Origin of the sequence: Leclercia sp. Colony189 (assembly GCF_009740165.1) — a bacterium.
In the GTDB taxonomy this organism is placed as follows: Bacteria; Pseudomonadota; Gammaproteobacteria; order Enterobacterales; family Enterobacteriaceae; genus Enterobacter.
Genome location: NZ_CP046557.1, coordinates 3,496,852 through 3,554,522, shown reverse-complemented (window position 1 = coordinate 3,554,522; position 57,671 = coordinate 3,496,852). Strand labels below are relative to the sequence as shown.

Here is a 57,671-nt window from a genome sequence, read left to right as displayed (position 1 = left end):
TCGATATCGTCCCGCTCTCTGCCGAGACCGGTCTGAACGTCGACACCATCGCGGGCATCGTGCGCAAGCATCTGCCGGAAGCGATTCATCACTTCCCTGAAGAGTACATCACTGACCGTTCTCAGCGCTTTATGGCGTCTGAAATCATTCGCGAAAAGCTGATGCGTTTCCTTGGCGCGGAGCTGCCGTACTCTGTCACCGTTGAAATCGAACGTTTCCAGACTAACGAGCGCGGCGGATATGACATCAACGGGCTGATCCTCGTTGAGCGCGAAGGGCAGAAGAAGATGGTGATTGGCAATAAAGGTGCCAAAATCAAAACCATCGGTATTGAAGCCCGTAAGGATATGCAGGAGATGTTCGAAGCGCCGGTTCACCTGGAACTGTGGGTGAAAGTGAAATCTGGCTGGGCCGATGACGAGCGCGCACTGCGCAGTCTTGGTTACGGCGACGACGTATAAGCCACTAAAACGTGGATGGATGGCAAAGAGCCTTTGTCCTTCACAGTCGTCCCTGGAGCGAAACCAGCCTGATGCTGGACGTCTTCACGGAAGAGTCAGGCCGCGTGCGCCTTGTTGCCAAAGGCGCACGTTCTAAACGTTCTAATCTGAAAGGTGCTTTGCAGCCCTTCACACCGCTGCTGGTGCGCTTTGGCGGACGTGGGGAAGTGAAAACCCTGCGCAGTGCTGAAGCCGTCTCTCTGGCGCTCCCTCTCTCTGGTATTACGCTCTACAGCGGTCTGTATGTTAACGAGCTTATTACGCGCGTGCTTGAACATGAGACCCGCTTCTCTGAACTCTTTTTCGATTATCTGCACTGTCTTCAGGCGCTGGCTGGCGTGAGCGGCTCGCCCGAGCCTGTGCTGCGCCGCTTTGAGCTGGCGTTGCTCGGGCATCTGGGATACGGCGTCGATTTTCTGCACTGCGCGGGCAGCGGCGAACCAGTCGAAGACACCATGACCTACCGCTATCGCGAAGAGAAGGGCTTTATCGCCAGCGTGGTTATCGACAACAGCACCTTTACCGGGCGGGATCTGCGGGCGCTGGCGGAACGCGAATTTCCGGACGCCAGCACTCTGCGGGCGGCAAAACGCTTTACCCGTATTGCGCTCAAGCCGTATCTTGGTGGCAAGCCCTTAAAGAGCCGCGAATTATTCAGGCAGTTTATGCCAAAGCGTAAATGAACAACGAGAAACCGAGGATTGTCATGGCTGAATTACTGTTAGGCGTCAACATTGACCATATCGCCACGCTGCGCAATGCGCGCGGAACCGCCTATCCTGACCCGGTCCAGGCGGCCTTTATCGCCGAGCAGGCGGGTGCCGACGGCATTACCGTGCATCTGCGCGAGGACCGTCGCCATATTACCGACCGCGATGTGCGCATCCTGCGCCAGACCCTGGACACCCGCATGAATCTGGAGATGGCCGTCACCGAAGAGATGCTGGCGATTGCCGTTGAGACCAAACCGCACTTCTGCTGCCTGGTGCCGGAAAAGCGCCAGGAAGTGACCACCGAAGGCGGGCTGGATGTGGCCGGTCAGCTGGATAAGATGCGTGACGCCTGCAAACGTCTGGCCGATGCCGGGATTTTAGTATCCCTGTTTATCGATGCCGATGAAGCGCAGATCAAAGCCGCCGCCGACGTTGGCGCGCCGTTTATTGAGATCCACACCGGCTGCTACGCCGATGCCGAAGACGAAGCGACCCAGGCGAAAGAGCTCGATCGCATCGCCAAAGCGGCAACCTACGCGGCGGGTCTGGGTCTGAAGGTGAATGCTGGTCACGGTCTGACCTATCATAACGTTAAGGCCATTGCGGCGATCCCGGAGATGCATGAGCTGAACATCGGCCATGCGATTATCGGGCGCGCGGTGATGAGCGGTCTGAAAGAGGCGGTGTCAGAGATGAAGCGTCTGATGCTGGAAGCCCGCAAGTAATGGCTATCCTCGGCTTAGGCACGGATATTGTTGAGATCGCCCGCATCGAAGCGGTGATTGCCCGCAGCGGCGATCGCCTTGCCCGTCGGGTGCTCAGCGATAACGAGTGGGCCATCTGGGAAGCGCACCAGCAACCGGTGCGTTTTCTTGCCAAACGTTTTGCGGTGAAGGAGGCGGCGGCAAAAGCCTTCGGTACCGGCATCCGCAACGGTCTGGCGTTCAATCAGTTCGAAGTCTTTAACGATGAGCTGGGTAAACCGCGCCTCAGGCTGTGGGGCGAGGCGCTAAATCTGGCAGAAAAGCTGGGCGTGGCGAACATGCATGTGACGCTGGCGGATGAACGCCATTACGCCTGCGCCACGGTGATTATCGAAAGTTAAATTTTATCGGCGTGGTGCATCAGAACGAACTTGTCCCACAGCTGCTCTTCCGATTCAGGATGTGCCGGATCTTTCAGGATAGTATTGGGGATCGGGCACACCTTCTGGCAGGTTGGCGTCTCATAATGGCCCACGCACTCGGTGCAGCGGTCGCTGTTAATCTCGTAAATGCTCGCTCCCATTGAAATTGCCTGATTAGGGCATTCGGGTTCGCACATATCGCAATTGATGCATTTTTTGGTGATTAACAGCGCCATCAGGAAATTCTCAGAAACAACACAAACAGGGCGGGCATTATACGCTCATTGTCTGTTCAAACCAGTTTTTTTACCAATGCCTCGCTGTGGCGAATACGTTCCGGGGCATGCTCCAGATCCTGCTGAACCAGCGCCATAAACAGCAGATCGGTCAGCATCATCTGCGCGCTGGTGGACGAGATCGCCGCGCTGCGGGTGGCCTGCTCTTCGGCAATGGTATACAGACAGCGTGTGGCCCGCTGCTGCAGGGCATTGGGAGTAAAGCCGGTGATCGCCAGAATTTTGCCCCCCACGCGCAGCGCTTCATCAGCGGCCAGATTAATCTCGCGGCGTTCGCCAGAATAGGAGAGGGCCAACAGCAGATCGTCAGGCTCCATCGCCTGTACGGTAGCCAGCAGGGCATGCATGTCCTGTTCGACAATGGCAATCACACCGATTTTATTCAGCTTCCAGCCGAAGTTACGCGCCACCAGCCCCGAGGCGCCGATGCCGGTTAGGATCACCCGTCTTGCCGCCCGCAGCATGGCCACGCTCTCCAGCAGCTTCTCTTCGCTGTTGACGTCGAGGGTGGCATGCATCGCCGCCACGTTCTCTTTGATGAGCTTTTCCCCGACCAGGCGCATCGGATCGTCGCCGCGGATCTGGTTATGAACCGGCATGGATTGCGGATTTGGGTTGCTGGCCAGCGCCTCGCTGAGCGCCAGTTTCAGGGCGGGGAAACCTTTGAAACCAATCTTTTGCGCGAATTTCACCACGCTTGACTGGCTCACGCCCGCCTCGCTGGCAAGCTGCTGAGAGCTTAAATGGCGGGCACGATCGGGATGCGAGAGTAAAAAATCCGCCAGCTTTTTATCGCTCTGGGCAAAACCCGCGTATCGCTGGCGGATGCGAATTAGACAGTTCATAGGGACTCCTGGCGAAATGTGATGACTGCAGCAAATGCGAATTCTGCTCGCCTGAATGAATTTTATATTCCATGATAATGCGATTATTATGAATTAAAAATTCTTGAGGTACAAAAAAATGAATCTCGGCTCACTGGTATCAGAATCCCGCAACCCACAAACCCTGGACCTGGACGCACTCTCCACGCTTGACCTTGTTCATCGCTTCAACCAACAGGATACGCTGGTCGCGCAGGCAGTGAAAGAAACATTGCCCGAGGTGGCGAAAGCGGTGGATGCCGCGGCAGATGCGCTGAAAGCGGGGGGACGCATTATCTATATGGGGGCGGGCACCAGCGGGCGTCTGGGGGTGCTGGATGCTTCAGAGTGCCCACCCACCTTCGGCGTACCACATGGCCTGGTGATCGGCCTCATCGCCGGTGGGCCGGGAGCGCTGCTGAAAGCGGTGGAAGGGGCAGAGGACAGCAAGCAGCTCGGTGAAGACGATCTCAAAGCGCTTAACCTGACCGCGCAGGATCTGGTGGTCGGGCTGGCGGCCTCCGGGCGCACGCCGTACGTCATTGGCGGGCTGGAGTATGCGAACCAGACCGGCTGCACTACCGTGGCCATCTCCTGCAATCCCGGTTCCCCCATCGCCCAGGTGGCGACGATCGCTATCTCGCCGGTGGTAGGCCCGGAAGCGCTGACCGGCTCCACCCGCCTGAAATCCGGCACGGCGCAAAAGCTGGTGCTGAATATGATCTCCACCGGGGCAATGGTCAAGTTCGGTAAGGTCTACCAGAACCTGATGGTGGACATGAAAGCGACCAACGTGAAGCTCATTGACCGGGCGTGTCGCATGGTGGTCGAAGCCACAGGGAGCTCCCGCGAAGAGGCGGAAGAGGTGCTGAAACAGACCGGGTACGACGTCAAACCGGCCATTCTGATGATTTTAAGCGGGCTGGATGCCGCTGCGGCGCGCGCCAGGCTTGACGCGCATCAGGGATTCTTACGTGCGGCATTAGAAAACTAAAGAGGCGTACATGGAAAAAACAGTAGCGCTCGCCAGCGGTATTCTTGCGGGGATCGGCGGAGAAAAAAATATACGGCGTCTGGAAAACTGTATGACGCGAGTGAGGGTGGAAGTGCAGGATGACGACAAGCTCGATCCGGCCACCCTGAAAAAACTGCCTGGCGTCAGCGGATACGTAAAGCAGGGGGAGCAGCACCAGCTCATCGTCGGGCCGGGTAAAGCCGCGCAGGTAGTGGATGCCATGCGCTCCCTGATGGGCGGGGCGGTGATTGATGATGCCGAGCGCACCAAAGCGCAGGCAAAAGCGAAATATAAAGCCCCGATGAGCGATGCGCTACGCATGCTGGCGAATGTCTTTATTCCGCTCATTCCGGCCTTTATTGCCTCGGGGCTCATCACCGGCATTATCAATATCCTCAAACGCCCGGACATTGTCGGGGATTTTGCGACCCACTATCCAAACCTGCTCGGGATCCTCGGCATTTTCGGCAGCGCGGTCTTTGCCATCATGAACATTCTGGTGGGGGTTAATACCGCCAAAGTGTTTGGCGGCTCGCAGGCGTTAGGCGGGGTGATGGCCGGTATTCTCTCCAGCCCGCAGCTGGCGCAGATCACCCTGTTCGGCGAAGCGCTGCAGCCGGGGCGCGGCGGGGTGATCGCCGTGCTGCTGGTGGTGGTGCTGATGTGTTGGCTCGAGAAAAAGCTGCGTAATGTTCTGCCAGGCTCCCTGGAGCTGATCCTCAACCCGCTGTTGACCACGCTTATCACCGGCAGTATCGCCATCATCGCCCTGCAGCCGCTGGGAGGCTGGATCTCGGAGTCCATTGCCCACGGTGCCTCCTGGGCTATCGATCGCGGTGGGTTCCTGGTGGGGGCAGTGCTGTCGGGTACCTTCCTGCCGCTGGTGCTGACCGGTTTACATCAGGGGCTGGTGCCGATCCACGTTGAGCTGGTGCAGGCGCACGGTTACAACGCCCTGCTGCCTATTCTGGCGATGGCCGGGGTCGGACAGATCGGCGCGGCCATCGCGGTGCTGATGAAAACCCGCAACGCACGCCTGAAAAAGGTGATCAAAGGGGCGCTGCCGGTCGGGCTGCTGGGCATCGGCGAGCCGCTGATTTTTGGCGTCACCCTCCCGCTCGGCAAGCCGTTTATCGGGGCCTGTCTGGGTGGCGCGGTCGGTGGGGCGCTGATCGGTTACTGGAAAGTGGCGACCGTCATCACCTTTGGTATTTCCGGATTACCGCTGGCATTAACCATCGTGACCGGAAAAGTCATGCTCTATCTGTTAGGCTATCTGGTAGCGGTGATCGCCGGGTTCCTGTTTACCTGGCTGTTAGGGTTTAACGATCCAGAGGAGTAAGGTTTGGCAAATAACGAGCGTCGTGTTGTCTTTTTTGACCTGGACGGAACGCTGCATCAGCAGGATATGTTCGGCACCTTTATGCGCTATTTACTGCGCCGACAGCCCCTGAATGCCCTGCTCGTATTGCCCTTGCTGCCAATCATTGGCGGCGTGTTGCTGGTGAAGGGGCGCGCCGCTCGCTGGCCGATGAGCCTGTTGCTGTGGGGGTGTACCTTCGGCCACAGCGAAGCCCGGCTTAAACAGCTGGAGAAAGAGTTTGTCACCTGGTTTCGCAAACATGTCACCGCCTTTCCGGTGGTGCAGGATCGGCTGACAAACTACCTGGACGCCAACGATGCCGACATCTGGCTCATCACCGGCTCGCCGCAGTCGCTGGTGGAACAGGTCTACTTTGATACCCCCTGGCTGCCGCGCGTTAACCTGATCGCCACCCAGATTGGCCGCGCCTATGGCGGCTGGGTGCTGACCATGCGCTGTCTCGGGCATGAGAAGGTGGCACAGCTGGAGAAGAAAATCGGCACCCCACTGCGGCTCTACAGCGGCTACAGCGACAGCAAACAGGATAACCCGCTGCTCTACTTCTGCCAGCACCGCTGGCGCGTTACGCCGCTGGGCGAACTTCAGCAACTGGAATGATTTTGTGATTATGCATAGCGGGTGTGTATAATGCGCCCGCTTTTCAGACTGGAGTATGCTGCGTTGTCCGACCCTGAACTTAATCATGAATACTGGATGCGCCATGCGCTCCAGCTTGCCCAACGTGCCTGGGATGAAGGCGAAGTCCCGGTCGGTGCCGTGCTGGTACACAATAATCAGGTGATCGGCGAGGGCTGGAATCGCCCGATTGGTCGCCATGACCCCACCGCCCATGCCGAAATTATGGCCCTGCGCCAGGGCGGACTGGTGCTGCAAAACTACCGCCTGCTGGACACCACCCTGTATGTCACTCTCGAACCTTGCGTCATGTGCTCCGGCGCCATGATCCACAGCCGGATCGGTACGGTGGTGTATGGGGCGCGGGATGAAAAAACCGGTGCGGCAGGTTCGCTGCTGGACGTGCTCAGCCATCCCGGCATGAACCATCAGGTCAAGGTTATTGGAGAGGTGTTGGCACCAGCGTGTTCGGCGATGCTAAGTGACTTCTTTCGAATGCGGCGTCAGCAGAAAAAGCAGCAAAAGGCAGAATGGAAGTTATCGGGTGAGTAAGCTCCTCCGGTGCCACCACCGGATAGGCCTGGGCCAGCTGCTGGGCTGCCTGCGCCTCTTTCTCTTTCTCCATCAGATACCCCACCAGGCTTATCTGATATTTGCGGATGTTTTCCACGTAGGCGTACGCCTCGTGGCCGCGCGCGTAGCCATAGGTCAACTTGCTGTAATAAGGCTTCTGGCTCAGCAGCGGCAGACGCTGTTTTACGTCTGACCAGCTGTCGGGGTTGCCTTTGGTTTTCGCGGTCAGGGCGCGGGCGTCGATCATGTGGGCATAGCCCATGTTATAGGCCGCCAGCGCAAACCAGATCCGCTCCTCTTCCGGGACGCTCTCCGGCACTCTGTCCATCATCGCCTGCAGGTAGCGCGCGCCGCCGCTGATGCTCTGCTCAGCATCGGTACGGTCGGTTAGTCCCAGGCTTTGGGCGGTATTTTTGGTCAGCATCATCAGGCCGCGTACCCCGGTTGGCGAGGTGGCCAGTGCGTCCCAGTGAGACTCCTGATAAGAGATGGCGGCCAGCAGTCGCCAGTCAATCTCCTGGGCATACTTCACAAACAGGGGCTTCAGCGTCGGCAGGACATTATCCACCGCCCGCAGGAAGCTGCGGGTATCGACATAGTCGAAGCCCTCCCCGTGACCGAGGTACTTCTCCTCCAGACGCGCCAGCGTGCCGTCTTCATTCATCCTGTTAAAGAAATCGAGCATGGCGGCGGAAAGCGTCTGGTCGGCGTCGAGAGGGCTGAACCAGGTGACAGGCTGCTCGTCAGTGACGTCCAGCGCCACGGCCAGCTCCGGGTGAACGCGCTGGAACAGGCTGATGGCAACCGAGTCGGCGATGGTGTAGGGCAGTTTCCCGTCTGTCACCTGCTCCAGCAGCGCCGTGGTGCCGAGCTTCTTATCAACCTTCCAGCTAAGTTCAGGGTACTTTTTTTCTTTCAGCGCCCGAAGGTCGTCAATGACAACATGGCCCGGGGCAACGGTGAGCTGCTCGGCGGTGAGCCCGGCAAGCGTGCGTGGTCGCAGGCTGCCCACGCGATAGACCAGCTGCTGCGAGACAGAGTAGTAGGTTGGGCCTGGCTGATAGTTTTTGCTGCGCTCGCTGTTATAGACCAGGCCAGCAGCCAGCATGTCAGCCTTATCATTGTCCAGGTCGTCAAACAGCTGGCTGATGTTCTGGCGTACCGTAATTCTGAGCTTTACGCCCAGATAGTCAGCAAAATGCTGCGCCAGCTCGTAATCCAGCCCAATGACTTTATCGTTGATCGCACTGTAGGTGAGGGGAGAGGCCACGGTACTGACGCGCAGCTCCCCCCGCGCCTGAATGGCGGCGATGCGATTTTCGGCTTTACCGAACCAAGGGATTGAAGGCCACAGGGCCGCTGCCAACAGCAGGGTCACGATGCCGATGAACAGATAATTAATCTTTAATTTTTTCAATAAGTTGATTCTATGCGCTGTGTATTATTCTGTTGTTTATTGGCCATAGTAAAAACAAGTATTACCAAAGATTTCGCGGCATTTTGCGTAAAGTTGCGCCACTTGGCAACTTATTAGCGGGAAAGGCAACACCAATGGTTAAATGACGACGACGATTTTATTACGACGCAAACGGTTTCGTCGGCGCGCAGGATCCACTATAATGGCGCCCGTTTTCCCCCCTTGCGCACACTGTAAGCGCCTCCGGCGCTTCGAAGACGAGAGACTTATGATGGAAATTCTGCGTGGTTCGCCTGCACTGTCTGCCTTCCGTATCAATAAACTGCTGGCACGTTTTCAGGCGGCCGACCTTCCGGTAAGCAATATTTACGCTGAGTATGTCCATTTTGCTGACCTGAATGCTCCCTTAACGTCAGAGGATTTAGTCCGGCTTGAGCGCCTGCTGAAGTACGGGCCAAGCCTGAGCAGCCATACCCCGAACGGTAAACTTCTGCTGGTTACGCCTCGTCCGGGTACCATCTCCCCCTGGTCTTCTAAAGCAACCGACATCGCCCATAACTGTGGTCTGAGCCAGATTAATCGTCTGGAGCGGGGCGTGGCCTATTACGTTGAAGCCGCAAGCCTGACTGATGAACAGTGGTCAGCCGTGGCAACAGAACTGCACGACCGCATGATGGAGAGCGTGTTCGCCTCTCTCGACGACGCGCAGCAGCTTTTCTCTCACCATCAGCCTGCGCCCGTGCAGAGCGTGGACCTAGTGGGTGAGGGCCGTCAGGCGCTGATTGACGCCAACCTGCGTTTAGGCCTGGCGCTGGCAGAAGATGAGATTGACTACCTGCAGGACGCGTTCATTAAGCTGAACCGCAACCCGAACGACATCGAACTCTATATGTTCGCGCAGGCCAACTCAGAGCACTGCCGCCACAAGATTTTCAACGCCGACTGGATTATCGACGGCGAGCAACAGCCAAAGTCGCTGTTCAAAATGATCAAAAACACCTTCGAGCAAACCCCTGATCATGTGCTGTCTGCCTACAAAGACAACGCCGCAGTTATGGAAGGTTCCGAGGTGGGCCGCTTCTTCGCCGATCGCGAAGCGGGGCGCTATGACTTCCATCAGGAGCCGGCGCATATCCTGATGAAGGTGGAAACCCATAACCACCCGACGGCTATTTCGCCGTGGCCAGGTGCCGCCACCGGCTCCGGCGGTGAAATCCGTGACGAAGGCGCAACCGGTCGTGGGGCAAAACCAAAAGCGGGTCTGGTCGGCTTCTCCGTCTCCAACCTGCGCATCCCGGGCTTTGAACAGCCGTGGGAAGAAGATTTTGGCAAACCAGAGCGTATTGTTACCGCGCTGGATATCATGACCGACGGACCGCTGGGCGGCGCGGCGTTTAACAACGAATTTGGTCGTCCGGCACTGAACGGTTACTTCCGTACCTACGAAGAAAAAGTGGACAGCCACAACGGCGAAGAGCTGCGCGGCTACCATAAGCCGATCATGCTGGCGGGCGGGATCGGCAACATTCGCGCCGATCACGTGCAGAAGGGCGAGATCGTCGTGGGTGCCAAGCTGATCGTGCTGGGCGGCCCGGCGATGAATATCGGTCTGGGTGGTGGGGCCGCCTCCTCTATGGCATCCGGCCAGTCTGATGCAGATCTCGACTTCGCCTCCGTACAGCGCGACAACCCGGAGATGGAGCGCCGTTGCCAGGAGGTGATCGACCGCTGCTGGCAGCTGGGCGATGCCAACCCGATCCTCTTTATTCATGACGTGGGTGCGGGCGGTCTCTCCAACGCCATGCCGGAGCTGGTGAGCGACGGCAACCGCGGGGGCCGCTTCAACCTGCGCGATATCCTGAGTGATGAACCCGGCATGAGCCCGCTGGAGATCTGGTGTAACGAATCTCAGGAGCGCTACGTGCTGGCCGTTGCCCCGGATCAGCTGCCGCTGTTTGACGAGCTCTGCCGTCGCGAGCGCGCCCCGTATGCGGTGATCGGTGAGGCCACCGAAGAGATGCACCTCTCCTTAAGCGATACCCATTTCGACAACCAGCCGATCGATCTGCCGCTGGACGTGCTGCTGGGTAAAACGCCGAAAATGACTCGCGACGTTGAATCCCGCAAAGCGAGCGGTAAAGCGCTCGACCTGCAGGGTGTGACGATTGCCGAGGCGGTAAACCGCGTTCTGCATCTGCCGGCGGTGGCGGAGAAAACCTTCCTTGTCACCATCGGTGACCGTACCGTGACCGGCATGGTCGCCCGCGATCAGATGGTGGGCCCGTGGCAGGTCCCGGTGGCGAACTGCGCGGTCACTACCGCCAGCCTTGACAGCTACTATGGCGAAGCGATGGCGCTGGGCGAACGCTCCCCGGTGGCGCTGCTGGACTTTGCCGCTTCTGCCCGCCTGGCGGTAGGTGAAGCGCTGACTAACATCGCCGCCACCCAGATTGGCGACATCAAACGTATCAAGCTCTCCGCCAACTGGATGGCCGCAGCCGGTCACCCGGGTGAAGACGCCGGGCTGTACGAAGCGGTTAAAGCGGTGGGTGAAGAGCTCTGTCCGGCGCTGGGCCTGACCATTCCGGTGGGCAAAGACTCCATGTCGATGAAAACCCGCTGGCAGGAAGGTAACGAGCAGCGCGAGATGACCTCTCCGCTGTCGCTGGTGATCACCGCCTTTGCCCGCGTGGAAGACGTGCGTCACACCATCACGCCGCAGCTCTCTACCGAAGATAACGCCCTGCTGCTGATTGACCTGGGTAAAGGTCATAACGCACTGGGTGCCACCGCGCTGGCGCAGGTTTATCGCCAGCTGGGTGACAAAGCGGCAGACGTGCGCGATGTGGCGCAGCTGAAGGGCTTCTACGACGCCATTCAGGCGCTGGTGGCCCAACGCAAACTGCTGGCCTACCACGACCGTTCCGACGGCGGCCTGCTGGTCACCCTGGCGGAAATGGCCTTCACCGGCCACTGCGGCGTGGAAGTGAATATTGCCTCTCTGGGTAACGATAATCTGGCTGCGCTGTTCAACGAAGAGCTGGGCGCCGTCATTCAGGTACGGGCGGCAGATCGCGAGGCGGTGGAAACGCTGCTGGCGCAGCACGGTCTCGGCGACTGCGTACATTATCTGGGTAAAGCGGTGAGCGGCGATCGTTTTGTTATCGAGGCGAATGGCCAGACGGTCTTTGCCGAAAGCCGCTCCACGCTGCGTATGTGGTGGGCGGAAACCACCTGGCAGATGCAGCGTCTGCGTGATAACCCGGCGTGTGCCGATCAGGAGCATGAGGCGAAAGCCAACGACAACGATCCGGGCCTGAACGTCAAACTCTCGTTCGACATTAACGAAGACATCGCCGCGCCGTACATTGCGAAGGGTGCGCGTCCGAAAGTAGCTGTCCTGCGTGAGCAGGGCGTGAACTCCCACGTTGAGATGGCGGCCGCCTTCCACCGTGCAGGCTTCGATGCCATCGACGTTCACATGAGCGACCTGCTGGCAGGGCGCACCGGTCTGGCTGATTTCCAGGCGCTGGTGGCTTGCGGCGGCTTCTCTTACGGTGACGTGCTGGGCGCGGGCGAGGGCTGGGCAAAATCCATCCTCTTCAACGAACGCGTCCGTGATGAGTTCGAAACCTTCTTCCACCGTCCACAGACCCTGGCGCTGGGCGTCTGTAACGGCTGCCAGATGATGTCGAACCTGCGCGAGCTGATCCCGGGCAGCGAAGCCTGGCCGCGCTTTGTGCGTAACCAGTCCGATCGCTTCGAAGCGCGTTTCAGCCTGGTGGAAGTGACCCAGAGCCCGTCTCTGCTGCTGCAGGGAATGGTGGGATCGCAGATGCCGATCGCTGTCTCCCACGGTGAAGGGCAGGTTGAACTGCGTGATGCCGCGCATCTGGCGGAGCTGGAAAGCAAAGGTCTGGTGGCGCTGCGCTTTGTCGACAACTTCGGCAAGGTAACGCAAAACTACCCGGCAAACCCGAACGGCTCTGCCAACGGGATCACCGCGGTGACCAGCGAAAGCGGTCGCGTCACGGTGATGATGCCGCACCCTGAGCGCGTATTCCGCACCGTCAGTAACTCCTGGCACCCGGAAAACTGGGGCGAGGACAGCCCGTGGATGCGTATCTTCCGCAACGCGCGTAAGCAGTTAGGTTAAGAGATCGTTGTTGTGCCCGGGGGCGCTTCGCTTACCGGGCCTCCAAAAGCCGGATAAATTTTGTAGGCCGGGCAAAGGCAGTGCCGCCCGGCAATTCCTCAGTGTCGCAAATGTGCGACAACTCACATTCTGCGGTGTCGCCAAAAGGCGACACTTAAGTTTTTGATTTTTATAATGGTAGTAAGGATTCTGCCAGAGTGTTGCTGATTAGCGACAGATACCCTGAAAATCATCACGCGCTGAATAAGTACGTAAAACTCTATAAATTCATATTTTTCAACACATTAATATTTTTATTTGCATTTTGGCACATCTGTTGCATAATAGTAACCAGTGGCTCATTCACCTTCTTATGTCAGCCCCTTCGGGACGTGCTACATAAACTTCGAATGACGCACAAAAAGGTGCCTGCCGTCCAACTACTGATCATAGCGTTGCTTTATCAGACCCAGGGCGAAACGTCGAGTTAGGCACCGCCTCATTCCGCAACAAAGCCGGGTTTTTAACCCGGCTTTGTTGTATCTGAACGCATGTCCGGCTAGCATCCCCTTACCCCCTCGCGACAGAGAGTAATGCGTTGAAACGCTGGCCAGTTTTCCCTCGCTCCTTACGACAGTTAGTCATGATGGCCTTCCTGCTGATCCTGCTGCCTTTGCTGGTGCTGGCATGGCAGGCGTGGCAGAGCCTGAACGCGCTCAGCGCGCAGGCGGCGCTGACCAACAGAACCACCCTGATTGATGCCCGCCGCAGCGAGGCGATGACCAATGCCGCCCTGGAGATGGAGCGCAGCTACCGGCAGTATTGCGTCCTCGACGACAGAACGCTGGCCCGGGTGTACCAGGATCAGCGTAAGCGCTACAGCGATATGCTCGACGCCCATGCCGGTGTACTGCCCGACGATAAGCTCTATCAAACGTTGCGCCAGGATCTTAACGCTCTGTCCCAGCTGCAGTGCATTAACAGCGGGCCTGATGCCCAGGCCGCTATGCGACTGGAGGCCTTTGCGAATGCCAATACCGAGATGGTTCAGGCGACCCGGTCGGTGATCTTCTCCCGCGGGCAACAGCTCCAGCAGGAGATTGCCGAGCGCGGCCAGTTCTTTGGCTGGCAGACGCTGGTCCTTTTTCTGCTCAGCCTGCTGTTAGTGGTGCTCTTCACCCGGATGATCATCGGCCCGGTTAAGGGCATTGAGCGGATGATCAACCGGCTGGGGGAGGGGCGCTCGCTGGGCAATACCGTGGCCTTTACCGGCCCGCGCGAGCTGCGTTCGGTCGGGCAACGTATCATCTGGCTGTCGGAGCGGCTGTCATGGCTCGAATCCCAACGTCACCAGTTTTTACGCCATATTTCCCACGAACTGAAAACGCCCCTCGCCAGCATGCGTGAGGGCACCGAACTGCTGGCCGATGAGGTTGCCGGGCCGCTGACCCCGGAGCAAAGAGAGATTGTCGAGATCCTTGATGCCAGCAGCCGCAACCTGCAAAAGCTGATTGAACAGCTGCTCGACTACAACCGTAAACTGGCCGACGGCATCCCGGAGCTTGAGCGCGTCGAGCTCGCGCCGCTGGTGGATATGGTGCTGTCTGCTCACAGCCTGCCTGCTCGCGCTAAAATGATGCATACTGAACTGGCGCTGGCGACACCCGCCTGTTTAGCCGAGCCGATGCTGCTGATGAGCGTGCTGGATAATCTTTATTCCAATGCGGTGCACTATGGTATTGAATCCGGTACCATTTATGTTCGCAGTTTTACGCGCGGCTCGCGAGTCTGTATCGATGTCGCCAACACCGGAAGCCCGATCCCCGACGATGAAAAAGCGATGATCTTTGAACCCTTTTATCAGGGTAGCCATCAACGAAAAGGGGCGGTGAAGGGAAGCGGCCTGGGGCTGAGTATCGCACGCGACTGTATTCGTCGTATGCATGGAGAGCTTAACCTTGTCACTGACGACCGTACCGATGTCTGTTTTCGCATCGAACTGCCGCTTGAGTCGGAAAAACCACTAAAATGAATCTAAATCTGGTGAGTATGTCACACGTCTTTTCCCGCGCCATTAACGCGGTATTTTCCGGTCACTCTCTCTTTCTGAGCCTTCCCTGCCTGCTGCTGGCCGGGTGCGTCACCAGTACGCCGACCAGTGCCATCAGCGACAAGCAGGGTGAAAAATTGCCTGAGCATCAGCTGGCGGACTTCCTGTCTACCGACTGCAATAATATCTGGCAGCTGCACGGTCAGGAGACCGACAGCAACCCGCTTTACTGGCTGCGCGGCATGGACTGCGCAGATCGCCTCTCACCCGCCGCCGCGCGCGCAGAGGCGAGGGGATGGGACGATGATACCTGGCAGGAGAGTTTTAAGCGCGGGATCCTGCTGGCCAATGCCAAAATTAATCCCGTGGAGCGGCGCCAGTTGACCACCCGGCTGGATGCGCTGAGCCCGCAGATCCCGGCCCAGGTGCGCCCGCTGTATCAGCTGTGGCGACACGGTCAGGTGCTGCAACTGCAGCTGGCAGAGGAGCGTTTCCGCTACGGTAAGCTGCAGCAGACCACCGACGGTGAACTGGATACCCTGCGCCAGCAGCAGCAATACCTGCGGGCGCAGCTGGACACCACAACCCGCAAGCTGGAAAACCTGACCGATATTGAACGGCAGCTCTCCACCCGTAAGCCGGTCAGTAACTATCTGCCGGACGCGCCGAAGAGTGCCGCGTCGCCCGCCGGCACCGAGGGTGATGCGACAGAGCCGAAAAGCGATGCCCCGAAACAGGAGGACGTAAAGCCATGACAAGCCGAAAACCTGCGCATCTTTTGCTGGTGGATGACGATCCCGGTTTGCTGAAGCTGCTGGGGATGCGTCTGGTGAGCGAGGGTTACAGCATCGTGACCGCCGAAAGTGGTCAGGAGGGGCTGAAAGTGTTGGGCCGCGAGAAGATCGATCTGGTGATAAGCGATCTGCGGATGGACGAAATGGACGGCATGCAGCTCTTCACCGAGATCCAGAAGCTCCAGCCCGGCATGCCGGTGATTATTCTTACCGCCCACGGCTCCATCCCCGATGCGGTGGCCGCCACCCAGCAGGGGGTCTTTAGCTTCCTCACCAAGCCGGTGGATAAAGACGCGCTCTACAAAGCGATTGATGATGCCCTGGAACACGCCGCCCCCTCCGGCGACGAAACGTGGCGGGAGGCGATCGTTACCCGCAGCCCGATTATGCTGCGTCTGCTGGAGCAGGCGCGCATGGTGGCGCAGTCCGATGTCAGCGTGCTGATTAACGGCCAGAGCGGCACAGGGAAAGAGATCCTCGCCCAGGCCATTCACAACGCCAGCCCGCGCGGCAAAAACGCCTTTATCGCCATTAACTGCGGGGCGCTGCCCGAGCAGCTGTTGGAGTCCGAGCTCTTTGGACACGCGCGCGGCGCCTTCACCGGTGCGGTCAGCAGCCGGGAAGGGCTTTTCCAGGCGGCGGAAGGCGGCACGCTGTTCCTCGATGAAATTGGCGACATGCCGGCGCCCCTGCAGGTAAAACTGCTGCGCGTGTTGCAGGAGCGCAAGGTCAGACCGCTCGGCAGTAACCGCGATATCGACATCAACGTGCGCATCATCTCCGCGACCCACCGGGATCTGCCCAAGGCGATGGCGCGCAACGAGTTTCGTGAAGACCTCTTCTACCGTCTCAACGTTGTTAACCTGAAGATCCCTGCGCTGGCGGAGCGGGCAGAAGATATTCCGCTGCTCGCTACTCAGCTGCTGCGCCAGGCCGCCGAGCGGCACAAGCCGTTTGTCCGTGCATTTTCCACCGACGCCATGAAGCGGCTGATGACCGCCAGCTGGCCCGGTAACGTGCGTCAGCTGGTGAACGTGATTGAGCAGTGCGTGGCGCTCACCTCCTCGCCGGTGATCAGCGATGCGCTGGTGGAGCAGGCGCTGGAGGGCGAAAACACCGCCCTGCCGACCTTCGTTGAAGCCCGCAACCAGTTTGAGCTTAACTATCTGCGTAAGTTACTGCAGATCACCAAAGGCAACGTCACCCATGCGGCGCGCATGGCTGGGCGTAACCGCACCGAGTTTTATAAACTGCTCTCGCGCCATGAGCTGGAAGCAAACGATTTTAAAGAGTGATGCGCTAAATTCCGCCTGAATATGATACTGTGAGCAACCGATTACGAGGCAGCTGACAGGCATAAGTTTAAGGACCACCATGAAAAAGATTGATGCGATTATTAAACCTTTCAAACTGGATGATGTGCGCGAAGCGCTGGCAGAAGTCGGCATTACCGGCATGACGGTGACAGAGGTGAAAGGCTTTGGTCGTCAGAAGGGCCACACCGAACTCTACCGTGGCGCAGAATACATGGTCGATTTCCTGCCAAAGGTGAAGATTGAGATCGTGGTGTCGGATGACATCGTGGATACCTGCGTGGATACCATTATCCGCACCGCACAGACCGGCAAAATTGGTGATGGCAAAATCTTCGTCTTTGACGTGGCGCGCGTGATCCGTATCCGTACCGGCGAAGAAGACGACGCAGCGATTTAATTACCCGTTGTTTGACATCCCGTAGGCCCCTGCAAGCGCAGCGCCGCCGGGCAAAAAAAAGCCCCTCTACTGAGGGGCTTTTTGCATTACAGCACCTTATGCGGGCCGAAGCATTCGTAGTGAATGTTCTCTTTATTCACCCCCAGCTCAAGGAGCTGCGCGGCGGCATACTGCATAAAGGCCACCGGGCCACAGACGTAGAACTGCATCTCCGGGGCGTGGAACTGCTCTTTATGCTCGCTTAACGCCATCAGGCCTTCGCTGTCGAAGCGGGCAGCGGCACGGTCGTCATCCGACGGCAGGCGATACCAGGTATGAGCGGTAAAGTGCGGCAGGCCGGCAGCCAGGCTTTTCACTTCATCAGAAAACGCATGCACTTCGCCATTCTCTGCGGCGTGGAACCAGTTCACCTGCGCCTTATGCTGCGCCTTCGCCAGGGTGTCCAGCATCGCCAGCATCGGAGTCTGACCGACACCGGCGGAGATCAGCGTCACCGGGGTATTGCTTTCAACAGCCATAAAGAAGTCGCCCGCAGGGGCGGCCAGATGCACCACATCACCCACGCGGGCTTCGTTATGCAGCCATGTCGAAACCTGACCGCCTTCCTCGCGTTTTACCGCAATGCGATAGCTTTTGCCGTTTGGCTTGCGGGTCAGAGAGTACTGGCGGATCTCCTGATGCGGGAAGCCTTCAGGCTTCAGCCACACGCCCAGGTACTGGCCTGGCTGGTAATCGGCAACCGGCTGGCCGTCGACGGGTTCAAATTCAAAGCTGGTGATAAGCTGGCTGCGCGGGGTTTTTTCCACGATACGGAAGGCACGGGTACCTTCCCATCCGCCGGTCTTACTGGCGTTTTCGCTGTAGATCTGCGCTTCACGGTTGATAAAGACGTTCGCCAGCACGCCGTAGGCTTTGCCCCAGGCGTCCAGCACCTCCTGGCCCGGGCTGAACATTTCGTCCAGGGTCGCCAGCAGGTGGGTGCCAACAATGTTGTACTGCTCAGGTTTGATCTGGAAGCTGGTATGTTTCTGAGCGATTTTTTCCACTGCTGGCAGCAGGGCCGGCAGGTTCTCGATGTTGCTGGCGTAGGCGGCAATGGCGTTGAATAACGCTTCGCGCTGATCGCCATTACGCTGGTTGCTCATGTTAAAAATCTCTTTGAGCTCCGGGTTGTGCGCGAACATACGATCGTAAAAATGGGCGGTAAGTTTAGGACCCGTTTCGACCAGCAGGGGAATCGTGGCTTTTACGGTAGCGATGGTTTGGGCATCTAACATAGCAGCTTCCTTAAAATGTTACTTTAATAGTGTATTTTGAATGCATCTTATAAAAAATAACCCTGCTTTGTAAATGGTTCTTTGCAACATGAATTAACTGCATCACAAACCTGAAAAGAATTCCCTTTTGCAGGGCGAGGACGCTATTCCTCAAACCCTTGCGTGGCGGGTAGGTAAACGTTTGCGTAAAATCCTTTGTCAAGACCTGTTATCACTCTGCTAATCAGTTATACTGTTGCCCGTCGTCCATCAGGACTGCCTTTTCAGGCCAAAATTTACTTGTTAGCTGAGTCAGGAGATGCGGATGTTAAAGCGTGAAATGAACATTGCCGATTATGATGCCGAACTGTGGCAGGCTATGGAGCAGGAAAAAGTACGTCAGGAAGAGCACATCGAACTGATCGCCTCCGAAAACTACACCAGCCCGCGCGTGATGCAGGCGCAGGGCTCTCAGCTGACCAACAAATATGCTGAAGGTTACCCGGGCAAGCGCTACTACGGCGGTTGCGAGTATGTCGATGTGGTTGAACAGCTGGCAATCGACCGTGCAAAAGAGCTGTTTGGCGCTGACTACGCTAACGTGCAGCCGCACTCTGGCTCTCAGGCTAACTTCGCTGTCTATACCGCACTGCTGCAGCCGGGCGATACCGTACTGGGTATGAACCTGGCGCAGGGCGGCCACCTGACTCACGGCTCCCCGGTTAACTTCTCCGGCAAACTGTACAACATCATCCCTTACGGTATCGATGAGTCCGGTAAAATTGACTACGCCGACATGGAGAAGCAGGCCAAAGAGCACAAACCGAAGATGATCATCGGTGGTTTCTCTGCCTACTCCGGTGTTGTTGACTGGGCAAAAATGCGTGAAATCGCAGACAGCATCGGCGCATACCTGTTCGTCGATATGGCACACGTTGCCGGTCTAATCGCCGCAGGCGTCTACCCGAACCCGGTTCCACACGCACACGTTGTCACCACCACTACCCACAAAACCCTGGCCGGTCCGCGCGGCGGCCTGATCCTGGCGAAGGGCGGTGACGAAGAGCTGTACAAAAAACTGAACTCTGCTGTCTTCCCAAGCGCGCAGGGCGGCCCGCTGATGCACGTTATCGCGGCAAAAGCCGTGGCGCTGAAAGAGGCGATGGAGCCAGAGTTCAAGGTTTACCAGCAGCAGGTTGCTAAGAACGCCAAAGCGATGGTGGAAGTCTTCCTGAACCGCGGTTACAAAGTGGTCTCCGGCGGGACTGAAAACCACCTGTTCCTGCTGGATCTGGTTGATAAAAACCTGACCGGTAAAGAAGCTGACGCTGCCCTGGGCCGCGCCAACATCACCGTTAACAAAAACAGCGTACCAAACGATCCGAAGAGCCCGTTTGTGACCTCCGGTATCCGTATCGGTTCTCCGGCTGTCACTCGCCGCGGCTTTAAAGAAGCGGAAGTGAAAGAGCTGGCGGGCTGGATGTGCGACGTGCTGGACAACATCAACGACGAAGCGGTTATCGAACGCGTGAAAGCGAAAGTGCTGGAGATCTGCGCCCGCTTCCCGGTTTACGCATAAGTCTGCCTCGCAGAACAGAAAGGCCGCGCAAGCGGCCTTTTTTATGGCTAACGCCGGTCGATGGAGATAGCGCCCGGCCCGGCCACCGCCAGCAGCAGGAATCCGCCAGCGATGCTGATGTTCTTGAAGAAGTTAATCATGTTCGGCATTACCGCATCGCCACTCATATCCCAGTAGTGGTGCCCAATCAACGCCGTTCCCAGCGTATAAAAGACAAACAGGACCGCCAGCGGGCGAGTAAAAAAGCCGAGCACGATGAGAATGGCGGCGGGCACTTCCATGATCACCGCCACAATGGCCGCCAGCATCGGCATCGGGGCGCCCAGCTTCACCATATACTGCACCGTGCCGTCAAAACCGAACATTTTAGGCACGCCGAAAATAATGAACAGAAGGATAAGGGCGAGACGGGCAATCAACAGGATCAGCGCCCGGGACTGACCAAAATCGAAATACCGTAGTGTGTTCATGGCAGGCTCGTTTGGGGTGGGATTTATCTTAAAGCTAATACACAAATTGCCGCCCCGCCATTCCGCTTTTCGCCATAAATCAGCCATCAGGATGATTTAAATTCCCCCCCCCTTTCAGCATGTTCTCCGCTAGCCTTCCGCCAGCGCGTCCTCCACGAACAGAAAGCCAATGCCGATAATCTGCTGCTGCCGGGTTAAGCCGCCAAAGGCGATTTCCGTTTGCCGGTTACGCACCGCATCGCCGTGATCGAAGGGGGTAAATCCAATCTGGCGATTGATGGTCTGCAGCCAGCGTTCGCCAAAGGCGCAGCTGCGGCCATAGAACCAGATTTGGTTGATATTAAGGATATTGAGCAGGTTGTAGAGCGTCAGTCCGATAGCGTTGGCGGCCTCGTCAGCCCAGCGCTGAATTGGAGCATTCCCCTGACGCCAGGCCTCAATCAGCTGCAGACTGGTGAGGCTGTCCGGATCAAGCCCGAGGGTGCCGGGCTGGGATTTCAGCCATAAACGCGCCTGTTTTTTAAGGGCTGAGAGGGAGGCGACCGTCTCCAGACAGCCGTAGCGTCCGCAGGCGCAGGCTACGCCGTCGCGATCGAAAATGGTGTGGCCAATTTGCCCGCTGCCGTTAAGCGTCCCGCGATAGACCTGGCCATTAATCACAAACGAGGATCCGATACCGTAATCGACGTTAATCACGCAAAAATCGTCGCGGTTGGCCGGGTTTTGCCACTTCTCTGCCAGCGCCAGCATCACACAGTCGTTATCCACCTTCACCGTGATGCCCAGTTTTTCTTCCAGCAGATACTTAATCTCAACCGGTTTTTTCCACGGCGCCTGGGGCATCATCTGCGATACCCCGGTGGCGGTATCGACCTGGCCGTGGATCCCCAGCGCCAGATTAATGCGCTGCCCCGGCCACTGTTTGCGCTGCTGCTGCCACAGGTTCTCAATGGCCTGTAACAACGCTTCGGGCGTCTGTGCGTTCACGTCAGTCCAGCGAAACTCGCCTAACGGCGACATACGGGCGTCGATAAGCTGGCTCTCAATGCTGGTGGGGCTGACATTCATGCAGAGTATTAATGGCCCCGCATCCGGGATCTGATAATGGCCGCTGTTCATTCCCCGGGTGCTGAGGTTTTCACTGGAATGCCCAAGCTTTTTGTCCGCCACCAGCTCATCCAGGATCTTGCTTACCGCCGGAATAGAGAGCCCGGTGTGCTGGGCCAGCTGGGATTTGCTCAGGCGCTTGTAGCGCCAGACCAGGGACATGATCGTGCGGCGGTTATGCTGTCGTACCCTGTGATTGTTCAGACCGGATAGCTGCATTCACTAAACTCCGTTAATTATATTGCGTGAGCATTACGCAATCAGCGCGCTGAATTCCTCTCTACACTGCCATCTTATCGCTTTTTACTGTTATTTGTTTACTGGAGAGTGAATATGTCTGGAGCAGTGAAGGTCTGGCGGGAGACCGTGGCATTACCGACGTGGACCACCGGCGCAGAAGATACCAACCCGATGTTCCTGGAAAAGCGCGTCTATCAGGGCTCCTCTGGCGCGGTCTATCCCTACGGCGTGACCGATACCCTGACCGGCGTTCGCGAAACCCGTAATTACCAGGCCGTCTGGATGGAAAACGACTTCATCCGCATTATGCTGCTGCCGGAGCTGGGGGGACGTATTCATCGCGCGTATGACAAAGTCCAGCAGCGTGATTTCGTCTACTACAACGAAGTAGTGAAACCGGCGCTGGTGGGGCTGCTGGGGCCGTGGATATCCGGTGGGATCGAGTTTAACTGGCCGCAGCACCACCGCCCAACCACCTTTATGCCTGTCGACGTCACCATTCAGGAGCAGGATAACGGGGCGCAAACCGTCTGGCTGGGCGAGGCCGAGCCGATGCGCGGCCTGCAGGTGATGACCGGATTTACCCTTTACCCTGACCGGGCGTTGATTGAGATCGCCGGTAAAGTCTTCAACGGCAACGCCACGCCGCGCCACTTCCTGTGGTGGGCAAATCCGGCGGTGAAAGGTGGGGACGATCACCAGAGCGTCTTCCCGCCGGACGTCACGGCGGTATTTGACCATGGCAAGCGCGCCGTCTCTGCCTTCCCGATCGCCACCGGCACCTACTATAAAGTCGATTACTCGGCGGGCGTGGATATCTCCCGCTACAAAAACGTGCCGGTGCCAACCTCCTACATGGCGGAAAAATCGGACTACGATTTCGTCGGGGCATACCATCACGGCGAGCGCGGCGGCTTGCTGCACGTGGCTGACCACCATGTGTCGCCGGGGAAAAAGCAGTGGACCTGGGGTCATGACGATTTTGGCCGTGCCTGGGATCGCAATCTGACCGATGAAAACGGCCCCTATATCGAGCTGATGACCGGGGTGTTTACCGATAACCAGCCCGATTTCACCTGGCTTGCACCCTACGAAGAGAAGATCTTCGTGCAGAACTTCCTGCCCTATAGCGAACTGGGACAGGTGCATAACGCCAACACGCAGCTGGCGCTTAAGCTGGAACGGCGTGAGCAGCAGCTTTACCTCGGCCTCTACGCCATCGCACCGCTGCATGATGTGCGGCTCGAGCTGACCGCCGACGAAAAACCGGTCTGGGAGACGCACCTGACCCTGATGCCGGGCGAAAGCTGGCAGCAGGCGCTGCCGGATACCTGGCCGCAGCGCTTAACGCTGAGGGTGAAAGAGGCCTCGGGCCGCACGCTGCTCCACTACCAGGAGCATATCCCGCAGGAGACGCCGCTGCCGGATCCGGCCACCGCGCCCGCCATGCCGGAAGAGATCAGCAACAGCGATGAACTCTATTTTATCGGGCAGCATCTGGAGCAGTACAACCATGCCAGCCGCTATGCGGAAGATTACTATCGCCGGGCGCTGGCGCTGGATGCTAACGACTATCGCAATAACGTGGCGCTGGGCACGCTGGCGCTCAACTGTGCCGACTGGGCGCTGGCGCAACGCTGCGCCGAAGCCGCGCTGGTTCGCGCCCATCGTCTGAATAAAAACCCCCGCGACGGCGAAGCCAGCCAGCTGCTGGCGACGGCCCTGGAGCGGCAGGGGCAGGACGACGCCGCATGGGATCACTACTACAAAGCCTCGTGGAGCGGAAACTGCCGTGATGCGGCTTTCTTATCCCTGGCGCGGCTGGCGATGAAGCGCGGCAACGCGGCTGATGCGCTGGAAAAAGTTGATATCAGCCTTAGCACCAACGCCAGCAACAACCTGGCGATGGGGCTGAAAGCCCTCGCGCTGGCAGAGGTGCAGGGCGAAGGCGCAGCGCTGGACTACATTCAGCGCTGCCTGCAAACCCATCCTCTGAGCTACGCCCTGCACTATGCCCGCTGGGCAATCAGCCGGGATGATGCTGCCTGTGACCAGCTGTTGCAGGTGACTGGTCGTCGAGGGGCCAATGCCTGCCTGCTGGCGGGCTGGTTAATCTCGATGGGCATGCGCGACGCCGCCCGCGAGATGCTGGATCTGCTCGACAGCCAGGAGACGTTGCCCCAGCTGTGGCGGGCCGCCTTAAGCGACGATCCTGCTACCCGTGCCCGCTATATTGCCGCGGCGCGGCGCTGCGAGGCCAACCGGGTACGTTTCCCGAATGCGCTTGATGAAGTGCAGATGCTGCAAACCCTGCACGACGACCCGTATGCCTGCTATCTGCTGGGCTGCTTCTGGTACAGCAAACGCCGCTATGACGATGCGGTGAAATGCTGGCAGACCACCCTGGCGCAGGAGCCGGAGTTTGCCCCTGCCCACCGCCTGCTGGGGATCTACGCCTGGAATAAACAGCACAACCTGGCGCTGGCGGAGCAGTGTCTGCAGCGCGCCGTGGCCCTGGAGCCGGACAATCCGCGTTTCCTGTTTGAGCTTGATTATCTCAATAAGCTCACCGGGCAGCCGGTGGCGAAACGCCTCGCCATGCTCACCGAGCGGGAGCGCGTGGCGCTGAAGCGCGATGACCTCACCGCAGAACTCCTGAGTCTGTGGAACGGTTCCGGGCGCTACGATGCTGCGGCGCAGGTACTTCAGGAGCGGCAGTTCCATCCGTGGGAAGGGGGTGAAGGCAAAGTGACCGGGCAGTATCTGCTGAACCAGCAGCATCGTGCCCTGCAGCACATAAGCCGCGGGGAATTCCAGGAGGCGATGGCTCTGCTGCAGGCGGCATTACACTATCCACACAATCTGGGGGAGGGGCGTCTGCCGGGGCAAACCGATAACGATATCTGGTATCTGCTGGGGTACTGCCATGCGCAAAGTGGCGCACATGCCGACGCGCAACGCTGTTTTGCCCGGGCGGCACAGGGCGGCTCCACTCTCGATGCCGGACGCTACTACAACGATCAGCCAGCAGACTATCTGTTCTGGCAGGGAATGGCGCTGCGCCAGTTGGGCGATCCCGCCGCGGCGGAGCGCCACTTCCAGGGATTCCTGGCGTGGGTGCAGGCCCATCGCGACGACCTGCCCGAAGCGGATTTCTTTGCGGTTTCGCTCCCGGATCTGGTGGTACTGGATACGCCAGCGGGTCATCAGCACCAGCAGCATTGCCTGTTCATTGAGGCGCTGGGCTATGCAGGGCTGGGCGATCTCGCGGCCTGCAAACGCCTGTTGGGGAACTTACTGGCGCTGAACCCGGCCCATGACAAAGCGCATCTGTTTCAGCATGCGCAGGCCACGGGCATTTTCCATTAACTGACCTCGCAGGTGGGGAAACCCACCTGTTAACCCTCTGTACCCTGCGTTTCCCTTAAAGAGGAATCAACATGAATAATAGCGCGCAGACACAACTGAAAATGGGCTACGTCTGGACTATCTGTCTGGTCGCCGCCTGCGGCGGACTCCTGTTTGGCTACGACTGGGTGGTGATTGGCGGGGCCAAGCCCTTCTATGAAGCCTGGTTCTCCATTACCGACCCGGCACAGTCCGGCTGGGCGATGAGTTCCGCCCTGGTGGGCTGTATCTTCGGGGCGCTGATCTCCGGCTGGTGTGCCGATAAATTTGGCCGCAAGCGTCCGCTTATCCTCTCGGCGGTGCTGTTCAGCGCCTCGGCGTGGGGTACGGCGGTGGCGGGCAGTTTTGATATGTTTGTGGTCTGGCGCATCGTCGGCGGCCTCGGTATCGGCCTGGCCTCCGCCCTGAGTCCGCTCTATATCGCGGAGGTCAGCCCGGCGGAAAAGCGCGGTCGCTTCGTAGCCATTAACCAGCTGACCATCGTGGTGGGCGTGCTGGCCGCACAGCTGATTAACCTGATGATTGCCGAGCCGGTAGCGGCAGGCGCCACTCAGGAGGCCATCATTCAGACCTGGAACGGGCAGACCGGCTGGCGCTGGATGTTTGGCGCTGAGCTGGTTCCCGCCCTGGCGTTTCTGGTGTTGATGTTCTTTGTCCCGGAATCGCCGCGCTGGTTGATGAAGGCGGGCAAGCCAGAGCGTGCCCGCGCCATGCTGGAGCGTATTGGCACCCCGGCGTACGCCAGTCAGACCTTAAAAGAGATCGCCCACACCCTGGAGAAAGACACCCAGAAGGTGGCGTTCTCCACGCTCCTGCAACCGCAGGTCAAACCGATTGTCATCATCGGCATCGTGCTGGCGATGTTCCAGCAGTGGTGCGGGATCAATGTGATCTTCAACTATGCCCAGGAGATCTTCGCCTCCGCCGGGTTTGATATCAACGACACCCTGAAATCGATCGTGGCGACCGGCATCATTAATCTGGTCTTTACCCTCGCCGCGCTGCCGCTGGTGGATAAGATTGGCCGCCGCAAGCTGATGCTGCTCGGCGCCTCAGGCTTGACCATTATCTACGTGCTGATTGCCAGCGCCTACGCCATGAACATCATGGGCTGGCCGGTGCTGCTGCTGGTGCTGGCGGCGATTGCCATCTACGCCGTGACGCTGGCGCCGGTCACCTGGGTGCTGCTGTCGGAGATCTTCCCCAACCGCGTGCGCGGCCTGGCGATGTCCGTGGGCACGCTGGCGCTGTGGATCGCCTGCTTCATGTTAACCTACACCTTCCCGCTGCTCAATGCCGGTCTGGGTGCTGCGGGGAGCTTCCTGCTCTACGGGGTGATCTGCGCGGCGGGCTATCTCTACATTCTGCGTAAAGTGCCGGAGACCAAAGGCGTGACGCTGGAGGCGCTGGAGGCACAGCTGGAAAAACAGCACGGCAAGGTTGCCTCCGCAAATCATGCTGAGCGCGTGCACTAATGGAAACGCTGTTGATTGAAAACGCGCATCTCCGGATGCGCGTCAACCCGCAGGGCGGCGGGTTACAGGAACTCTTTTCCCTGACCTGCGGGCAGCCGGTGTTATGGAACGGCGGCGACAGCGCGCTGTTTCCGATGGTGCCGCTGGCAAACCGGGTGGCGGGGAATCGCTTCTGGTTTCAGGGGCGGGAGGTGGTGCTGCCGCAAAGTCCGGTTGATGAGCGCTTCTTCCTGCACGGTGACGGCTGGCAGTCGCGCTGGCAGATAGCTTCGCATTCCGACAAGGCGTGCGTCCTCACCTTGCGCAGCCAGCATCAGTGCGGTTTTGATTATCAGGCCGGGCTGCGCTACCAGCTGCGCGGGAACGTTCTGCGGGCGGAGCTGACGCTCACCCATCTTGGTCAGGCGCCGGTGTTGTACGGCCTGGGCTTTCACCCGTGGTTCTGTTTTGATGCGCAAAGCCGCCTGCGCTTCTCCGCCAGCGGCTACTGGCCGGAAGGTGCACACCATTTACCGCAAGCCTGGCAGAGCAATATCCCGGCGGATGTCGATTTCAGCACGTCACGCCATGGTGGCGATCGCTGGCTGAACGTCGGCTATTCCGGCTGGAACGGCGTGGCGACCCTGGATCATGATGTGATGAATATCACAATTACAGCGCAAACTCCGTGGTTGATGCTGTTCAGAATGTCGGGCCAATCGTTCTTATGTCTTGAGCCCCAGAGCCATCCGGTCAATGCCCACCATATGGCCGGGCAGCCTGGCCTGGTGGCGTTAGCCCAGGGAGAGAGCAGTCGTTTTGCGATGGAAATCGCCGTCGAACAGGCTCGCCGAAACTGTTAAACCGCTGTTAATACTCCCTTGCGCCAGCCCGTTTTTGCCGCCAGACTATCGCCTCCAAAACGGGAGGGATTCATGGTTTTGCATTCCACACGCTGGCTGGCGCTCAGCTACTTCACCTACTTTTTTAGCTACGGTATTTTTCTGCCTTTCTGGAGCGTCTGGCTCAAGGGAATTGGCCTTACGCCGGAGATGATTGGCCTTCTGCTGGGCTCGGGCCTGGTGGCACGTTTTCTCGGTAGCCTGCTTATTGCGCCGCGCGTCAGCGATCCCTCCCTGTTAATCAAAGCCGTACGCGTGCTGGCGCTGCTCACCCTGGTGTTTATGGCCGGTTTCTGGGTCAGCCAGCAGTTTGCCTGGCTGATGGTGGTGATGGTGGGCTTTAACCTCTTCTTCTCGCCGCTGGTCCCGCTGACCGACGCGCTCGCCAATACCTGGCAAAAGCAGATCACCATGGACTATGGCCGGGTGCGGCTGTGGGGCTCGATTGCCTTTGTGATTGGCTCGGCGCTGGTGGGCAAACTGGTGAGCCTTTACGACTATCGTGCGATTCTGGCGCTGCTGAGCGTGGGGATCCTGTCGATGCTGCTCGGTATGCTGTTGCGTCCTTCAGTCATGCCGCAGGGGGAGAGCCGTCAGCAGGAGAGCGCAGGCTGGCCCGCCTGGCGATCGCTTGTCGCCCAGAGCTGGCGTTTTCTGGCCTGCGTCTGTCTGCTGCAGGGGGCGCATGCCGCCTACTATGGCTTCAGCGCTATCTACTGGCAGGGAGCCGGGTATTCAGCCTCCGCTGTCGGCTATCTCTGGTCGCTGGGCGTGGTAGCGGAAGTGATTATCTTTGCTCTCAGCAACAGGCTGTTTCGCCGCTTCAGCGCCCGGGACCTGCTGCTGTTATCGGCCCTCTGCGGGATTGTACGCTGGGGTCTGATGGGCTGGACCACGGAGCTGCCGTGGCTGATTGTGGCGCAGATCCTGCACTGCGGCACCTTTACGGTGTGCCACCTGGCGGCGATGCGCTATATCGCGGCGCGCGAAGGCAGCGACGTGATCCGCCTGCAGGCGGTCTACTCCGCCGTGGCGATGGGGGGCAGTATTGCCATCATGACCGTGTTTGCCGGTTTCCTTTACCAGCATCTGGGTCACGGGGTCTTCTGGGTGATGGCGCTGGTGGCGCTGCCCGCGGTTCTGCTGCGTCCGCGCGTGGCAGTGCGCTAAGTTTCCAGCATGGCGCGAATATGTTCCTGCTGCTGCGCATTCAACGCCTCGACGGCATGGATAAGCGGCGGCGAGAACAGCGGCAGGGCGGTGGTGTAAGGTGTGACCACCAGGGCCGCTTCGCGCGGGGCACCCTCCTTCTGAAAAGACTGTAGCGTCACATAGCGAATGTTCAGCGGCAGCAGGGTCAGTTCCCGGAGCTGCTGTTCAATCAGCTCCTCGCACGCTTTATCCTCACCGGTCAGCAACACCACCTGCTTTTCATGCAGATCGGTCTCCTGCATCAGCCAGGCGCCAAAGATCACCGCCACCAGGCTCGCCTCCTCCTCGGAGAACCGCAGGCCGAATTCGGACTCCAGCTCAAACAGCACCTCCCGGGTGGTACGCATCAGGCGCGGATAGAGGCGGTGGATCTCCTCCGGCAGGCTGTTGTCGATGCCAATGCCAAACAGCGAGCGGTCCAGCGCCTGGGCAAGGTGGATATAGAGCTGAGCGGTCAGTCCCTGCTCGTCACTGAAATGCATCCCCGTTTGTTCCCGGAAGCGGTCGATCATCCGGGTAATGGCGTGGCGCAGGCGTTCATCTTCCTGGTGCGCATCGCGCAGCGGATCGGGGGTACGCAACATCATAAACAGCAGAGCCAGAAACAGCTGTTCATCCGCGTGGGGTACCTGCACCACGCGGCGCTGCCAGTGGCGTACAATCTCCTGCGCCATCAGATATTCGTTACGCGACTGGGTCCAGTTACGCTGAACCACTGTAAACTGCGGCGTCTGGCCCAGATGGTGCTGGAGCAGGCAGTATTGCAGGTAGAGCTGTAAAAACTGCGCGTCACGGCATTCAAACTGCCGTTGCAGTCGGCGGGAACAGAAATTGACCAGCGCCTGCAGGTTAGTGTCGTCATATAACGTGCGGGCGATGCCGAGCTGCTTTAGCGCGATCTTCAGAGATGGGGTAAACTGCTGCGCGATGAAGTGGGGGCAGAGGCGTAACGCCCGGCGCAACCAGTGCAGCAGGCATAAGCGTTGATTAAGGTGGCTACCTTCCAGCAGGTAGCAGCCATCATGCTGTGTCGCAATGTCGAGCTGGTGATAGCGCTGGATCTCCATGCGCATCTCGTCGATATCCTGCCGGCAGAGGGCATCATCGACACCATTGATTTCCCCGATGCTTTGCAGAGTGGCGCGAAAGCCTGGCACATAGAGCATCAACAGAACCTGGCAGCGGCGCTGCGAACTGGAAAGTGCAGATGGCATTTCGAGAGTCGTCATCATCTGTCGGGTTCCAGTGAGTGTGTTTGATAAGAATAGCTAAAGGATGTACGCCATAGCACGGGATGCCGGGCTTTCCTTCAGGAATGCGGGTGAACATCACAGAATTTTTGACGTGAGGATGAGATGCAAATAGTTAAACGCAGCGCAACTGCGCTTTTTTTGGCGGTTTTGTCTTTTTCCGCCGTCGCGCACCCTCACAGCTTTATCACCCTGAAAACGCAAATCATGGTGAAGGATGAGCAGGTCACCGGCCTGAAAATGCGCTGGGTAATGGACGAGCTAACATCCGCCGATCTGCTTTATGATGCCGGGAACGCAAAGCCCGGGGATGAAATCTGGAAAAAGCTGGCGGCGGAGGTCATGGCCAACGTGCTCGGCCAGCACTACTTTACCGAGTTCTGGCATAACGGGGAGAAGGTGAAATTTCTTAACCGCCCCACTCAGTACGGTATGAGCCGCATTGATCACCAGGCGGTGCTGACATTTATCCTGCCGCTGGCGGAGCCCCAGCCGCTGGCCGGACAAAAGTACACCTTCTCGACCTTCGATCCCTCTTATTACGTCGACATGAGCTATGCAGAGGATAGTGACGTGACGCTGCCTGACGGCCTGAAAAGTCAATGCGCCCTCACTATCGATACCCCGGAGCCCAGCGATGAGACGCTCAACTTTGCCAGCTCGCTGGATAAAGATGATGCCCCGCCGGAAGATATGAATCTCGGCAAACAGTTTGCCCAGACGGTGACCTTACAATGTCAGTAATGCGCGCGCGACGTGGGTGGGATCTCTGGCCGCTGGCGCTGTTCCTCGTTGTGGCGGCGGCGGGAGCCGTGTGGTTATGGCAGGCGTGGCCGCAGGTGATGCGCCAGAGCATTCTCTGGCAGCGGGAGGTCAACCAGCAGATGAGCGGTTTGTTGAAAGCGGTGGCCGATAACCCGACGGCAGCAGGCGGGTCACTGCTGATCTTCAGCTTCCTCTATGGCGTGCTGCACGCGCTGGGGCCGGGACATGGCAAAATTGTTATCACCACCTGGCTTGCTACCCACCCCTCAAAACTGAAATCGAGCATCGGCTTAACCCTGGCCTCCTCTTTATTACAGGGGGGCGTGGCGATCGCCCTGGTGGTGGGGGTATTAATGCTGCTGCGGCTCCCGGCGCGGGATCTGCACATGAGTAGCTTCTGGCTGGAGAAGGGCAGCTACGCCCTGGTGGGCGTGCTGGGGATTATGCTCTGCTGGCGGGCGCTGAAAAAACTGCGCGCCTTGCTGCGCAAACCGACCTTCAAAGCCTTTACCCCGCATCACGTCCACGACGCAAACTGCGGCTGCGGCCATCAACATCTGCCCACGCCGGGGCAGATGCAGGGCGCGGACGACTGGCGGACGCGGCTGATGATTATTCTGTCGATGGGGATGCGGCCCTGTTCCGGGGCCATTATGGTGCTGCTGTTCAGTAAGGTGATCGGCGTATTCAGCTGGGGTGTGGCCTCGGCGCTGGCGATGGCGGCGGGAACGGGGTTAACCATCTCTTCGCTGGCACTGCTGGTGCACGGCTTTCGCCATCTGGCGGTCAGGCTCAGCGGCAATAAAACGCCGGTGCTGTGGCGACAGGTCGGATGGACGACGCTGGCATTAGCGGGCGGTGTGGTGTTGCTGGCGGCGGCAGTCATCATGTGGCTGAGCGCGGTGCCGGTGGGCAGAGGGCTGAGGCCGTTTTAGTCGTCCCTGCCGGGCAAAAATCCCAAAATGGCGGGATATGATTGTCGCTTCGACAGGGATGTTTTAGTTTGCAAGCTTTGCTTTGGGGTCATGACAAGGAGTCACGATGACCGATCATAATACTACTGTTTCAACACGCAATCTCTGGTTAGCCGCCGGGTCCGGCCTGCTGTCGGCCTGGCGCTCGTCTGCTTCTGGCCCGAACTGGCGAGCTGGTGGCCTGAAGATCTCCCCCGCATCTATTCCACCCTCTATTTTCTTATCGGTATGGGGCAAACCAGCATCGACACGCTTCCGCTCGCCATGTACGGCAAGCTGCTGGTGGCCGGTTTTGTGCTGGCTTTTCTGCATCCCGGCTACAGCAAAATACCTCTCGTCGCCTGGATGCTGCATAACCAGCCTTCGGCCAGGCAATTCTTTGACTGGATAGTGCGCAGCTGGATCCTGCAGGGCGGTTTTTTTGTCATTGTTTTCTGGCGCATCGGATTTACGCAGAATCTCTCCCACGAGGTATTGCTGCGCTTTGTCGCAGCGTTCAACTACGTCTGCTATTTCGCCACGCTGGTACTGGGTGTGTTGCTGGTTCGCGATGCCTTGTGCTGGCGGAAAAGCGCTGAAGGTCCCCGGAGCAATATTCGGCTGCCGCTCATTTTCGCGCTGAGCTTCTATATGCCTTCACAAATCGTGTGGCTACTGCTGGGGGCGCGGGAGCATGATTTGATCCTGACAGGATGGCTGCTATTCGTCCCCACCATGATTGGCGTGCTGTTAGCCAGACTGGCGACGGGCGGTATCGCCTGTCTGCTGCATCAGTGGCTGGGGGAGGCACGGTGTCAAAAAGGGGGGCGGTATTTTGCGCTGTTTAACGGCATGGCGGTGCTGGCGATGGTCACCAATACCTTCATTCGTATACTGCTGTCACTGCTGCAGTAATCGTTAATTGTCTGGGGCGGGCAGGGCAGGAAAAGAGGCGGGTGAAAGATCTTCACCCGCCTGCTGAGATTAACGCTTCAGCGCTTCGCTCAGTTCGTCACGCATGTTCGCCAGCATGGCTTTTACCACGCGTGGGTTACCCGCAACGATGTTGCCAGACAGCATGTAGTTGTGGCCACCGGTGAAATCACACACCAGCGCACCCGCTTCACGCGCGATCAGTTCGCCAGCGGCGAAGTCCCACGGCTTGAGGCCAATCTCGAAGTAACCATCAACGCGGCCAGCGGCAACATAAGCCAGGTCCAGCGCAGCGGAGCCGGTACGGCGGAAGTCGGCGCACTCGGTGAACAGTTTGCCCAGAATTTTCATGTACGCAGGGGCGTGCTGTTTGGCTTTGAACGGGAAGCCGGTCGCCAGGATGGTGCCGTCGAGGTCGCGAGCGTTGGTGCCGCGCAGACGGTAGCCGTTCAGCTGTGCGCCCTGACCGCGGGTGGCGGTGAAGAGTTCGTTACGCATTGGATCGTAAACCACGGCCACTTCGGTACGGCCTTTGATGCGTACAGCGATAGAAACAGCGAAGTGTGGGAGACGTTTAACGAAGTTGGTGGTGCCATCCAGTGGATCAATAACCCATTGAACATCCTGATCTTCGCCCTCATGCTCACCGCTTTCTTCGGTGATGATGGTGTGCTGCGGGTAAGATTTGCGAATGGTGTCGATAATTACAGCTTCTGCCGCTTTATCAACGTTGGTCACAAAGTCATTGCTGCCTTTCTGGCTGGTTTCTACGGAATCGGGTGTTTCGTAGTGTTTGGCAATTACATTACCCGCCTTGCGCGCTGCGCGCACGGCGATGGTCAACATAGGATGTTGCATCGGTTACTCTCACTGGATGTTAAAGAACGGGGAAACGAAAACGGCGCAGAGTATAGCAGCGGGATCGGAATATGTCTTCCGTTTATGATAACATCATCGAATATTCTCCATACTCAGAAAAATTATGCTGCAAAATATCCGAATCGTGCTGGTCGAAACATCGCATACCGGCAACATGGGCTCCGTAGCCCGCGCTATGAAAACCATGGGCTTAACCAATCTCTGGCTGGTTAACCCGCTGGTCAAACCCGACTCCCAGGCCATTGCCCTCGCGGCAGGGGCCAGCGACGTGATTGGCAATGCCCAGATCGTCGATACCCTGGATGAAGCCTTAGCGGGTTGTAGCCTTGTGGTGGGTACCAGCGCGCGTTCCCGCACCCTGCCGTGGCCGATGCTCGACCCGCGTGAATGCGGGCTGAAAAGCATCAGCGAAGGCCAGCATGCGCCGGTGGCGCTGGTGTTTGGCCGTGAGCGCGTGGGGCTGACCAACGATGAGCTGCAGAAGTGTCACTATCACGTCGCCATTGCCGCCAACCCGGAGTACAGCTCGCTGAACCTGGCCATGGCCGTGCAGGTCATCGCCTATGAGGTGCGTATGGCCTGGCTGGCAACCCAGGAAAAAGATGTTCCCGCCGCGCAGGAAGAGACGCCTTATCCGCTGGTGGACGATCTGGAGCGGTTCTACGGCCATCTGGAGCAGACCCTGCTCGCCACCGGCTTTATCCGCGCCGGTCATCCGGGTCAGGTGATGAATCGTCTGCGCCGCCTCTTTACTCGCGCCCGTCCGGAGAGCCAGGAGCTGAACATCCTGCGCGGTATTCTGGCGTCGATTGAGCAGAAGAATAAAGAGTAGTGCGGTGTGGCGCCGGGTGGCGCTGCGCTTACCCGGCCTACGAAACCCGTAGGCCCGTGCAAGCGAAGCGCCGCCGGGCAAAAACTGATGAGCGCACAGAAGGTTAAATACCTGACTAAATCAGTCAAGTAAATAGTTGACCATTTTAGTCAGGAATGTCAGACTTGGCCCTGCTATGCAATACCCCCACTTTACAATAAAAAACCCCGGGCAGGGGCGAGTTTGAGGTTAAGTAAGACATGAGACTGACATCTAAAGGGCGTTATGCCGTGACCGCGATGCTGGACGTTGCGCTCAACTCTGAAGCGGGCCCGGTTCCATTGGCTGATATTTCTGAACGTCAGGGAATCTCCCTCTCTTATCTGGAACAGCTTTTTTCCCGACTGCGTAAAAATGGCCTGGTTTCCAGCGTTCGCGGTCCTGGCGGTGGTTATCTGTTAGGTAAAGACGCGGGCAGTATTGCGGTTGGTGAAGTGATTAGCGCAGTTGACGAATCCGTCGACGCGACCCGTTGCCAGGGTAAAGGCGGCTGTCAGGGCGGCGACAAATGCCTGACGCACGCGCTGTGGCGCGATCTGAGCGACCGTCTGACCGGTTTCCTGAACAATATCACCCTCGGTGAGCTGGTAAATAACCAGGAAGTTCTGGATGTATCAGGCCGTCAGCACAGCCACGATTCCCATCGTAATACCCGCGCGCAGGACGCTATCGACGTCAAATTACGCGCGTAATAAAAAGATAAGTATTTCAGAATCAGGCCGGGGCGTAACGCCCCGTGTACTCGGTCGTACATCCAGCCGGTTGCCTGATTCCTTGCATTGAAGCGATGTACGGAGTTTATAGAGCAATGAAATTACCGATTTATCTCGACTACTCCGCAACCACGCCGGTGGACCCGCGTGTTGCCGAGAAAATGATGCAGTGTCTGACCCTGGACGGAAACTTTGGTAACCCAGCTTCCCGTTCACACCGTTTTGGCTGGCATGCTGAAGAGGCGGTAGATATCGCCCGTAACCAGATTGCCGAGCTGGTTGGTGCCGACCCGCGTGAAATTGTTTTCACCTCTGGCGCAACCGAATCCGATAACCTGGCGATTAAAGGTGCCGCTAATTTCTACCAGAAAAAAGGCAAGCACATCATCACCAGCAAAACTGAACACAAAGCCGTGCTGGATACCTGCCGTCAGCTGGAGCGTGAAGGATTTGAAGTAACCTACCTCGCTCCGCAGCGCAACGGTATCATCGACCTGAAAGAGCTCGAAGCGGCAATGCGTGACGACACCATTCTGGTCTCCATCATGCACGTTAACAACGAAATCGGCGTGGTGCAGGATATCGCGACAATCGGCGAGCTGTGCCGTGCGCGCGGCATTATCTATCACGTGGATGCGACCCAGAGCGTGGGCAAATTGCCTATCGATCTGAGCCAGCTGAAAGTGGACCTGATGTCCTTCTCCGGCCATAAAATCTACGGCCCGAAAGGTATCGGCGCGCTGTACGTGCGTCGTAAGCCACGTATCCGCATCGAATCCCAGATGCACGGCGGTGGTCACGAGCGCGGCATGCGTTCCGGTACGCTGCCTGTTCACCAGATCGTGGGCATGGGTGAAGCTTACCGTATCGCCAAAGAAGAGATGGAAACCGAGATGGCGCGCCTGCGTACGCTGCGCAACCGTCTGTGGGAAGGCGTGAAGGATATGGAAGAGGTCTACCTGAACGGCGATCTCGAGCAGGGCGCACCAAATATCCTCAACGTCAGCTTCAACTATGTTGAAGGCGAGTCGCTGATCATGGCGCTGAAAGACCTGGCCGTCTCTTCCGGTTCTGCGTGTACTTCCGCAAGCCTGGAGCCGTCCTACGTACTGCGTGCGCTGGGCATGACCGACGAACTGGCACACAGCTCTATCCGCTTCTCTTTAGGTCGTTTTACTACCGATGAAGAGATTGACTACACCATCCAACTGGTTCGCAACTCCATTGGCCGTCTGCGTGATCTTTCTCCACTGTGGGAAATGTACAAAGAAGGCGTGGATCTGAACAGCATTGAATGGTCACATCACTAATCGGTTTGTAAGGAGAATTCAGCATGGCATACAGCGAAAAAGTTATCGATCATTACGAGAATCCACGTAACGTGGGCTCCTTCGACAACAGCGACGACAGCGTGGGCAGCGGCATGGTGGGTGCACCAGCGTGTGGCGACGTGATGAAGTTGCAGATTAAAGTCAACAATGAAGGTATCATTGAAGACGCGCGCTTCAAGACCTACGGTTGCGGTTCCGCAATCGCGTCGAGCTCCCTGGTTACCGAGTGGGTAAAGGGCAAGTCTCTGGACGAAGCGCAGGCGATTAAAAATACCGATATTGCTGACGAACTCGAACTGCCGCCGGTGAAAATTCACTGCTCTATCCTGGCGGAAGATGCGATCAAAGCCGCAATTGCGGATTACAAAAGCAAACGTGAAGCAAAATAATTAGTTGAGGTTGTTATGTCGATTACCCTTAGCGACAGCGCTGCCGCGCGAGTAAGCGCCTTCCTGGCAAACCGTGGCAAAGGCTTTGGCCTGCGACTGGGTGTACGCACCTCCGGTTGTTCCGGTATGGCGTATGTACTGGAATTTGTTGACGAACCTGCGGCGGAAGACACCGTGTTCGAAGACAAAGGCGTGAAGGTGGTGGTCGATGGTAAAAGCCTGCAGTTCCTGAACGGCACTCAGCTGGACTTTGTTAAAGAAGGTCTTAACGAAGGGTTTAAGTTCACCAACCCGAACGTGAAAGACGAGTGCGGCTGCGGCGAAAGCTTCCACGTATAATTGCGCATCACCTGTTAACCCCACCGCAGCCAGGCTGTGTGTGGGGTTTGCTTTAATCAGCTAACCCTGAGATTGTTATGGATTACTTCACCCTCTTTGGGTTACCAGCCGGGTATGAAATTGATACTCAGGCGCTGGCGGCCCGTTTCCAGGATCTGCAACGTCAGTATCACCCGGATAAATTCGCCAGCGGTACGCAGGCGGAACAACTGGCGGCGGTGCAGCACTCTGCGACCATCAATCAGGCGTGGCAAACCCTGCGCAATCCGCTGAGCCGGGCAGAATATCTGCTTTCGCGTCACGGGTTTGATCTCTCCAGTGAGCAACACACCGTCCGCGACACCGCGTTCCTGATGGAACAGCTGGAGCTGCGTGAAGAGCTGGATGAGATTGAACAGGCCAAAGACGAAGCCCGTCTGGAGCGCTTTATCAAGCGCGTAAAAGGGATGTTCGATACCCGCCATCAGCAGATGGTTAACCAATTGAATAACGAGACGTGGGATGTGGCAGCGGACAGCGTTCGCAAGCTGCGTTTTCTCGATAAACTGCGAAGCAGTGCTGAACAACTCGAAGAAAAGCTGCTCGATTTTTAATTTCGGAAGCGATTATGGCCTTATTACAAATTAGTGAGCCAGGTTTAAGTGCCGCACCGCACCAGCGTCGTCTGGCGGTGGGCATCGACTTAGGCACCACAAACTCGCTGGTGGCGACCGTGCGCAGCGGCCAGGCTGAGACGCTGGCGGATGCGCAGGGTCAACATCTGTTGCCTTCTGTGGTCCACTATCAGCCTCAGGGCCACAGCGTGGGCTTCGATGCCCGCGCAAATGCCGCGCAGGATCCTGCCAACACCATCAGCTCGGTAAAACGCATGATGGGCCGCTCGCTGGCGGATATCCAGAACCGTTATCCCCATCTGCCGTATCAGCTGCAGGCAAGTGAAAATGGCCTGCCGATGATCGCCACTGCCGCAGGGTTACTGAACCCGATCCGCGTCTCTGCCGATATTCTCAAGGCGCTGGCCGCCCGCGCCACCGCGACCCTTTCAGGCGAGCTGGATGGCGTGGTGATCACCGTGCCGGCCTATTTCGATGACGCCCAGCGTCAGGGCACCAAAGATGCCGCGCGTCTGGTGGGCCTGCATGTGCTGCGTCTGCTCAACGAGCCGACCGCGGCCGCCATTGCCTATGGTCTCGACTCCGGCCAGGAAGGGGTGATCGCGGTATTCGATCTCGGCGGCGGGACTTTTGATATCTCCATCCTGCGCCTGAGCCGAGGAGTGTTTGAAGTGCTGGCGACCGGCGGCGACTCTGCCCTCGGCGGTGACGACTTCGACCATCTGCTGGCGGATCACATCCGCGAGCAGGCGGGGATTGCCGATCGCAGCGACCTGCGCGTCCAGCGCGAGCTGCTGGATGCGGCCATTGCCGCCAAAATCGCCCTAAGCGATGCCTCCTCCGTGACCGTTGAGGTGGCGGGCTGGAAAGGCGACATCAGCCGCGAGCAGTTCAATGAACTGATTGCCCCGCTGGTGAAACGCACCCTGCTGGCCTGCCGCCGCGCGCTGAAAGATGCGGGCGTGGAAGCCGAAGAGGTGCTGGAGGTGGTGATGGTCGGCGGTTCAACCCGTGTGCCGCTGGTGCGTGAGCGCGTGGGCGAGTTCTTTGGCCGCACGCCATTAACCTCTATCGATCCGGATAAAGTGGTCGCTATCGGCGCCGCTATCCAGGCCGATATTCTGGTCGGCAACAAGCCGGACAGCGAAATGCTGCTGCTGGATGTCATCCCGCTCTCCCTCGGGTTAGAAACCATGGGCGGCCTGGTGGAGAAAGTGATCCCGCGTAACACCACCATTCCGGTGGCCCGCGCGCAGGAGTTCACCACCTTTAAAGATGGCCAGACTGCAATGTCGATCCACGTGCTGCAGGGTGAGCGCGAGCTGGTTCAGGACTGCCGTTCGCTGGCGCGTTTCGCCCTGCGCGGCATTCCGGCGCTGCCTGCAGGCGGGGCGCACATCCGCGTGACCTTCCAGGTGGATGCGGACGGCCTGCTGAGCGTCACGGCGATGGAAAAATCGACCGGTGTCGAATCCTCCATTCAGGTGAAACCGTCCTACGGTCTGACCGATAATGAGATCGCCACCATGATTCAGGACTCAATGAGTTTTGCTGAGCAGGATGTAAAGGCGCGTATGCTGGCCGAACAGAAAGTCGAAGCCGCACGCGTGCTGGAAAGCCTGAATAGCGCACTCACTGCTGATGCCGCGCTGCTAAGCGCCGCTGAACGTCAGGCCATTGACGATGCCGTCGCACAGTTGATTGCGGTGGCCGAAGGCAATGATGCTGACGCCATAGAACAAGCGATTAAAAACGTTGATAAACAAACCCAGGAGTTTGCCGCTCGTCGTATGGACCAGTCTGTCCGTACCGCGCTGAAAGGCCACTCCGTGGACGAGGTTTAATATGCCAAAGATTGTTTTTCTGCCACATGCGGACCTCTGTCCGGATGGCGCAGTTCTGGAAGCTGAGACCGGCGAAACCATCCTTAACGTTGCCCTGCGTAACGGTATTGAAGTGGAACACGCCTGTGAAAAATCCTGTGCCTGCACAACCTGCCACTGCATCGTCCGCGAGGGGTTTGACTCCCTGGCGGAGAGCACAGAAGATGAAGACGACATGCTGGATAAAGCATGGGGTCTGGAGCCGGAAAGCCGTCTGAGCTGTCAGGCGCGCGTCACCGATGAAGATCTGGTGGTCGAACTTCCGCGTTATACGCTTAACCACGCACGCGAGCATTAATATGGGACTGAAGTGGACAGACAGCCGTGAAATCGGCGAGGCGCTGTACGACGCCAACCCGGATCTCGATCCGAAGACCGTACGCTTCACCGATATGCATCAGTGGATTTGCGATCTGGAAGAGTTTGACGACGATCCCAACGCATCCAATGAAAAAATTCTGGAGGCGATTCTGTTAGTCTGGCTGGACGAAGCAGAATAAAAACGTAACGGGCTGCCTTCAGGCGGCCCGTTTGCTTGTTGCTAATAAGGAAAAATAAAATGACCGAAGCGATGAAGATTACGCTCTCTACTCAGCCTGCCGATGCGCGCTGGGGTGAAAAAGCCACTTACAGCATCAACAACGACGGTATTACCCTGCACCTGAACGGCAGCGACGATTTAGGCCTGATCCAGCGCGCGGCGCGTAAAATTGACGGCCTGGGCATTAAACATGTGTTACTCGACGGCGAAGGCTGGGACACCGATCGTAGCTGGGCCTTCTGGGCCGGTTATAAAGGGCCAAAAGGCAGCCGTAAAATTGAGTGGGCTAATCTGGACGAAGCCGGCAAGCGCGAGCTGGAAAGCCGTCTGACCATTATCGACTGGGTGCGCGACACCATCAACGCCCCGGCGGAAGAGCTGGGTCCGGAGCAGCTGGCGCAGCGTGCTGTCGATCTGCTGAGCAAGGTGGCGGGCGACAACGTCTCTTACCGCATCACCAAAGGCGAAGATCTGCGCGAGCAGAACTATATGGGCATCCACACCGTGGGTCGCGGCTCTGAGCGCCCGCCGGTGCTGCTGGCGCTGGACTACAACCCAACCGGCGATAAAGCGGCCCCGGTATTCGCCTGCCTGGTCGGGAAGGGCATTACCTTTGACACCGGCGGCTATAGCCTGAAGCAGAGCGCGTTCATGGACTCCATGAAGTCCGACATGGGCGGCGCGGCGACCATCACCGGTGCGCTGGCCTTTGCCATCACCCGCGGCCTGAACAAACGCGTGAAGCTCTGGCTCTGCTGCGCCGACAACATGGTCAGCGGTAACGCCTTTAAGCTGGGCGACATCATTCGCTACCGCAACGGCAAAAACGTTGAAGTGATGAATACCGACGCCGAAGGCCGTCTGGTGCTGGCGGATGGGCTGATCGATGCCTCGGCGCAAAAACCAGAGCTGATTATCGACATGGCGACCCTGACTGGGGCGGCGAAAACCGCGCTGGGCAACGACTACCACGCGCTGTTCAGCTTCGACGATAAGCTGGCAAACCGCCTGCTGGCGAGCGCCGCCGCCGAGAACGAGCCGTTCTGGCGTCTGCCGCTGGCCGAGTTCCACCGCAGCCAGCTGCCGTCGAACTTTGCCGAACTGAACAATACCGCCAGCGCGGCCTATCCGGCAGGGGCAAGCACCGCCGCCGGTTTCCTGTCGCACTTTGTCGAGAACTATCGCGAAGGCTGGCTGCACATCGACTGCTCCGCGACCTACCGTAAAGCGGCGGTTGAACAGTGGTCCGCGGGTGCGACCGGTCTGGGCGTGCGTACCATTGCGAACCTGCTGACGGCAGAGTAATTAGCTTGCCCGGCGGCGCTGCGCTTGCACGGGCCTACGGGTGTTGTAGGCCGGGTAAGCAAAGCGCCACCCGGCGTTTTTTGAAGTAGTGAAACTATGTCAGAAACCAAAAACGAATTAGAAACCCTGCTGGAGAAAGCGGCCACCGAGCCCGCCCATCGTCCGGCATTCTTCCGCGCGCTGCTGGAGTCCACCGTCTGGGTGCCCGGTACGGCGGCGGAAGGCGAGCAGGTTGTTGAGGACAGCGCCCTGGATCTGCTGCACTGGGAAAAAGACGACGGCACCTCGGTGATCCCGTTCTTCTCCTCCCTTGAGGCCTTACAGCAAGCCGTTGAAGATGAGCAGGCGTTCGTGGTGATGCCGGTGCGCACCCTGTTTGAGATGACGCTGGGCGAAACCCTGTTTCTGAATGCCAAACTGCCGACCGGGAAAGAGTTCACCCCGCGTGAAATCAGCCATCTGATTGGCGAAGAGGGCAACCCGCTTAGCACCCAGGAGGTGCTGGAGGGCGGCGAGTCGCTGCTGCTGTCGGAAGTGGCCGAGCCACCGGCGCAGATGATCGACTCCCTGACCACCCTTTTCCAGACCCTCAAGCCGGTTAAGCGCGCGTTTCTCTGCTCCATCAAAGAGCAGGCTGACGAACAGCCGGTACTGCTGATTGGTATCGAGGCGGATGGCGAGATCGACGACATCATTCAGGCCGCGGGCAGCGTGGCGACCGACACCCTGCCGGGCGACGAGCCGATCGATATCTGCCGGGTAGTGGCGGGGGAGAAGGGCATCAGCCACTTTATCACCGAGCACATCACGCCGTTCTATGAGCGCCGCTGGGGTGGCTTCCTGCGCGATTTCAAAAACAACCGCATTATCTGAATCTTACGGGGTGGCACTCACCCCGTTGCTTCCAGCAGCAGTAAATCCATCAGCAGCACCAGGTTCGACTCAAACGAGGTCACCCCTGCGGCTTCGGCGGCGAAATGCACCGCTTCGTCGTACAAAGCAAAATGCAGATCCGCCATCCCCGCCAGGCTATTCGCCGACGCGCGGGTAAAAGCCACCACCGTCATCCCCACGTTTTGCGCAATGCGCGCCTTATCCAGAACCTGTTCCGTTTCCCCGCTGCGCGAGACTGCGATGAAGACCTGATAGCGCGAGGCGTTGCTGAGAAAGATATTACGGCTGTCGCCCGGGCCGGAGATAAAGGCCGTCTTGCCCAGCACCTGCAATTTTTTGGTCAGGTACTCGGCAAAAAGATAGGAAAAGCCCGCCCCGTAGAGAAAGAAGCTCTCTTTTTCCCGCAGCAGTTCGGCAAAATAGTGGCGCTTTTGCGCCGTCGCCCACTGAAAGGTCTGCTGATAGTTGGCGATAAACTGATTGAACAGCGCGGGCAACTCCGCAGGCTGACGGCTTTCGGCGGCAATGTGCGGCGTGTCGCTCAATAGCTGCTTGCAGTGCCAGATGAACTCGCTAAAGCCGCTAAACCCCAGCTTGCGGCAGAGGCGCATAATGGTGGCGGTAGAGACAAAGGTCGCCTGCGCCAGCTCCCGCACCGTGATCTGACCCACCAGCAGTGGATGCCCGGTCAGATGGGCCAGCACGCGATATTCCGCGCGGGTCAGGGTCTCCCCGCGCGATAACAATGTCGCCAGGCGGTTATCCATTACTGCGCCGGTTCAACCGGCAGATCGTCCCGGGCACCCCATTCACTCCACGCCCCGTCGTAGAGCGTCACGTCGGTTTTGCCGAGGGTAGCCAGCGCCAGGATCACCACACAGGCGGTGACGCCCGAGCCGCAGCTGGTGACGATGGGCTGATGCAGATCCACACCCTGACGGGCAAAAATCTCACGCAGCTCATCGGTGGTTTTCAGCTCGCCTTCAAACACCAGATCGCCCCAGGGCACGTTACGTGCGCCTGGGATATGGCCGCGCTTAAGGCCAGGGCGCGGCTCGTCGGCCTCGGCGTTAAAGCGCGGGGCAGGGCGGGCATCGACAATCTGTACGGTCTGTTCGTGGCTCGCCAGCAGCACGTCGGTGACGCGCTTGATCGCCCCGGCGTCGAAGGTGGCTTCAAAATCGCTGTCCGGCAGGGAAACATCGCCCTGCTGGAGCGGGAGCTCCGCCCGCTGCCAGCCCGCAAGCCCGCCCGCCAGAATCGACACTTTTTCCACGCCGAAGGTTTTCAGCATCCACCACGCCCGTGGTGCGGAGAAGAGATTCCCTTCATCATAAATCACCAGATGCTTATCGTGGCTGACGCCCAGCTCGCGCATGGCGACCGCAAACGCTTCCGGGCGCGGCATCATGTGCGGCAGGGGAGAGGTGTGATCGGAGAGGGCTTCAATATCAAAAAATACCGCCCCCGGCAGATGCCCGGCGCGGTATTCCGCGGGAACGTCACGATGCTCCTGCCCCGGCGGCGCCATGCGCGCGTCGAGGATCTGGACTTCAGGATCGTCACTGTGCTCAATCAGCCAGTCGGCTGCGACAAAATATGAGGTGGACATGGTTGCCTCCATAAATGAATCCAATAATGGATTGTCGGTGTTTTTTCTGACACCGACAAGGGAACCACGTTCAACTCGCGAGCAAGCCCTTATTTTTTCACCGCTTCTCCGTCCTGCCACGCTTTCTGCAATGCAGGCCAGTATTCACGGTTAGCTTCGATCATCTCGTCCAGAATGGCTTTGGCATGCTCCATGGTTGGCACGGTGCGGTTCAGGGTGAACGCCTGCAACGCTTTCTCGTAGCTGCCTTCGATGGTGGCCTCTACCAGCAGCTGCTCCGAGGCCAGCTGTTGTTGCAGCAGGGTCTGGTGGAACAGCGGCACCTGGCCGATGCGGATCGGCTCTGGCCCTTCGCTTGTGATATAGGCCGGCACTTCAACCATGGCGTCATACGGCAGATTAGTAATCGCCCCGCGGTTTTCTACCATCACCAGATGGCGCTGACGCAGGTTGAACGCCAGCGAGCGGGCCACATCCACGATAAACTCGCCGTGTACCCCCACGTGGAACGCATCCGGCAGGATCCCGGTCTGTTTATACTCTTCCGCAGCCGCAAACAGCTTTTTCTCGCGACCGTTCATCACTTCGTTGGCGCGGGTATAGTCCGGGTTCTGGTGCTCCACGATCTGGTTTGGCATCAGGTAGTACTGCAGATAGGGGTTCGGCAGATACTCCGGGAAGTTATCCATGATCGGCTTGATGTTGCGCCAGGTTTTCACCCAGGATGGATCGGAGTGCTGCGGGTCGGTTTTAGCCGCATCTTCCGTCAGCAGGCCAAATCTGGCGACATGGCGGCGCAGCTCCGGCAGTTTGTCCTCGCCATCCACCAGCACGCGGGTAAACCAGCCGAAGTGGTTCAGACCGAAGTAATCCACCTCCAGCTTGTGACGATCCACGCCCAGAATGGCCCCCATATTGCGCATCGCCGCGACCGGCATATCGCAGATGTTCAGCACCCGGGCGTCAGGTCGCAGGCGGCGCACACCCTCTGCGACGATGGCCGCCGGGTTGGAGTAGTTAACGATCCACGCTTTTTCATGCGCATAGCGCTCGACCATGTCGATCAGTTCAACCATCGGCAGGATCGTGCGTAAGCCATACGCCAGCCCGCCCGGGCCGCAGGTCTCCTGGCCAACCACGCCGTGACGCAGCGGGATCTTCTCATCCTGCTCGCGCATTTTGTACTGACCCACGCGCATCTGGGCGAAGACAAAATGGGCACCGCTGAAGGCCACTTCCGGGTCGCTGGTGACGGTGAATTTGATGCTCTGACTGTGATCGCGAATCACCTTCTCCACCACCGGCGCGATGGTATTCTGCCGCGCTTCATCGATGTCGTAGAGGCGAATTTCCGCCAGCGGGAATTTGTCCAGCTGCACCATCAGGCTTTTCACAATCCCGGGCGTATAGGTGCTGCCGCCACCGGCGATAGAGAGAATGAATGGGGGTGTAATCATGTTTATCTCCTTCAGAGAACCGTCTCGACCGCTTCTCGCATTTTTTTGACATGCAGCCCGTAGACCACCTGAACGTTGTTACCTTGTTTGATAATGCCTTTCGCGCCCGTCGCCTTGAGCCGCGGCTCGTCGATGACGGCGACATCTTTCACCGTGACGCGCAGGCGGGTGTAGCAGTTGTCCACTACCTCGATGTTTTCACGTCCGCCGAGGCCGACCACAATCGCCTCGCCCAGGCCATCATTGCTGCCCTTCGCCTGATACTCCTGCTTGCTGTACAGACGGGTCTCCTGATCTTCCTCCTCGCGTCCCGGCGTTTTCATGCGGAAATGCAGGATCAGGAAGCGGAAGACAACGAAGTAGACGGTGAACATGATCAGCCCGACCACGATGTACATCGGCCAGTTAGACTTCTCAGTGCCCAGCGGCAGGTTATAGAGAATGAAATCGATGATGCCGTTGGCGCCGATGGCGTGAACGCCGAACAGGGAGAAGAGCATCATGCCAATCCCGGTCAGCACCGCATGCACCACAAACAGCAGCGGGGCGACAAACAGGAAGGAGAACTCAATGGGTTCGGTAACGCCCACCAGCAACGAGGTGAGCGCCGCCGGGATCAGAATCGCTTTCGCCGCGGCTTTACGCTCCGGTTTCGCGGTGACATACATCGCCAGCGCGGCGGCAGGCAGGCCAAACATCTTGCTGATACCGCGAGCATCCCAGACCACGGTGCTGCTGAGCTGTTTCACGTCCGGGCAGGCCATCTCGGCGAAGTAGATATTACGCGCGCCCTGGTAGGTAGCGCCGCAGACCTCCTGGGTACCGCCCAGTTCGGTATAGAGGAAGGGGGTATAAACCAGATGGTGCAGGCCGGTCGGCACCAGGATGCGCTCAAGGAAGCCGTAAATCGCCACCCCAAACGGTCCGGAACCTTTTATTGCTAAGGCCATCGTGCTGATCCCGTGCTGGGCAAACGGCCACAGCTCGCTCATCACCACCCCCAGCAGCATTGAGACCGGCAGCATAATAATGGCGACAAAGCAGTGGCCGGAGTAGATTGCCATGGCGCCGTTAAACTGCACCCCGGAGTATTTGTTATACAGGTAGCCCGACAGCGCCCCGGTGAGGATCCCGGCGAACACGCCCATCTCCAGCACCTGTACCCCCAGCACCATGCTCTGTCCGGCGGCTTTCATCTGCTCCGCAGGGGCCAGCGCGCCCTGCAGTTGCAGCGTGACGTTCATGGCGTTGATAAACACCACAAAGGTCACCAGACCAATCAGCGCCGCGTAACCTTTGTCACGTGTTGCCAGACCAATGGGAATCCCCACGGCGAACACCAGCGCGAGGTTAACCAGCACCGAGACGGCGGATTTGGCGATCAGCTGGCCAATACTCTGGATCAGTGGATGGCCGAGGAATGGCAGATAGCCGGCAAGACCACCGTTACCCAGCACGTTTCCAAAGGCAATAAACAGACCGACAATCGGCAGGATAAGTACCGGTCCGTATAATGATTTTCCGAAATTTTGTAGGGCGTTCACGGCTCGTTTCATCATGTTCTCTCTTATTGAACCGCGCACTCAAGGTGCGTCTGAGAGTAAAACTAGCAGTGGGAACGCCGGTTTATCCATATATCTTCTTGTTTTAAAAACAAATGACGTTAAAGGTTACATGTAACCTTATGGGCTGTGATCGCCGTAGCAGCGGAATTTTTAATGCTGATAATTATTTTGCGAGGTGCTGTCCGTAATTGGATTGAGTGCTTTTGTATTAATGAAACTTGCGGATAATACTTACCCCGACGACGACCAACAGGCCCGAGAGGCCAGGGATAAAGGATGAAACCGTTTCGCTTCGCCGCACTTTCATTAGCGCTGCTCACTTCACTGGCGCTTATCGGCTGTGACAACAGTGACGATAAGCCCAAACCCCAGGCGCCCGCTGCGGCGGCTGCATCCACCACACAACCGACTGTCCCGGCGAAGCCTGACGGCGCCACGCTGGAAAAACTGGCAGCGCAGAGCCAGGGCAAGGCGCTGACCCTGCTGGATGCTTCAGAGCTCCAGCTCGACGGCGCGGCAGCCCTGGTGCTGACCTTCTCGGTTCCCCTCGATCCCGCCCAGGATTTCGCCCGTACCGTGCACGTGGTGGACAAAAAAAGCGGCAAGGTTGATGGGGCATGGGAGCTGGCGCCTAATCTGAAGGAGCTGCGCCTGCGCCATCTGGAGCCAAACCGGAATCTGGTGGTCACCGTCGAGAGCGGGCTGCTTGGGCTGAATAAAGCCACGCTGGGCAGCGATATCGAAAAAACCATCACCACCCGCGATATTGAGCCGACCGTGGGCTTCGCCAGCCGCGGCTCGCTGCTGCCGGGCAAGGTGGTAGAAGGGTTGCCGGTAATGGCGCTGAACGTAAACAACGTCGATGTGAATTTCTACCGGGTCAAACCCGAGTCCCTGGCCGCGTTCGTCAGCCAGTGGGAGTACCGCAGTTCGCTTACCAACTGGGAATCCGACAATCTGCTGAAGATGGCCGATCTGGTCTATACCGGCCGCTTCGACCTTAACCCGGCGCGCAATACCCGCGAGAAACTGCTGCTGCCGCTGGCGGAGATCAAGCCGCTACAGCAGGCGGGGGTCTACATCGCGGTGATGAATCAGGCCGGGCACTATAACTACAGCAACGCCGCCACGCTCTTTACCCTCAGCGATATTGGTCTCTCCGCCCACCGCTACCATAACCGGCTGGATATTTTTACCCAGAGCCTGGAGAACGGCGCGGCGCAGTCGGGCATTGAGGTGCTGTTGCTCAACGATAAAGGGCAGACACTGGCCCAGGCGTCGAGCGATGCCGACGGTCACGCGACGTTGCAAACAGATAAAGCGGCCGCGCTGCTTCTCGCCCGTAAAGATGGGCAGACCACGCTTTTGGATCTCACCCTTCCGGCGCTGGATCTGGCGGAGTTTGCCATCACCGGCGCGCCAGGCCTGAACAAGCAGTTCTTTATGTTTGGTCCGCGCGATCTCTATCGCCCGGGCGAAACGTTGATCCTCAACGGCCTGCTGCGCGACAGCGACGGCAAACCGCTGCCCGACCAGCCGGTGAAGCTGGAGGTATTACGCCCGGACGGCCAGGTGGCACGTACCGTGGTCAGCCAGCCGGAAAACGGTCTCTATCGCTTTAACTATCCCCTTGATAGCGGGGCGCAGACCGGCATGTGGCATGTGCGCGCCAGTACCGGCGATAACCAGCAGCGGATGTGGGATTTCCACGTCGAAGATTTTATGCCAGAGCGCATGGCGCTGAATCTTACCGGGCAAAAAGCGCCGGTTGCGCCGCAGGATGATGTCGCGTTCGACGTGACGGGGTATTACCTGTACGGCGCTCCCGCCAACGGCAACAGCCTGCAAGGACAGCTCTTTTTACGCCCGCTGCGTGACGCCGTGGCCGCACTGCCGGGCTTCCAGTTTGGCGATATCGCCGAAGAGAACCTGAGCCGCAGCCTCGACGAAGTGCAGCTGACCCTGGACGAACAAGGGCGGGGTCAGGTGACCAGCGAAAGCCAGTGGAAAGAGACGCACTCCCCGCTGCAGGTTATTTTGCAGGCCAGCCTGCTGGAGTCCGGCGGACGTCCGGTGACCCGCCGGGCGGAACAGGCCGTCTGGCCAGCGGCCACCCTGCCGGGCATCCGTCCGCAGTTCGCCAGCAAAGCGGTCTATGACTACCGCACCGATACCACCGTCAACCAGCCGATTGTGGAGGAGAACAGCCAGGCCGGATTCGATATTGTCTACGCTGATGCCAGCGGGGCGAAAAAAGCCGTTTCTGGTCTGCAGGTTCGCCTGATCCGCGAACGTCGGGACTACGCCTGGACCTGGTCGGAAAGTGACGGCTGGCAGTCGCAGTTTGATCAAAAAGATCTGATCGAAGGCGAGCAGGCGCTGGATCTGGCCGCGGACGAAACGGGGAAAGTGAGCTTCCCGGTGGAGTGGGGCTCCTACCGTCTGGAGGTGAAAGCCCCGGATGAGGCGGTGAGCAGCGTGCGCTTCTGGTCGGGCTACAGCTGGCAGGATAACAGCGACGGCTCCGGCGCGGCGCGACCGGATCGCGTCACCCTGAAGCTGGACAAACCGGCCTATCAGCCAGGGGATACCATCAAGCTGCACATTGCCGCCCCGGCGGCAGGTAAAGGCTACGCGATGATCGAATCCAGCGAAGGGCCGCTGTGGTGGAAAGAGATCGACGTCCCGGCTGAAGGGCTGGATATGACGATCCCGGTAGATAAAGCCTGGAAACGTCACGATCTTTACCTCTCCACGCTGGTGGTTCGCCCCGGCGATAAATCCAAATCGGCCACGCCAAAACGGGCTGTGGGCTTGCTGCATCTGCCGATGGGCGATGAGAACCGTCGCCTGAGCATCGCCCTGGAAAATCCGCCCAAAATGCGTCCTGACCAGATGCTGACGGTGAAAGTGAAAGCCAGCGTGAAAGAGGGGACGACCCCGCAGAAAGTTAACGTGCTGGTTTCGGCGGTGGACAGCGGCGTACTCAACATTACCGATTACGTCACCCCGGATCCGTGGCAGGCGTTCTTTGGCCAGAAGCGCTATGGCGCGGACATCTACGATATCTACGGGCAGGTGATTGAAGGCCAGGGGCGTCTGGCGTCGCTGCGCTTTGGCGGCGACGGCGATGAGCTCAAGCGCGGCGGCAAACCGCCGGTTAACCACGTCACCATTATCGCCCAGCAGGCGCAGCCGGTAGAGCTGGACGCCAACGGGGAGGGCACCGTCTCGTTACCCATTGGCGACTTTAACGGCGAGCTGCGTCTGATGGCCCAGGCCTGGACCGATGATGATTTTGGCAGTAGCGAGAGCAAAATCATCGTTGCCGCACCGGTGATCACCGAGCTAAACACACCGCGCTTCCTGGCCAGCGGCGATAGCGCCAGGCTGACGCTGGATCTGACTAACCTCACCGATCGTCCGCAGACCCTGAACGTCGCCCTGACCGCTGGCGGTAATCTGGCGCTGGAAGGGGCCCAGCCGCAGCCGGTTACACTGGCCGCGGGCGAACGCTCGACGCTGTTTATTCCTGTGCGGGCGCTGGAGGGTTACGGCGAGGGCGAAATCGTCGCGCAGGTAAACGGCTTGACGCTGCCCGGCGAAACCTTTGCCCCGCAGCAGAAGAGCTGGAAAATCGGCGTGCGCCCGGCATTCCCGGCGCAGACGGTGAACACCGGCACGATGCTCAATCCGGGCGAAAGCTGGCATGCGCCGGAACAGCACCTGGCGAATTTCTCGCCGGTGACCTTACAGGGGCAGCTTCTGCTCAGCGGCAAGCCGCCGCTCAACCTGGCCCGCTACATTCGTGAGCTGCAGGCCTATCCGTATGGCTGTCTGGAACAGACCACCAGCGGTCTCTTCCCGTCTCTGTATACCAATGCCGCCCAGCTAAGCGCGTTAGGGATTAAGGGTGACAGCGACGAAAAACGTCGCGCGGCTATTGAGATCGGTATCTCCCGCCTGCTGCAGATGCAGCGTGACAACGGTGGCTTTGCCCTGTGGGATAAAAACGGTGAGGAAGAGTACTGGCTCACCGCCTACGTCACTGATTTCCTGGTGCGGGCGGGCGAGCAGGGTTACAGCGTCCCGGCTGAGGCCATTACCAACGCCAACAACCGCCTGCTGCGCTATCTGCAGGACCCGGGCATGATGGCTGTCCGCTACAGCGAGAACACCACCGCCAGCAAATTTGCCATCCAGGCCTATGCCGCGCTGGTGCTGGCTCGTCAGCAAAAAGCGCCGCTGGGGGCGCTGCGTGAAATCTGGGATCGTCATGGTCAGGCCAAATCGGGCCTGCCGCTGATGCAGCTTGGCCTGGCGCTGAAGCTGATGGGGGATGCGCCGCGCAGCCAGCAGGCGCTCGATCTGGCAATCAAAACGCCGCGCAGCGAAACGCAAAGCTGGCTGGCCGATTACGGCAGCCCGCTTCGCGATAACGCGATGATGCTCAGCCTGCTGGAAGAGTACAAACTGCTGCCGAACGCTCAGAATACGCTGCTGAATGTGCTTTCTGAGCAGGCGTACAGCCAGCGCTGGCTCTCAACGCAGGAGAGTAACGCTCTGTTCCTGGCGGGGCGTTCCGTACAGAAACTCACCGGAGAGTGGCAGGCCACCACGTCGTTTAAAGAAGGCAATATGCGGGGAGACAAACCGCAGGTGCAAAATCTTAATGCCGATCAACTGGCCGCCCTGCAGGTGACCAATACCGGCACTGCACCGCTGTGGGTGCGTCTGGACAGCAGCGGCTACCCACAATACGCGCCGCAGCCCGCCTCGAACGTGCTGAAAATTGAACGGCAGATTCTGGCCACCGATGGCAGCAGCAAGTCGCTCTCCTCCCTGAAAAGCGGGGAGCTGGTTCTGGTCTGGCTGACCGTGCGTGCCAGCAAGAACGTGCCGGATGCGCTGGTGGTGGATCTGCTGCCTGCGGGGCTGGAGCTGGAAAACCAGAACCTCGCCAGCAGCAGCGCCAGCCTGCAGGAGAGCGGCAGCGAGGTACAAAACCTGCTCAACCAGATGCAGCAGGCGGATATCCAGCATATGGAGTTCCGCGACGATCGCTTTGTCGCCGCCGTGTCGGTGAAAAATTATGAGACAGTGACGCTGGTCTATCTGGCCCGTGCCGTCACCCCGGGAACCTACACGGTGCCGGTACCGATGGTGGAATCCATGTACGTACCGCAGTGGCGGGCAACGGGTGCGGCCAGCGGCCCGCTAACTGTCGTTCCGTAACGTGCAGCGCCGCTCTCTGTTACGCTCCCGCTGGCTGTGGCTGGCGGGAGCGCTTCTTCTGCTATGGGGCGCTGTCGTGGCTGCCGATCGCCTGTGGCCGCTGCCGTTACACGAGGTCAACCCTGCCCGCCTGGTGGTGGATGAAAAGGGCATTCCATTGTGGCGATTTGCCGATCGCGACGGGATCTGGCGCTATCCGGTCACCATTGAAGAGGTTTCACCCCGCTATCTTGAGGCGCTGATCCAGTATGAGGATCGCTGGTTCTGGGATCATCCCGGCGTTAACCCATTCTCTGTTCTGCGCGCCGCCTGGCAGGATCTGCTGGCCGGAAAGGTGATCTCGGGCGGCAGCACGCTGACGATGCAGGTGGCGCGACTGCTGGATCCGCATTCCCGTACGCTGGGGGGCAAAGTGCGTCAGCTCTGGCGGGCGCTCCAGCTGGAGTGGCACCTCTCCAAAGCTGAGATCCTGACGCTCTATCTGAACCGCGCCCCGTTTGGCGGCACGCTACAGGGGGTGGGGGCCGCCAGCTGGGCCTATCTGGGAAAATCCCCTGCGCAACTGAGCTACTCCGAAGCCGCCCTGCTTGCCGTTCTGCCCCAGGCGCCGAGCCGTTTGCGACCGGATCGCTGGCCGCAGCGGGCAGAGGCGGCGCGTAACAAAGTGCTCAACCGGATGGCATCCCAGGGCGTCTGGTCCGCCCGCCAGGTCAAAGAGTCGCAGGAAGAGCCCGTCTGGCTGGCGCCACGCCAGATGCCGCAGCTGGCGCCGCTGTTCTCGCGCATGATGCTGGGCAAAAGCCGCGACAGCAAAGTGGTGACGACGCTGGATGCCACGCTGCAGCGTCAGTTGGAGGAGCTGGCCCTGAACTGGAAATCCCGCCTGCCGCCCCGCAGCTCGCTGGCGATGATCGTCCTGGATCATACCGATATGAAGGTGCGCGGCTGGGTGGGATCGGTCGATATCAACGACGACAGCCGCTTCAGCCATGTGGATATGATCAGCGCGATCCGATCCCCGGGATCGGTGCTGAAGCCCTTTATCTATGGCCTGGCGATGGATGAGGGGCTGATCCATCCCGCCTCGCTGCTGCAGGATGTGCCGCGACGCACCGGCGATTACCGTCCGGGTAACTTTGACAGCGGCTTTCACGGTCCAGTGAGCATGAGCGAAGCGCTGGTGCGATCCCTGAACCTGCCCGCCGTCCAGGTGCTGGAGGCCTACGGGCCGAAGAAGTTTGCCGGAATGCTGCGTAACGCTGGTTTACCGCTTCTCCTGCCTGCGGGGGCTCAGCCGAATCTGTCCCTGATTCTCGGGGGCGCCGGGGCGCGTCTGGCGGATATCGCCGCGGCATACAGCGCGTTTGCCCGTCAGGGTCGGGCAGGGAAGCTGCGCCTGAAACCCGACGACCCGCTGCTGGAACGGCCTCTACTCTCGCCTGGGTCCGCGTGGATCATCCGACGCATTCTTGCCAGTGAGGCGCAGCCGTTACCCGACAGCGCGCTTGCTCAGGTAGTGCCCCTGGCAATAAAAACCGGCACCAGCTATGGCTATCGTGATGCGTGGGCGATTGGGCTGAATGCGCGCTACGTCATCGGGGTCTGGACCGGCAGGCCGGACGGCACCCCGGTGGCCGGCCAGTTTGGTTTTGCCAGCGCCGTGCCGGTGTTAAATCAGGTTAATAACCTGCTGCAGTCGCGATCGGCGCTGGATGAGGCGCGTCTGCCGCGCGATCCGCGCCCGGCCTCCGTTAGCCGCGGGGTGATTTGCTGGCCGGGCGGGCAGTCGCTGCCAGACGGGGACAGCAACTGCCGCCGTCGACTCGCGACGTGGCTGCTCGAAGGGAGCCAACCGCCGACGCTGTTACTGCCGGAGCAGGAGGGCATCCGCGGCATTCATTTTCCGATCTGGCTGGATAACAGCGGTAAGCGGGTGGCAGCAGACTGCCCGCAGGCGCAGGAAAAAAGCGTCGACGTCTGGCCGCTGCCGCTGGAGCCGTGGCTGCCCCAGGCAGAGCGACGGTCTGCCCGCATCCCGCCCGCGTCTGCAACCTGTCCGCCGCTCGGTCAGACCTTCCCGGCGCCGCTGCTGCTCTCCGGCATTCGTCAGGGGGCAGTGATTAAGCGTTTGCCGGGGGAGTCGCGCGTCTCGCTGCCTCTGCTGGTCAGCGGCAGCGAGGGACCGCGCTGGTGGTTTCTTAATGGCGAACCGCTGAATGTCCAGGGGCGAATGTATACGTTGCAGCTTGAAAATGCAGGAGATTATCAGCTACTGGTAATGGATGAGGCGGGGCAGGTGGCGACTGTGGATTTCACGCTGCAATAGATAAAAGGTGTTTTGACGAGGATCTGTTGTTAAAACTCGTCTTATTTTAAAAAAATGTTACATGCATCCATAGGCAATGGCGCCAATGCTCATTATAATCCGCGCCATATATTTCGCATGAATGCAAAACAACAGAACAAATCACAGAGGTAATCATGGCTATTGAACGTACTTTTTCCATCATCAAACCAAACGCGGTGGCAAAAAACGTTATTGGCAGCATCTTTGCGCGCTTTGAAGCGGCAGGGTTCAAAATTGTTGGTACCAAAATGCTGCATCTGACCGTTGAGCAGGCTCGCGGTTTCTATGCTGAGCACGAAGGTCGCCCATTCTTCGACGGCCTGGTTGAGTTCATGACCTCTGGCCCAATCGTGGTTTCCGTTCTGGAAGGCGAAAATGCCGTTCAGCGTCACCGCGATCTGCTGGGTGCCACTAACCCGGACAACGCGCTGGCAGGTACACTGCGTGCAGACTACGCTGACAGCTTCACCGAGAACGGCACCCACGGTTCCGACTCCGTAGAATCTGCTAAACGCGAAATCGCCTACTTCTTCGCGGAAGGCGAAGTGTGTCCACGTACCCGTTAATATAACGGTTTCGTTTACACATTATTTTCGTAAATGCCGCGTGCAAACGTGGCATCCCTGCACCAGACTTTGTACAATGTAACGCCCCGGATGAGCCGATCGCTTTCCGGGGCGTTTCTTTTCAACCCTCCACGGGCCATAACGTGTAACAACGAGGCCGGAATATATTATGTCTGAATTAGTTAACACCTCCGAAGTCGCCATTCCTGCGGTTCCGAATAAAAATGGAAAAATCAACCTGCTGGATTTGAACCGTCAGCAGATGCGCGAGTTCTTCAAAGAGATGGGCGAAAAGCCGTTTCGTGCCGACCAGGTCATGAAATGGATGTACCACTATTGCAGCGACAACTTTGATGAGATGACCGACATCAACAAAGTGCTGCGCAACAAGCTGAAAGAAGTGGCCGAAATCCGCGCGCCGGAAGTGGTGGAAGAGCAGCGTTCCGCTGACGGCACCATCAAATGGGCGATTGCGGTTGGCGATCAGCGTGTTGAAACGGTTTATATCCCGGAAGACGATCGCGCTACCCTCTGCGTCTCCTCCCAGGTGGGTTGTGCGCTGGAGTGTAAATTCTGCTCCACGGCGCAGCAGGGCTTTAACCGTAACCTGCGCGTGTCAGAGATCATCGGCCAGGTGTGGCGTGCGGCGAAAATCGTCGGTGCGGCAAAAATCACCGGCACCCGTCCAATCACCAACGTGGTGATGATGGGGATGGGCGAGCCGCTGCTGAACCTGACCAACGTGGTTCCGGCGATGGAAATCATGCTCGACGACTTCGGTTTTGGCCTCTCCAAACGTCGCGTCACACTCTCTACCTCAGGCGTTGTTCCCGCGCTGGATAAGCTCGGCGATATGATTGACGTGGCGCTGGCGATTTCGCTGCATGCGCCAAACGATACCATCCGCGATGAGATCGTGCCCATCAACAAGAAGTACAACATTGAGACCTTCCTGAACTCGGTTCGTGGCTACATTTCGAAGTCCAACGCCAACCAGGGTCGCGTCACCATTGAGTACGTCATGCTGGATCACGTCAACGACGGTACCGAACACGCCCACGAGCTGGCGGCACTGTTGAAAGACACGCCGTGCAAGATCAACCTGATCCCATGGAACCCGTTCCCGGGCGCGCCGTATGGCCGTAGCTCAAACAGCCGTATCGACCGTTTCTCCAAGGTTCTGATGGAGTATGGTTTTACCACTATCGTGCGTAAAACCCGTGGTGATGATATTGATGCCGCCTGTGGTCAGCTGGCCGGTGATGTTATCGACCGCACCAAGCGCACACTGCGTAAACGCATGCAGGGCGACGCCATCGCGATCAAGTCCGTGTAATTATTATGCCGTCACGGCGCGTCTATTGCGCCGTGGCGGCTACGGATGCGAATAAACAGTCATTGCGCCGGCATATGGGTAATAATTACGGTGCGTTTTATATGACTTTGAGGCAGTATGTAACGATGCAACAACAGTTTAGCCTCACTGCCAGACCGCCTCTGTCAACGATAACCTGACAGCATTGGGCGGGGTTACTAAGGTTAACTGACCAGAAGTTTCGCGGTGCAGGTGGCATTGTGACTCACCGGCGCCAGGATACTCACTTTTCACGTACCAGTAGTTGTAGCGAATGAATACTGAAGCCACTCACGACCAAAATGCAGCACTTTCCACTGGCGTACGTCTTCGTAACGCCCGTGAACAACTTGGACTAAGCCAGCAAGTCGTTGCGGAGCGCTTATGTCTGAAGGTTTCCACGGTCCGCGATATTGAAGAAGATAAGGCTCCTGCCGATCTTGCTTCAACGTTTCTGCGTGGTTATATCCGCTCCTATGCGAAACTGGTTCATATCCCTGAAAACGAACTGCTGCCAATGATGGAAAAACAGGCACCGGTCAGAGCGGCGAAAGTCGCGCCGATGCAGAGTTTTTCGCTGGGCAAACGCCGTAAAAAACGTGATGGCTGGCTGATGAGTTTCACCTGGCTGGTGCTGTTTGTGGTCATCGGCCTGACGGGCGCGTGGTGGTGGCAGAACCATAAAGCGCAGCAGGAAGAGATCACCACCATGGCCGATCAAACTTCCGCCGAGCTCAATAACTCAGCGGGCGATGGTGCCCAGAGCATCCCGCTGAATACCGACGCCTCTGCAAGAGCCAGCGATTCACAGACGCCAGCAACCGGCACTCAGGATATGGCAACGGCGCAAACTGCTGCGCCAGCCGCGGATCAGACGGCGCAGGCACCGGCAGACAATGCGGTGGTGTCGCCTTCTCAGGCTAACGTCGAGACTGCGCCTGCAAACGCACCTGCAGCGACGGCGGATGCCACTCAGACCTTACCTGCCGATCCGGCAGGCGTGTCGGCAGCACCTGTTGACCCGAACGCGCTGGTGATGAACTTCACCGCCGA

49 protein-coding genes (2 of these 49 only partly in view) are annotated in these 57,671 nt (G+C 58.6%); 37 read left to right on the top strand and 12 right to left on the bottom strand.

The window, feature by feature from the left end; genetic code table 11:
- The 4 genes in view from era to acpS are tightly spaced (at most 23 nt apart) and all read left to right on the top strand, a layout consistent with a single transcriptional unit that may run on beyond the window.
- On the top strand, window positions 1-461 hold the 3' portion of the coding sequence (gene era / locus GNG29_RS16880) for a GTPase Era (RefSeq protein WP_103180752.1). It extends 445 nt beyond the left edge of the window; the window shows 461 of its 906 coding nt (coding positions 446-906); its start codon lies beyond the left edge, outside the window; the stop codon is at window positions 459-461.
- 11 nt (window positions 462-472) lie between these two features.
- Window positions 473-1,183 (top strand): DNA repair protein RecO, encoded by a 711-nt coding sequence (recO, locus tag GNG29_RS16875; RefSeq protein ID WP_103180751.1) that lies wholly within the window; start codon window positions 473-475, stop codon window positions 1,181-1,183.
- A gap of 23 nt (window positions 1,184-1,206) precedes the next feature.
- On the top strand, window positions 1,207-1,938 hold the full coding sequence (gene pdxJ, locus GNG29_RS16870) for a pyridoxine 5'-phosphate synthase (protein ID WP_103181123.1): 732 nt from the start codon (window positions 1,207-1,209) through the stop codon (window positions 1,936-1,938).
- The gene (gene acpS, locus GNG29_RS16865; protein WP_103180750.1) at window positions 1,938-2,318 is read left to right on the top strand and encodes a holo-ACP synthase; all 381 of its coding nucleotides are present in this window, start codon (window positions 1,938-1,940) and stop codon (window positions 2,316-2,318) included. Before pdxJ ends, acpS begins: the two co-directional genes overlap by 1 nt.
- Here acpS and GNG29_RS16860 read toward each other — a convergent pair.
- A complete protein-coding gene (locus GNG29_RS16860) occupies window positions 2,315-2,575 on the bottom strand; it encodes a YfhL family 4Fe-4S dicluster ferredoxin (RefSeq protein WP_103180749.1) in 261 nt (86 codons plus the stop codon). The two genes, acpS and GNG29_RS16860, sit on opposite strands and share 4 nt — an antisense overlap.
- Before the next feature lie 56 nt (window positions 2,576-2,631).
- Window positions 2,632-3,480, bottom strand: a complete 849-nt coding sequence (locus tag GNG29_RS16855) for a MurR/RpiR family transcriptional regulator (RefSeq protein WP_156655041.1) — start codon at window positions 3,478-3,480, stop codon at window positions 2,632-2,634.
- A 118-nt stretch (window positions 3,481-3,598) separates the two neighbouring features.
- On the opposite strand from GNG29_RS16855, the gene murQ reads away from it, so the two are divergent.
- Genes murQ through tadA form a run of 4 tightly spaced genes read left to right on the top strand, consistent with a single transcriptional unit; the run spans window position 3,599 to window position 7,064 of the window.
- Entirely contained in the window at window positions 3,599-4,492 is an 894-nt protein-coding gene (gene murQ / locus GNG29_RS16850; protein WP_103180748.1) for an N-acetylmuramic acid 6-phosphate etherase, read from the top strand.
- Window positions 4,493-4,502: 10 nt separating this feature from the next.
- Window positions 4,503-5,855 carry a PTS transporter subunit EIIC gene (locus GNG29_RS16845; RefSeq protein ID WP_103180747.1) on the top strand — a complete coding sequence of 451 codons (1,353 nt, stop codon included), beginning with the start codon at window positions 4,503-4,505 and terminating at the stop codon, window positions 5,853-5,855.
- Between the two features lie 3 nt (window positions 5,856-5,858).
- The gene (yfhb, locus tag GNG29_RS16840; protein ID WP_103180746.1) at window positions 5,859-6,494 is read left to right on the top strand and encodes a phosphatidylglycerophosphatase C; all 636 of its coding nucleotides are present in this window, start codon (window positions 5,859-5,861) and stop codon (window positions 6,492-6,494) included.
- A 30-nt stretch (window positions 6,495-6,524) separates the two neighbouring features.
- Window positions 6,525-7,064, top strand: a complete 540-nt coding sequence (gene tadA / locus GNG29_RS16835) for a tRNA adenosine(34) deaminase TadA (protein WP_103180745.1) — start codon at window positions 6,525-6,527, stop codon at window positions 7,062-7,064.
- Here tadA and mltF read toward each other — a convergent pair.
- Window positions 6,952-8,502 carry a membrane-bound lytic murein transglycosylase MltF gene (mltF, locus tag GNG29_RS16830; protein WP_156655040.1) on the bottom strand — a complete coding sequence of 517 codons (1,551 nt, stop codon included), beginning with the start codon at window positions 8,500-8,502 and terminating at the stop codon, window positions 6,952-6,954. The genes tadA and mltF overlap by 113 nt on opposite strands.
- 268 nt (window positions 8,503-8,770) lie before the next feature.
- Here mltF and purL point away from each other — a divergent pair, with 268 nt between their 5' ends.
- The 5 genes from purL to glnB all read left to right on the top strand — a co-directional run bounded on the left by purL (window position 8,771) and on the right by glnB (window position 17,194).
- Entirely contained in the window at window positions 8,771-12,658 is a 3,888-nt protein-coding gene (gene purL, locus GNG29_RS16825; protein ID WP_156655039.1) for a phosphoribosylformylglycinamidine synthase, read from the top strand.
- A gap of 577 nt (window positions 12,659-13,235) precedes the next feature.
- A complete protein-coding gene (qseE, locus tag GNG29_RS16820) occupies window positions 13,236-14,669 on the top strand; it encodes a two component system sensor histidine kinase QseE/GlrK (protein ID WP_197431814.1) in 1,434 nt (477 codons plus the stop codon).
- Window positions 14,666-15,442 (top strand): two-component system QseEF-associated lipoprotein QseG, encoded by a 777-nt coding sequence (gene qseG, locus GNG29_RS16815; RefSeq protein WP_103180740.1) that lies wholly within the window; start codon window positions 14,666-14,668, stop codon window positions 15,440-15,442. Before qseE ends, qseG begins: the two co-directional genes overlap by 4 nt.
- Window positions 15,439-16,776 carry a two-component system response regulator GlrR gene (gene glrR / locus GNG29_RS16810; protein ID WP_103180739.1) on the top strand — a complete coding sequence of 446 codons (1,338 nt, stop codon included), beginning with the start codon at window positions 15,439-15,441 and terminating at the stop codon, window positions 16,774-16,776. Before qseG ends, glrR begins: the two co-directional genes overlap by 4 nt.
- A gap of 79 nt (window positions 16,777-16,855) precedes the next feature.
- Window positions 16,856-17,194, top strand: a complete 339-nt coding sequence (gene glnB / locus GNG29_RS16805; RefSeq protein ID WP_003860685.1) for a nitrogen regulatory protein P-II — start codon at window positions 16,856-16,858, stop codon at window positions 17,192-17,194.
- A gap of 86 nt (window positions 17,195-17,280) precedes the next feature.
- On the opposite strand, the gene hmpA is transcribed toward glnB, so the two are convergent.
- Window positions 17,281-18,471, bottom strand: a complete 1,191-nt coding sequence (gene hmpA / locus GNG29_RS16800) for an NO-inducible flavohemoprotein (protein WP_103180738.1) — start codon at window positions 18,469-18,471, stop codon at window positions 17,281-17,283.
- Between the two features lie 304 nt (window positions 18,472-18,775).
- On the opposite strand from hmpA, the gene glyA reads away from it, so the two are divergent.
- Window positions 18,776-20,029, top strand: a complete 1,254-nt coding sequence (gene glyA / locus GNG29_RS16795) for a serine hydroxymethyltransferase (protein ID WP_103180737.1) — start codon at window positions 18,776-18,778, stop codon at window positions 20,027-20,029.
- Window positions 20,030-20,076: 47 nt separating this feature from the next.
- On the opposite strand, the gene GNG29_RS16790 is transcribed toward glyA, so the two are convergent.
- Together GNG29_RS16790 and GNG29_RS16785 are read right to left on the bottom strand one after the other, a co-directional pair.
- Window positions 20,077-20,499, bottom strand: coding sequence for a DoxX family protein (locus GNG29_RS16790; RefSeq protein WP_103180736.1), 423 nt, complete (start codon window positions 20,497-20,499; stop codon window positions 20,077-20,079).
- A 129-nt stretch (window positions 20,500-20,628) separates the two neighbouring features.
- Window positions 20,629-21,825: an ROK family protein gene (locus tag GNG29_RS16785; RefSeq protein ID WP_103180735.1), complete on the bottom strand. Its 1,197-nt coding sequence runs from the start codon at window positions 21,823-21,825 to the stop codon at window positions 20,629-20,631.
- 114 nt (window positions 21,826-21,939) lie between these two features.
- On the opposite strand from GNG29_RS16785, the gene GNG29_RS16780 reads away from it, so the two are divergent.
- From GNG29_RS16780 to GNG29_RS16765, 4 genes are all read left to right on the top strand, one after another.
- Window positions 21,940-25,215, top strand: a complete 3,276-nt coding sequence (locus GNG29_RS16780) for a DUF5107 domain-containing protein (protein WP_156655037.1) — start codon at window positions 21,940-21,942, stop codon at window positions 25,213-25,215.
- Between the two features lie 71 nt (window positions 25,216-25,286).
- Window positions 25,287-26,729 (top strand): sugar porter family MFS transporter, encoded by a 1,443-nt coding sequence (locus GNG29_RS16775; protein ID WP_156655036.1) that lies wholly within the window; start codon window positions 25,287-25,289, stop codon window positions 26,727-26,729.
- The gene (locus GNG29_RS16770; protein WP_156655035.1) at window positions 26,729-27,571 is read left to right on the top strand and encodes an aldose 1-epimerase; all 843 of its coding nucleotides are present in this window, start codon (window positions 26,729-26,731) and stop codon (window positions 27,569-27,571) included. The genes GNG29_RS16775 and GNG29_RS16770 overlap by 1 nt, the downstream gene beginning before the upstream one ends.
- A gap of 72 nt (window positions 27,572-27,643) precedes the next feature.
- Window positions 27,644-28,780, top strand: a complete 1,137-nt coding sequence (locus GNG29_RS16765; protein WP_103180731.1) for a 3-phenylpropionate MFS transporter — start codon at window positions 27,644-27,646, stop codon at window positions 28,778-28,780.
- Here GNG29_RS16765 and csiE read toward each other — a convergent pair.
- Window positions 28,777-30,054 (bottom strand): stationary phase inducible protein CsiE, encoded by a 1,278-nt coding sequence (gene csiE, locus GNG29_RS16760; protein ID WP_103180730.1) that lies wholly within the window; start codon window positions 30,052-30,054, stop codon window positions 28,777-28,779. The genes GNG29_RS16765 and csiE overlap by 4 nt on opposite strands.
- Before the next feature lie 123 nt (window positions 30,055-30,177).
- Here csiE and GNG29_RS16755 point away from each other — a divergent pair, with 123 nt between their 5' ends.
- The 3 genes from GNG29_RS16755 (at window position 30,178) to GNG29_RS16745 (ending at window position 32,705) form a co-directional block, all read left to right on the top strand.
- On the top strand, window positions 30,178-30,816 hold the full coding sequence (locus GNG29_RS16755) for a DUF1007 family protein (RefSeq protein WP_103180729.1): 639 nt from the start codon (window positions 30,178-30,180) through the stop codon (window positions 30,814-30,816).
- Window positions 30,807-31,772, top strand: coding sequence for a nickel/cobalt transporter (locus GNG29_RS16750; RefSeq protein WP_103180728.1), 966 nt, complete (start codon window positions 30,807-30,809; stop codon window positions 31,770-31,772). Before GNG29_RS16755 ends, GNG29_RS16750 begins: the two co-directional genes overlap by 10 nt.
- Window positions 31,773-32,039: 267 nt before the next feature.
- On the top strand, window positions 32,040-32,705 hold the full coding sequence (locus tag GNG29_RS16745) for a hypothetical protein (RefSeq protein WP_156655034.1): 666 nt from the start codon (window positions 32,040-32,042) through the stop codon (window positions 32,703-32,705).
- A 69-nt stretch (window positions 32,706-32,774) separates the two neighbouring features.
- Here the strand turns inward: GNG29_RS16745 and suhB are convergent, their stop codons facing one another.
- Window positions 32,775-33,581, bottom strand: a complete 807-nt coding sequence (gene suhB, locus GNG29_RS16740) for an inositol-1-monophosphatase (protein WP_103180726.1) — start codon at window positions 33,579-33,581, stop codon at window positions 32,775-32,777.
- Between the two features lie 124 nt (window positions 33,582-33,705).
- Here suhB and trmJ point away from each other — a divergent pair, with 124 nt between their 5' ends.
- The 11 genes from trmJ to sseB all read left to right on the top strand — a co-directional run bounded on the left by trmJ (window position 33,706) and on the right by sseB (window position 42,461).
- Entirely contained in the window at window positions 33,706-34,434 is a 729-nt protein-coding gene (trmJ, locus tag GNG29_RS16735; protein WP_103180724.1) for a tRNA (cytosine(32)/uridine(32)-2'-O)-methyltransferase TrmJ, read from the top strand.
- A gap of 239 nt (window positions 34,435-34,673) precedes the next feature.
- Window positions 34,674-35,165, top strand: coding sequence for a Fe-S cluster assembly transcriptional regulator IscR (gene iscR, locus GNG29_RS16730; RefSeq protein ID WP_103180723.1), 492 nt, complete (start codon window positions 34,674-34,676; stop codon window positions 35,163-35,165).
- Window positions 35,166-35,281: 116 nt separating this feature from the next.
- Window positions 35,282-36,496: a cysteine desulfurase gene (iscS, locus tag GNG29_RS16725; RefSeq protein WP_103180722.1), complete on the top strand. Its 1,215-nt coding sequence runs from the start codon at window positions 35,282-35,284 to the stop codon at window positions 36,494-36,496.
- Window positions 36,497-36,519: 23 nt separating this feature from the next.
- Window positions 36,520-36,906, top strand: coding sequence for a Fe-S cluster assembly scaffold IscU (gene iscU / locus GNG29_RS16720; protein WP_004866383.1), 387 nt, complete (start codon window positions 36,520-36,522; stop codon window positions 36,904-36,906).
- Window positions 36,907-36,921: 15 nt separating this feature from the next.
- The gene (gene iscA, locus GNG29_RS16715) at window positions 36,922-37,245 is read left to right on the top strand and encodes an iron-sulfur cluster assembly protein IscA (RefSeq protein ID WP_103180721.1); all 324 of its coding nucleotides are present in this window, start codon (window positions 36,922-36,924) and stop codon (window positions 37,243-37,245) included.
- A gap of 77 nt (window positions 37,246-37,322) precedes the next feature.
- Window positions 37,323-37,838 carry a co-chaperone HscB gene (hscB, locus tag GNG29_RS16710; protein ID WP_156655033.1) on the top strand — a complete coding sequence of 172 codons (516 nt, stop codon included), beginning with the start codon at window positions 37,323-37,325 and terminating at the stop codon, window positions 37,836-37,838.
- Window positions 37,839-37,852: 14 nt separating this feature from the next.
- A complete protein-coding gene (hscA, locus tag GNG29_RS16705) occupies window positions 37,853-39,703 on the top strand; it encodes a Fe-S protein assembly chaperone HscA (protein ID WP_156655032.1) in 1,851 nt (616 codons plus the stop codon).
- Window position 39,704: 1 nt separating this feature from the next.
- A complete protein-coding gene (gene fdx, locus GNG29_RS16700) occupies window positions 39,705-40,040 on the top strand; it encodes an ISC system 2Fe-2S type ferredoxin (RefSeq protein WP_039029728.1) in 336 nt (111 codons plus the stop codon).
- A gap of 1 nt (window position 40,041) precedes the next feature.
- Window positions 40,042-40,242 (top strand): Fe-S cluster assembly protein IscX, encoded by a 201-nt coding sequence (gene iscX, locus GNG29_RS16695; protein ID WP_032613119.1) that lies wholly within the window; start codon window positions 40,042-40,044, stop codon window positions 40,240-40,242.
- Window positions 40,243-40,301: 59 nt separating this feature from the next.
- Window positions 40,302-41,588 carry an aminopeptidase PepB gene (pepB, locus tag GNG29_RS16690; RefSeq protein WP_103180719.1) on the top strand — a complete coding sequence of 429 codons (1,287 nt, stop codon included), beginning with the start codon at window positions 40,302-40,304 and terminating at the stop codon, window positions 41,586-41,588.
- A 96-nt stretch (window positions 41,589-41,684) separates the two neighbouring features.
- Window positions 41,685-42,461, top strand: coding sequence for an enhanced serine sensitivity protein SseB (gene sseB, locus GNG29_RS16685; RefSeq protein WP_103180718.1), 777 nt, complete (start codon window positions 41,685-41,687; stop codon window positions 42,459-42,461).
- 17 nt (window positions 42,462-42,478) lie between these two features.
- Here sseB and GNG29_RS16680 read toward each other — a convergent pair whose 3' ends face one another.
- The 4 genes from GNG29_RS16680 to GNG29_RS16665 all read right to left on the bottom strand — a co-directional run bounded on the left by GNG29_RS16680 (window position 42,479) and on the right by GNG29_RS16665 (window position 47,107).
- Window positions 42,479-43,249 carry a MurR/RpiR family transcriptional regulator gene (locus GNG29_RS16680; protein ID WP_156239569.1) on the bottom strand — a complete coding sequence of 257 codons (771 nt, stop codon included), beginning with the start codon at window positions 43,247-43,249 and terminating at the stop codon, window positions 42,479-42,481.
- Window positions 43,249-44,094, bottom strand: coding sequence for a 3-mercaptopyruvate sulfurtransferase (sseA, locus tag GNG29_RS16675; protein ID WP_156655031.1), 846 nt, complete (start codon window positions 44,092-44,094; stop codon window positions 43,249-43,251). The genes GNG29_RS16680 and sseA overlap by 1 nt, the downstream gene beginning before the upstream one ends.
- A gap of 89 nt (window positions 44,095-44,183) precedes the next feature.
- Window positions 44,184-45,551 (bottom strand): 6-phospho-alpha-glucosidase, encoded by a 1,368-nt coding sequence (locus GNG29_RS16670; RefSeq protein WP_156655030.1) that lies wholly within the window; start codon window positions 45,549-45,551, stop codon window positions 44,184-44,186.
- Between the two features lie 11 nt (window positions 45,552-45,562).
- On the bottom strand, window positions 45,563-47,107 hold the full coding sequence (locus GNG29_RS16665) for a PTS transporter subunit EIIC (protein ID WP_156655507.1): 1,545 nt from the start codon (window positions 47,105-47,107) through the stop codon (window positions 45,563-45,565).
- A 285-nt stretch (window positions 47,108-47,392) separates the two neighbouring features.
- On the opposite strand from GNG29_RS16665, the gene GNG29_RS16660 reads away from it, so the two are divergent.
- The 5 genes from GNG29_RS16660 to rodZ all read left to right on the top strand — a co-directional run.
- Window positions 47,393-52,351: an alpha-2-macroglobulin gene (locus GNG29_RS16660; protein ID WP_156655029.1), complete on the top strand. Its 4,959-nt coding sequence runs from the start codon at window positions 47,393-47,395 to the stop codon at window positions 52,349-52,351.
- A gap of 1 nt (window position 52,352) precedes the next feature.
- The gene (gene pbpC / locus GNG29_RS16655; RefSeq protein ID WP_156655028.1) at window positions 52,353-54,677 is read left to right on the top strand and encodes a peptidoglycan glycosyltransferase PbpC; all 2,325 of its coding nucleotides are present in this window, start codon (window positions 52,353-52,355) and stop codon (window positions 54,675-54,677) included.
- A gap of 155 nt (window positions 54,678-54,832) precedes the next feature.
- The gene (gene ndk, locus GNG29_RS16650; protein WP_039029721.1) at window positions 54,833-55,264 is read left to right on the top strand and encodes a nucleoside-diphosphate kinase; all 432 of its coding nucleotides are present in this window, start codon (window positions 54,833-54,835) and stop codon (window positions 55,262-55,264) included.
- A 169-nt stretch (window positions 55,265-55,433) separates the two neighbouring features.
- Entirely contained in the window at window positions 55,434-56,600 is a 1,167-nt protein-coding gene (locus GNG29_RS16645) for a bifunctional tRNA (adenosine(37)-C2)-methyltransferase TrmG/ribosomal RNA large subunit methyltransferase RlmN (RefSeq protein ID WP_103180711.1), read from the top strand.
- Between the two features lie 292 nt (window positions 56,601-56,892).
- On the top strand, window positions 56,893-57,671 hold the 5' portion of the coding sequence (gene rodZ, locus GNG29_RS16640; RefSeq protein ID WP_156655027.1) for a cytoskeleton protein RodZ. 229 nt of this gene lie beyond the right edge of the window; only the first 779 of its 1,008 coding nucleotides appear in the window; the start codon lies at window positions 56,893-56,895; the stop codon falls past the right edge of the window.

Coding starts and splice junctions, on each gene's coding strand:
- GNG29_RS16750 (WP_103180728.1), top strand. CDS start 30,807: ATGTCAGTAATGCGCGCGCGACGTGGGTGGGATCTCTGGCCGCTGGCG.
- fdx (WP_039029728.1), top strand. CDS start 39,705: ATGCCAAAGATTGTTTTTCTGCCACATGCGGACCTCTGTCCGGATGGC.
- sseA (WP_156655031.1), bottom strand. CDS start 44,094: ATGTCCACCTCATATTTTGTCGCAGCCGACTGGCTGATTGAGCACAGT.
- purL (WP_156655039.1), top strand. CDS start 8,771: ATGATGGAAATTCTGCGTGGTTCGCCTGCACTGTCTGCCTTCCGTATC.
- GNG29_RS16645 (WP_103180711.1), top strand. CDS start 55,434: ATGTCTGAATTAGTTAACACCTCCGAAGTCGCCATTCCTGCGGTTCCG.
- iscA (WP_103180721.1), top strand. CDS start 36,922: ATGTCGATTACCCTTAGCGACAGCGCTGCCGCGCGAGTAAGCGCCTTC.
- acpS (WP_103180750.1), top strand. CDS start 1,938: ATGGCTATCCTCGGCTTAGGCACGGATATTGTTGAGATCGCCCGCATC.
- csiE (WP_103180730.1), bottom strand. CDS start 30,054: ATGATGACGACTCTCGAAATGCCATCTGCACTTTCCAGTTCGCAGCGC.
- hmpA (WP_103180738.1), bottom strand. CDS start 18,471: ATGTTAGATGCCCAAACCATCGCTACCGTAAAAGCCACGATTCCCCTG.
- glyA (WP_103180737.1), top strand. CDS start 18,776: ATGTTAAAGCGTGAAATGAACATTGCCGATTATGATGCCGAACTGTGG.
- GNG29_RS16765 (WP_103180731.1), top strand. CDS start 27,644: ATGGTTTTGCATTCCACACGCTGGCTGGCGCTCAGCTACTTCACCTAC.
- trmJ (WP_103180724.1), top strand. CDS start 33,706: ATGCTGCAAAATATCCGAATCGTGCTGGTCGAAACATCGCATACCGGC.
- glnB (WP_003860685.1), top strand. CDS start 16,856: ATGAAAAAGATTGATGCGATTATTAAACCTTTCAAACTGGATGATGTG.
- GNG29_RS16780 (WP_156655037.1), top strand. CDS start 21,940: ATGTCTGGAGCAGTGAAGGTCTGGCGGGAGACCGTGGCATTACCGACG.
- GNG29_RS16670 (WP_156655030.1), bottom strand. CDS start 45,551: ATGATTACACCCCCATTCATTCTCTCTATCGCCGGTGGCGGCAGCACC.
- ndk (WP_039029721.1), top strand. CDS start 54,833: ATGGCTATTGAACGTACTTTTTCCATCATCAAACCAAACGCGGTGGCA.
- GNG29_RS16770 (WP_156655035.1), top strand. CDS start 26,729: ATGGAAACGCTGTTGATTGAAAACGCGCATCTCCGGATGCGCGTCAAC.
- hscA (WP_156655032.1), top strand. CDS start 37,853: ATGGCCTTATTACAAATTAGTGAGCCAGGTTTAAGTGCCGCACCGCAC.
- sseB (WP_103180718.1), top strand. CDS start 41,685: ATGTCAGAAACCAAAAACGAATTAGAAACCCTGCTGGAGAAAGCGGCC.
- hscB (WP_156655033.1), top strand. CDS start 37,323: ATGGATTACTTCACCCTCTTTGGGTTACCAGCCGGGTATGAAATTGAT.
- GNG29_RS16660 (WP_156655029.1), top strand. CDS start 47,393: ATGAAACCGTTTCGCTTCGCCGCACTTTCATTAGCGCTGCTCACTTCA.
- GNG29_RS16665 (WP_156655507.1), bottom strand. CDS start 47,107: ATGAAACGAGCCGTGAACGCCCTACAAAATTTCGGAAAATCATTATAC.
- glrR (WP_103180739.1), top strand. CDS start 15,439: ATGACAAGCCGAAAACCTGCGCATCTTTTGCTGGTGGATGACGATCCC.
- GNG29_RS16745 (WP_156655034.1), top strand. CDS start 32,040: ATGGGGCAAACCAGCATCGACACGCTTCCGCTCGCCATGTACGGCAAG.
- iscR (WP_103180723.1), top strand. CDS start 34,674: ATGAGACTGACATCTAAAGGGCGTTATGCCGTGACCGCGATGCTGGAC.
- pdxJ (WP_103181123.1), top strand. CDS start 1,207: ATGGCTGAATTACTGTTAGGCGTCAACATTGACCATATCGCCACGCTG.
- GNG29_RS16790 (WP_103180736.1), bottom strand. CDS start 20,499: ATGAACACACTACGGTATTTCGATTTTGGTCAGTCCCGGGCGCTGATC.
- qseG (WP_103180740.1), top strand. CDS start 14,666: ATGAATCTAAATCTGGTGAGTATGTCACACGTCTTTTCCCGCGCCATT.
- iscU (WP_004866383.1), top strand. CDS start 36,520: ATGGCATACAGCGAAAAAGTTATCGATCATTACGAGAATCCACGTAAC.
- pepB (WP_103180719.1), top strand. CDS start 40,302: ATGACCGAAGCGATGAAGATTACGCTCTCTACTCAGCCTGCCGATGCG.
- GNG29_RS16775 (WP_156655036.1), top strand. CDS start 25,287: ATGAATAATAGCGCGCAGACACAACTGAAAATGGGCTACGTCTGGACT.
- iscX (WP_032613119.1), top strand. CDS start 40,042: ATGGGACTGAAGTGGACAGACAGCCGTGAAATCGGCGAGGCGCTGTAC.
- GNG29_RS16860 (WP_103180749.1), bottom strand. CDS start 2,575: ATGGCGCTGTTAATCACCAAAAAATGCATCAATTGCGATATGTGCGAA.
- GNG29_RS16855 (WP_156655041.1), bottom strand. CDS start 3,480: ATGAACTGTCTAATTCGCATCCGCCAGCGATACGCGGGTTTTGCCCAG.
- suhB (WP_103180726.1), bottom strand. CDS start 33,581: ATGCAACATCCTATGTTGACCATCGCCGTGCGCGCAGCGCGCAAGGCG.
- GNG29_RS16785 (WP_103180735.1), bottom strand. CDS start 21,825: ATGCAGCTATCCGGTCTGAACAATCACAGGGTACGACAGCATAACCGC.
- GNG29_RS16755 (WP_103180729.1), top strand. CDS start 30,178: ATGCAAATAGTTAAACGCAGCGCAACTGCGCTTTTTTTGGCGGTTTTG.
- murQ (WP_103180748.1), top strand. CDS start 3,599: ATGAATCTCGGCTCACTGGTATCAGAATCCCGCAACCCACAAACCCTG.
- tadA (WP_103180745.1), top strand. CDS start 6,525: ATGCGCCCGCTTTTCAGACTGGAGTATGCTGCGTTGTCCGACCCTGAA.
- GNG29_RS16845 (WP_103180747.1), top strand. CDS start 4,503: ATGGAAAAAACAGTAGCGCTCGCCAGCGGTATTCTTGCGGGGATCGGC.
- iscS (WP_103180722.1), top strand. CDS start 35,282: ATGAAATTACCGATTTATCTCGACTACTCCGCAACCACGCCGGTGGAC.
- GNG29_RS16680 (WP_156239569.1), bottom strand. CDS start 43,249: ATGGATAACCGCCTGGCGACATTGTTATCGCGCGGGGAGACCCTGACC.